The sequence below is a fragment of the Chloroflexota bacterium genome (assembly GCA_023475225.1).
In the GTDB taxonomy this organism is placed as follows: domain Bacteria; phylum Chloroflexota; class UBA6077; order FW602-bin22; family JAMCVK01; genus JAMCVK01.
This window is the reverse complement of sequence record JAMCVK010000004.1, coordinates 1-57,671: the sequence shown is the minus strand read 5'-3', so window position 1 is coordinate 57,671 and position 57,671 is coordinate 1. Positions and strand designations below refer to the sequence as shown.

Here is a 57,671-nt window from a genome sequence, read left to right as displayed (position 1 = left end):
GGAGGTCTCATTTTGAATTTCGCTGATATGTGGCATATATTGGTCGTCCAGCCCCTCACCGATGGGCTGATCTACCTCTACCAACTCCTCGGCAGCTGGGGCTTGGCCATCATCGCCTTCACCTTGATCGTCAAGGTGCTGGTCTATCCTCTCACTCTCAAACAGCTCCACTCGGCCAAGGCCATGCAGGAGCTCCAACCTAAGATGCAGGAGCTCCAGAAGAAACACGGCAAAGACCGCGAGAAGCTGATGCAGGAGCAGATGCAGCTCTATAAAGAACATAAGGTCAACCCAGCCTCGGGTTGTCTGCCCCTTCTCGTGCAGATGCCGATCTGGTTTGGTCTGTACCAGGCCCTGATCAACCTGTCCCACACACCAGAGTTCGCCTCTCGGTTCCTCTGGCTACCCAGCCTGGCCCACCCCGACCCCTGGTACATCCTGCCCGTGTTGACTGGCCTCTCCCAATGGGTCACCCAAAAGATGATGACCCCCCGCAGCACAAGCACTACCGACCCTACCCAAAAGTCGATGACCCAGGCAATGCAATTCATGCCCATAATGTTCGCCATATTCGCCCTCAGCGTTCCCTCCGGCCTGGCCCTTTACTGGGTAACCACCAACGTATTCTCCTTCGTTCAACAATACTTCGCCACCGGCTGGGGTTCCCTGTTCCCCGAGCCGCAAGAGTCCCCAAAAATCGTCTCCCGGCCCACCGCCAAGCCCGAGGAACCGCTCTCACTCCTGTCCAGGGAAGCCAACCCCGCTCCACAGGTGAAGTCCATCCCCAAGGGCCAACCGCCGAGCAGCGCTGGGGAGCGAACCCAACCAAGCCGCCGCAAACGGCGACGAAGATAGGGACGTGCTCAGTCACGGGCCAGGCAGCCCGCGACTTTTTATTTAAGGAGGACCCCGTGGAAAGTTTGGAAGTCAGCGCCAAAACCGTCAAAGAAGCCATCGCCCAGGCCCTGGCCCAGCTGGGCAAAACGAGGGATGAAGTTGAGATATCCATCCTCTCCGAAGGAAGCCGAGGCATCCTGGGCATCGGCGGTGAGGACGCCCGCATCTTGGTTTCGCCTCGCCCGCAGCTGGCCGCCACCAAGGGTACCACTGAAATAGCCGAGGCAGCTAAACAGGTGGTGGAGGATCTGCTCCGCTTCATGCACGTTGCGGCCGAAGTAACCATTCGGGAGGCAGCCCCAAACAACGCCGAGGAGACGCCCCCCGTGACCCTGGATGTGAACGGCGCCGATCTGGGCATCCTTATCGGGCGCCGCGGTGAGACATTGAGCGCCTTGCAGTTTATCACCAATCTTATCGTCGGTAAACGACAGCAGCGCTGGACCAGGATCATCGTTGATGTGGAGGATTACCGCGGCCGACGGGAACGATTGTTACAAGGACTGGCCATCCGTATGGCCGAGAAGGCCGTAGCCACCGGGCAAGCGGTGGCTCTGGAGGCGATGTCCGCCTACGAGAGGCGCATCGTCCACCTCGCCCTGCACGACTATCCTCACGTGACAACCCAAAGTAGCGGACAGGGGGAGGAACGCAAGGTCATCATCTTGCCTAAGAGCAAGCCCTCCGTGGCAGCGCGAGGGGGGATCAAAAGCGATAGGACTGTCCTTCCCCCTGAGGGGGTATAACCATCGACTGCCCCGACTTTTTGGTCATCGGGCACATAACTAAAGACCTGCTCAATGATGACTATACGCTGGGCGGGACAGTGACCTATGCCGGATTGACCGCTCAACGGCTCGGACAGCGAGTGGGGATCGTCACCAGCGCTGGGCCGGATGTGAACCTGCAGGCCGCCCTGCCAGGAATAGCGATTGTCAACCGACCGGCGCCCGTCACGACAGTCTTTCATAATACCTACGGCGGAGGCCGCAGGGAGCAACGCCTTTTGAGTCGCGCCCAACCGATCGGCAGCGAGGATATCCTACCCGCATGGCGCCAGGCGAGGGTGGTTCACCTGGGACCAGTGGCCCAAGAGCTCACCCCAGAGATCGTCGAGCTCTTCCCCAGCTCCCTCATCGGAGTGACCGCCCAGGGCTGGTTGCGCGGCTGGGACAAAGAGGGACGCGTCTTTCCCACCGCATGGAGGGAGGCGGAAAGGGTATTGCCTCACGTCCAGGTCCTCTTCATTAGCGAGGACGACATCGGCAGGGATAAGCGCCTCATTCAGGCTTACCTGCCTCTGGTCCAGATACTGGTCGTCACCGCCGGGCGTTCAGGCGCTATTGTTTATTATCGAGGGGAGCGCCGTCGCCTCCCCACCTTCGTGACGCGAGAGGTAGACCCCACGGGGGCTGGCGACGCTTTCGCTGCGGCCTATCTGATCGCCCTCACTCAGGGCAACGATCCTTTCCAGGCCGCCCGCTTCGCCAACTGCGTGGCCAGCTTTGTGGTAGAACAAAAGGGTCCGGCCGGTATACCAACCTTAGCTCAGGTCAGGGCCCGCCTGGAAGAGGCTAAACAGATGGAGGGGGCTCCGCCCAAATCTTCCCCTTCTCCCAAGGGAACAAGGGGAGATCAACGAGGTGGACGCAGCCCACTACCTTTTGAGTCCGCCGAAGGCGGACGCCCTAGCCTTTAATCCCCCCTTCTCCCGCCGGGGAATCAAGGAGGTAGGGGCACGGGAACCGTGCCCTCATTAAATGGACGAGGGCGAGGGGTACGGGCGAGGTGACCTCGCCCCTACGCCCTTACAGTTTTCGGTGATCACAACCCAGAAGGGGGTTCCCCCTCCTTGTCCGCCTAAGGCGGACGCCCCAACTATTTCTCCCCCCTTCTCCCAGCGGGAGAAGGGGGGTAGGGGGATGAGGGCCAACTTGACTAGAATCTACGCCGTTGCCAACCAAAAGGGCGGTGTCGGCAAGACGACCACGGCCATCAATCTCGGCGCCTATCTGGCCGCTGCTGGGCGCAGGGTCCTCCTGGTGGACCTGGACCCTCAAGCCAACGCCACCAGCGGGCTTGGCTTTGACAAGACCGCCGTCTCTCCCTCCATCTACGAGGCCCTCCTGGGCCAGGTCGGACTGGAGTCCGTGATCGCCTTGACCAACCGCCTTGGGCTTGACCTTGCCCCTGCCGCCATCCCCCTGGCCGGGGCTGAGGTGGAGATGGTGGGGCTCCTGGCCCGCGAACAACGCCTCCACCGTGCCCTCCTCCCCATCCTGCCCCGCTACAGTTACATTCTGGTCGATTGCCCTCCTTCCCTTGGGCTGTTGACGATCAACTCACTGACCGCTGCCGAGGGGGTCATCATTCCTATCCAATGCGAATATCTCGCCCTGGAAGGCGTCGGACAGCTGGTGCATACGATTAATCTCATTAGGGACAACCTCAACCCTCGCCTCCACATCGTCGGCCTGCTCATGACGATGTACGACGCCCGTACCAACCTCTCTCAGCAGGTGGTGGAGGAGGTCTGTCGCCACTTCCCCCACCTGATCTTTAGGACGATCGTCCCCCGTAGCGTACGCCTCTCTGAGGCACCTAGCTACGGGCAGAGCATCCTCGATTATGATCCGACGTCCAAAGGAGCCTTGGCCTACCGGGCCTTGACCGAAGAGATTCTCGCCAGAGAGAAGGAGGTTGTTCGACCACAGGAGTTCTAAGAGAAGCGGGAAAGACGCGCCTGGGTAGTGCCCTGATCTCGTCTTTCGGGGGAGCCCAGGAGCAATCGCTCTCCCGGGAACCCGCCTGCTGTAGGCGTACCCATCTGGGGCAGGCAGAAGCTCAGGGCTCCACCCAAACCTGCTCCTTCTCCCAAGAGAACAAGGGGGAGGACAAACAGGGGGGCGCAGCCCACCACCCTGGGAGGGTCCTAGGGCTCCGCCCTAGACTCTATTCCCCCCTTCTCCCGCTTTGCGGGAGAAGGGGGGTAGGGGGGATGAGGGCACCAACAAAAACTATAGGAGGTGATGAGCATGAGCACACCTAAAGGGGGACTGGGTAAGGGTCTGGGGGCCCTCATCCCTCTGGCCACCCCCACCGTGACCGAGGTGAACGTCCAACACATCGGGCCCAACCCACATCAGCCACGCCAGATAACGACCAAGCAGGATTTAGAGGAGCTAGCCGCCTCGCTCCGGCAGCATGGACTGTTGCAGCCACTGGTAGTCACTCAGACGAGTGGGGAGACGGGCGAGGTTCGCTACCAGCTGATTGCTGGCGAGCGCCGCTGGCTGGCCGCCCAGCTGGCCGGTCTAACCAAGGTGCCAGTGATCATCAAGGAGGCCACCCCCCAAGAGTCCCTGCAGATGGCCCTGGTCGAGAACATCCAGCGAGCCGATCTGAACCCCCTGGAGGAGGCAGCCGCCTACTACCAGCTCAGCGAAGAGTTCGGGCTCACCCAGGAGGAGATCGCCACCAAGGTGGGGAAAAAGCGGACGAGTGTCGCTAATACCCTTCGCCTCCTTCATCTGCCCATAGAAGCGAAGGAGGCCATCTTGGCCGAACGAATCAGCGAGGGGCACGCCCGCGCCCTCCTGGGGCTGACCGACCCGGAGCAACAACGGCTCGTTCTCAGGCTGATCGAGGAGAAAGGACTCTCCGTGCGCCAGACGGAGGAATTGGTCCGCCGCTTGACCAGGGGTGGAGGCCGCCGCACAACGGTCCGCCCCCCCGAGACGCTGGCCCTGGAGGACGAGCTGCGTCGTGCCCTGGGGACTAAAGTAAGCCTCTTCCGCAGTCGCAAGGGAGGCAAGCTGGTCATTCACTTCTACTCCGAGGAGGAGCTCCAGAGCATATACGAGCGCCTCGTCGACGACCCATCACGAAACCGCTAGGGGGATACCCTCACCAGGGAGGACGCTTATTTTCACGTGAAACATAGGGGGCTGGAGAAATCTCTCCCTGCGGAGGGCTTCTCCCCTATGGCGCGCTTGGCCAGGTGCGAGGCATTGCGGCTCACTTCGTTCGCCGCAATGCCCGTGTTATTAGGCGAACTTCTGGAAATCAGAGGCGGGCTGTTCTACCCGATACTGCCAGAGTAAAAGAGTTCTAAAAATATCTCGCCCCATCGAGGATCAAATTGCCTTCCTAAGTTATTCCTGATCTCTTTCGCGGCCTCCTCAGCACTCTTTGGCGGACGATAAGGCCTGGCCGACGTCATCGCATCGTAACTGTCTGCCAGCGCCAGTATTCTGGACCCCACCGGTATCCCCTCTCCCCCTAGACTGGCTGGATAGCCCTTTCCATCGTATCTTTCATGATGATGGGCGATCACCTTAGCCACAGGCTTAAGTTTCTCGATCGGCGCCAGTATCCGCTCTCCGATAAGGGGGTGAGCCTTTATATGCTCGAATTCCTCGTCGGCTAGTCTTGCTGGTTTGTTGAGTATCATCTCCCGAATACCCACCTTGCCTATATCGTGAAGTTTGCCCGCTAAGCCTACCTCGTTGGCTTCTGGCGAAACTCCCCATATGTGCTCAGCCATCTTTACGGCTATATCACTGACGCGCAAGGAGTGCCCCTGCGTGTAACGGTCTTTAGCCTCAAGGGCTTTCACCAGACTGGCCATCGAAGCTATAAACAGGTCTTGTAGCTTCCCCGATAGTTCAGCCACCTTCTCCTCCAGGTTTTGCAGGTGCAGCGCCCTTTCTTCTTCCAGTCGGCGTTTATCTGTGATGTCTCTGGAGACCACCACTGAACCAATATAATTGCTTGCCGCATCCCTAACCGGAGCATAGGTGTTTTCGTAATACCTGCCCTGCTCTTTATCTATAACCATCCTGGTGAAAGCCCTTGTTTCTTGCCTCCTTAAGAATTGTAAGGCCCGCCCGACCCTTTCATGGGATTTTTCCGGGTGGCACAATACCACATTGCGTCCAGTTATTTGAGTCGCTGAAATACGCCTGATCTCCTCAGCCGCCCTGTTTACAAAAATGATCTCGTCACTGTCATCAACGACGACCACGCCTTCAGGCAGCTGCTCTAATACTGCCTTAAATATCTCGAGATTATTTGTGGCCATATATGTTCACCTCCGGCCATTGGTTAGGCGCTGGCCCAGGGGTCGGACTCAGCCCAGGCGGCAGCACTGCCACCGCTGGGAGTGGCTCTGCTGGCAGGTTATCCGCCGGCTGCGGAGAGGGCTCATCAGCACCTCCTCCATCGAACCCCCACTCCCACCGCTGCCCACCGCGATCCGTATACCTGATAGGGGTGCTGATCGCCCCGAAAGAGCCCAAAAGGTTGATGTCCTCTTGTTGGCCCTCATCCCCCTGCCCCCTTCTCCCAGCGGGAGAAGGGGGGATAGGTAAGCTAGGACATCCGCCGAAGGCGGATATCCGCCTTCGGCGCACCAGAAGGGGGGTTGCCCCCCTTCTGGACTACCCCCTGCTCCGGCGGGAGAGGGGGAACAAAGGCTTGGGGATACCCCTAATCCGCGGGAGAAGGGTGGATTGGATATGGGCCGCATCTCCAGACCATCCCACTAGTGGGGCTGCGCCCCACCCTGAACCTTGCCACAGCACATCTCCACCCCCGCGGGACAAAGGCTGCGCTCAGCCAGCGTTTCTCTGCTGTTGCTCTTCCTCACCCTCCAGCAACGCGTAGACCCTCTGGAGCAACGCCAGGGGACTGAAGGGCTTAACCAGGCGACCATTCGTCCCATAGCCCGCCTCATCGCCATCCCGGCTGGAAAACAGAATAACCTTTATCCCCGGGATGTTCTTCTTCAAGAGACGACAAACCTCCCCTCCGCTTAAGACAGGTAGCTCCTCCTCCAACAGGGCCAGATGGGGCTTCTCACACAAGCCCACCCGCAGAGCCTCCTCCCCATCCCCAGCGTAGAAGAGCTGGAAGTCATCCTCGCCCAGCGTAAAGCCCAGTAGCTGGCGAATGGCCAAATTGGCATCACCAATCAAAACCCTCTTCTTAATGAACACCACCCCCCTACCTCGACCGCTACATATCTCAAACCCAACAATGGATCATCCCTTCTACATAATAGATGCCTAACCTCAGCAGCGAACACTCAGGAGAGCTCCCGCTTATAACCCTCCCTTTAGAGGGGGCTTCCCCCTAGACCTCCCCCAGCGGGAGAAGGGGATCTGGCTATAGGCTGCATCCCCGGACCATCCCAGTTGACCCTCACCCCTTGCTCCCTCTCCCATCCGCCGAAGGCGGACACTCCCCATCCTCCTTCGGCGGGCTTCCAGTCCAGCGGGAGAAGGGGAAGAAAGGTCGTGTCCCACAGTCCATCCCAGCTGTGGGGCTGTGCCCCCCTTGGAACCCCCATCGTTCGACGGTCTCCCTTCCCTCTGGAGGGAGCTTCCCTCCAGAGGGAAGGACTCGCCCCTTAACCAGCCAGGCGCAGGGCCCGATAGTCGATCCCCGACCACCTCGCCCGCCGCAGCGGCGGGGAGGACGTGGTGAGCCAATCGTGCAGCTGGGCGGCGAACTGCTCCAGGCTATTGGCCCTGATGGAGGCCACCACCCCGAACTCCTCCTCAGTCAGGTCGAACCCACCAATGACCCCCTCCGCATCCTCCAGTAGCGCATCGCGGAACTGTCGATCGACGATGGCCGTACCAACGACCGCCTGTAGGCCATAGTAAGACATGCTGCCTCCTCATCGTCAGATTAGAGCCCCCTTAAGGGGGCTCATCTTCAGTCGGTCTCACCGCAGGACAAACCAACCCCTTCGGCCAGGGATACCATCCCCGCCGTGTCCGAGTCGCCCTCCGGCGAGCTCTGTACGTGGATAGGCAGGACCTCTGACTGAATTATGGCCGCTCCTGGCCGTCGGTAATCAGGTGGCTCCCTGCTCACCCCGTCGGCGGCAGCGTCCTGAGGCTCGCTTCAACCAGGCCAGCGGCGAAGAGCCACCCTGCAAGAAGACGAAGAGCCCCACCCACAGGATGAGGTCGCCCGGGCTATAGGCCCTGGAGGAAAGGATCAGGATGTCCGACAGGAACCACAACCTGGTCTGCTCCCTCAGGAGCACAATGCCCTTCGAGCCGCCCACCAGCAGCCCTACTTCGCTGGGATAGACCCGCTCCAGATGTCCAATCTGGGTCACCACCTCTGGAGTGATGGGCATAAAACCACCGTTGGCCAGCATCACCGCCAGGTTCAAGCCCAGTCCCAGAGCGATAAGCCCCATCCCCCCAAGATGGCGATTGCGCCAGAGCACCAGCAGCAAGAGGACAGAAGAAGCGCTGAAGATGAGCGCCCGTAGCTTGGCTACGCCCCCTGCCCCCAGGACGATGGGAAAGGTCAAACCGGCGGCCGGCAGCCCGTAGACCCCATAGGCCTGGATGGCCAGGGCCAGCAGGACAAGCCACCCCAGCGCAATGCGCAGGGACAGCAGACACCGCAGCCCCCCATGCCAGAGGGAAACGAGGAGCCCTACGACCACAACGGCCAGGAGCATCTCTCCTTACCCATCCAACCCGATCGCCACTGCCCCTCTCAGCCGATTATGGCCCCGGCCAATCGTTCGGCGCACCGCTGGCCAAAACCAACGCCACCAGCACCAACAGCAAATACCCCACCTGCCAATAGACCTCGCGCACCTTCCGCATCGCCTTCCTCCATATCGTTTAGTAGGGCGAAATTCTCCACCCTCCGTTTTATATTGTAAAGGCTATCTCTGAACAAACTCTGAACAAATTCTGAACAAACTCTCGCCAAACCAGTTCCAGACGCGCCTTCGCCCCATTTTGCAGGGAAGATTCAGCCGAACGAGGCTGTGAGGCGGGTGGGGCGCATGCGCCCCACCCGCCTCACAGCTATCCCCATTGGTTAACCCCAGCAATTTATCACCCTAAGGATTGCTCTCATCCACCCTAGGGATAGGCACCGTGTAACTGCGCCCCCGATCCCCCTGCGTACCCCCATCCTCAATATTGACCACTACTGCCAGCCGAGCCCCATCATTGTTCCAGATGTACGCCGACCCATCAAAGCCATCCGGCAGATTCCCATTGTTCGGCAGATAGACCAGATGGGACTTAAGCGGCTCTACCACGAACCCCTGCGTCGCCCCAGATACAGCTGTCCCGTCTCCCCAATAATAGGCGATGTACACCGTGGTCGCATAACCCATCAGATTCTGCACCGTGATCGACGACGAGATGCTGTTCGCCCCAGCCCGCTTGAACACCGTCGGGGCATAGAGGATGTTCGCCCCTATCGAGGACCCCTCATAACTCATCGTCAGACTCGTCCCGTTGAACTCATTGACGATAGCGGCCAGCGGCTGGTGCGCTGCCCACTCCGTCGTGGCCACCCCAGCCCCATTGAAACCTCCCGGTAGGTTGCTGTTAGGATTGTACAGCTGCATATCCTTGATGGGAGGAAGGGAAGCCTCATTCGGTTCATCGTAGACAGCACCATCCCCCTCCCGCCGGTATTGAACGTCCACCCAACTCTCCCGACAGCCCATGTTCTGCACCACAAAGGTGGTGCTCCAACCATAGTAGTTGTTCATGATCACTGGCGCCCGCACCGCCCGTCGTCCATCTTCACTGTTGAAACCGTCATACAGCTCAGCGATGGTGGACGGATCTAGCCGCTCGCGAGCCACCACCACAACCTGACGATTGGCATCGCTCTCCCCACTGGCCGTATAGACCACGGCCGACCCATCATAGTTGTCTGGCAAGATGGACCTCTGGTCCCGATTGAGAAAGCCATTGGGCTGGATGAGGAAAGGACCCTCCGTGTACACCTCATTGGTGAGCCGCCGGTAGTACTTGACCCAGACATTGGCCGCCTCCCTCCCAATGTTCATCACACTGAAATCCGTGCTCCAGCCACCCCAGACATTCTTCAGAATCGAAGGGAGAAAGACCTTATCCGAGCCATTGGTTATCCCCGAATACACCGTCGACTCATAGCCAGCTGCACCAGGAACACCTCCATTTACCTCCGCGGTAACAGCGACCGGGTGGTCAGATTTCACAATGGCCACGCACAAATCGGCGCTCGTGTATGCCGCTGCATCCCTGGCCTGAACGCCTCCAGGGGCAACACTGAACGACCCACTTGATCCCAACAGGCTACCCCCACCATCGTAGAATTCGATGACCACACTGGCCGCATTGAAGGCGTCCATGTTCCTGACCCGAATATAAGTATGCCAGCCCCCACCAGCCTTAACGTAGGGAAGATAAGTATAAAGAGCCGAAGCGATGTTGTTATATTGCCGTGCCTCGTAATCGGAAGTGATCTTTCTCCATCCATCTTCCTTATTCAATATCACCCTGGGGGGATTCACAGCCGCCGTCGCCTCATAGAAGATCGGGTACCCCTCTACTGGATGATAGTAGTAAAAGAGAACGACGTGAGACAAAGAAGGATCGGAGACATTCTTCAGATAGATATCACCCCGTTGGGCAGAGAAACGGTCAATCGGGGAGGATACATCGGTTAGCGTATAGGTGCTATACTTTACTGGCAACTCCCAAGCCCGCGAGACGAAGCCGGAGCAATCCACCCCTCCAGTAGCATTGCCGCCGAGCTTGCTCTGAAAGGTACCGATGCTATCGAAGCCACCCCAGTTGTAGCGCACTCCAACCTGAAGTCCCACATCGTTGGCATACCACTCATAGGAGCGGTAATCCTCAGCCGTCCAGATGGCTCGCTCCCGAGGAAGGGCTTCCGGCGCAGAGGCCTCTACGCCTTGCTCTCCAAAGCTCACCGGAAAGGAGGTAGTTACCGACGAGATTACATAAGCCAAAATACAGACAGCAACACAAACAGGTGTCGTGACGTTCATAATGCTACCATTTATCCCCCTACCTCCTCTCCCACTTTTTTATAACTGTTCTGTCCTTCGCCGGGAGGAGCTGATAAATGTCACCCCGCTCATCGACCAGGACAGCTCTCGAGGGAACGGCATAATACCTGTCGTCTATATCCACGTTGTCCAGCAACTTCCCAGCGGGGCTGTACCTCAGCACCCGTTCATCGATATCCCCTCGACCATTCCTGTCTACCTGAACCACGACGTAGATATTCCCAGCAACATCCACATCGAAGCCAGGCGTTGCCGCCACGAAGCCATCCACGGTGAGGTCTAGTCGCAACATCTTCCCATCGGCCAGGACTCTCTCTACATAACCTCCTTTCCCCGTGGCACTCCGCACCAATCTCCCCGTGAAGGTACCCGCTCGATAGAGCAACCCGTCCCGTTTCGTCCTCACCTGCTCATTCGGGGAGAACTCCCGCTGAGCATTCCCAAGGGTGATAACCATATCTGCACCGATCCCTCGGCTCTCGGCCAGCAGGTTAGCGGCGACAAGCCCGATGTGGGATATCTGTATTCGCATAGGGTGCTTATACACCAAGGATGGGGTGCCATCTGGTTCGTATCGCCTTACTGTCCAAAAGTCTGACCCGTCCAGCACATAAAGGGCCCCATCCGAGGCGACAGCCAGGTCACAGCCAAAGATAGACGGCTGGTAAACGACGCTGGACAGGAACGTTCCCTGACCTGCGTACCTGTTGATGCGATGGTTTACTGTATCCAGGATGTACACCTCCCCATCCGGTCTAACAGCGAAACTTTTTGGCCCGGCTGGACCGCCAGGTACCTCCTGGATACCAACCTCGCCAGGAGCAGATCCCCTTGGGGTGACGACCACTTCTCGGGAAATGTAAACTGACGCCCCTACTGTTGGGCTGACAGCCAGCGGCAGAGTTAGTTCCATCCCAGCCGGGGTACTCGACGGTCTGCCCGCATTCACCTGCCCAAAGACCACTACGATGACCAGCACCAGAATGGCTAACCCGCCAACCTCAAGGATACCCCTCAACAGCCTTGAACCATTGATCTTCATCGTTCCACCCCTTTACGCTACAGATGTATCCCTCCACCTTGCCCTACGACCACAACGGCCAGGAGCATCTCTCCTTACCCAGCCAACCCGATCGCCACTGCCCCTCTCAGATTATCCCCCTGGCCAATCGTTCGGCGCACCGCTGGCCAGCACCAACGCTACCAGCACCAACAGCAAATACCCCACCTGCCAATAGACCTCGCGCACCTTCCGCATCGCCTTCCTCCATATCGTTTAATAGGGCGAAACTCTCCACCCTCCGTTTATATTGTAAAGGCTACCTCTGAACAAACTCTGAACAAACCCTCGCCAAACCAGTTCTAAGCGCACCTTCGCCCCATCTTGCAGGGAAAATCCAGCCGAACGAGGATCGGATAGCCCCACCAACCTTGACGCTGGGAAGATGGGTGTAAAGATATGCTATAATTCTTAACTAGATCGTCCCGGAACAGGGTCCGTTTGGCCCAAGATCGCCTGAGCTGGGGGCCGTGGGCGGGTACAGGAAACAAAAAGAGGGGAGCGCCGATGAGTGAGATACCCAGATTCATCACCAAGATCCTGGTGCCGCCACGGCATCCCAACATCCTCCGCCGCCCGCGCCTGATCGATTTTCTCCACCAGTACGGTGACCGTCGTCTGATCATCATCTCTGCGCCAGCCGGCTACGGCAAGACGACCATGCTCATCGATTTTGCCCACGAGGTCGAGCTGCCGGTCTGCTGGTATTCGCTGGAGAGCGCTGATCAAGACCCTAAGGTGTTCCTGGAATACCTCATTGCCTCCCTGGCCCAACGCTTCCCCTCTTTCGGGCAGCGTATGCGCTCCTTCCTGCGCGAGGTCAGTGACGTTTCCCGGGAGATGAATTCGGCCATCGGACTGCTCGTCAGCGAGATACAGACGGCCATCCCCGAATATTTCTTCCTCATTTTAGACGACTACCAGAACGTGGATGCCAGTGAGGAGGTCAACACCGCCCTCGACCTTTTGCTTTATTACCTGCCGGAAAACTGCCACATCATCCTGGCCACCAGGACCCTGCCCAAACTTACCCTCTCCCGTCTGGCGGCCTATCGGCAGGTGGCCGGGTTGGGCATATCCGACCTGCGCTTCACTGCCGAGGAGATCCGTGAGCTATTGAGCCAGAACTACAAGATCATCCTCCCCCCTAAGGCCGCCGAGGAGCTGGCCAGCCATTCGGAGGGGTGGATTACAGGCATCATCCTGACCACGCATAACATGTGGCAAGGGCTGTTCGAGAGCCTGATTCGGGCGAAGGGGGCTGGCGGTCCTATCTTTGATTATCTGGCTGCCGAGGTGTACGCTCGGCAGAGTGAGGAGGTGCGGCAGTTCCTCCTGGGCTCAGCCGTGCTGCCCCAGATGAAGGCGTCGCGTTGCGATGACCTCCTGGGCAGCGCCGATTCCCAGCGCATCCTGGAGTACCTGGAAGAGAATAACCTCTTTATTATCCGCCTGGAGGGCGACTGGTATAGATATCATCACCTTTTCCAGGAGTTCCTGGAGGAGAAGCTGCGCCGTGAGGATGAGGAGCGCTTTGTAAGCTTGCACCTTAAGGCGGCGGGCATGGCCCGGGAAGGGAAGGAGTGGGAACAGGCCGTCCAGCATTACCTGCGGGCGGACCGCCCTGCGGCGGCGGCTGAACTGCTCGCGGCGGTGTCCGAAGAGATGGTCAATGCCGGTAAGTGGGAGACGCTCTTACGTCTGTCTGCCCTCCTGCCCGAGGAGTCCCTCTCCCATTGCCCGCACCTTCTCCTGCAATGGGGCAGAGCCTGCATCTATCGGGACGAGCTGGACACGGCCAATGAGCTTTTCGAGCGGGCCTATGCCTGCTTCGCCGCAGTCGCTGATAAGGTGAATATGGCCAGGTCCCTGGCCCTGAAGAGCTCTGTCCTACTGTCTAAGAGGCAATATGCGGCGTCCATCGCTGAGTGTCAAAAAGCCTTGTCCATGGTGCCTGAGGGAGCGCCAGTGGTGCTGGCCCAGGCGTACAAGAATATGGGCATGAGCCACAGCGCCCTGGGGAGGTTCAGCGAGGGGATAGAGGACCTCAAGCGGTCTCTGGATCTGTACGCCGAGGATGGCGATCTGTTCAATCTGGCGGCGGTGCAGGAGGCCCTGGGCGTGGCCAATGCCCGGCAAGGAGACTTATCTGAGGCCATCGCCTACCATCGTCAGGCCCTGCACTCCTGGGAGAAGCTGGGCAATGCCGGGGCACGGGCATTAGCCCTCAACAATTTGGGCGTGCTTTATCATCATCAGGGGCATCACAGCCGGGCCCAGGCGCTACTGGAAAATGCCCTGACCATAGCCGAGGAGGCTGGCTATCTGCGAGTAGCCGGCCTGGCCCTGTCCAGCCTGGGGGATGTGCAGCGGGACCTGGGCCAGTACCAGGGGGCGCGGCAAACTTATGAGCGGGCCCTGGAGCTGGCCAGGCGGTTAGATGATCCCTTCCTGATCACCTACTGTCTGGATGCCCTGGGCAACACCCACCGCCTGCTTGGCGACTATGCTGAAGCGGAGCAGCTGTTCCAGCAGTCCTGGCAGATAGCTCAGGAACAGGGCTCAGACTACGAGCTGGGCTTGCTCACCATCTCCCTGGGAACGCTTCTTTACGAGCGTGGGGAGAGGCAGGTGGCTATCGAGCGTTTGACTGAGGCGACGGAGCTGCTGGCCCGCAGCGGGGCGAAGCGCGAGCTGGCCCGGGCGCGTTTCCACCTGGCCCAGTCTCTTTTCTTGGATCAGCAGTTGGATGCCTCCATAGAGCAATTGAGGGAGACGCTGGATATGGTTTCGCAGCTGGGTTACGATGCCTTTCTGGTCGCTGAGGGACGGAGGGCAGGGCCCATGTTGCGCTATGCGGCCGCCAGGGGGGTCGATGGGGGGCGTTTGACCTCCCTTTTGCGGAGGATCGAGGCGGGTCAGCCCCCAGCGGCCGAATCGCGGCCGCTAAAGCCACCGCTGGGGGTGGCGCTGAAGACTGTGCCCCGGATAGAGTCCTATGCCTTCGGTGAGGCGAGGGTGTTGTTGAATGGTGAGCTCGTCAATAACTTGCGCTGGAGGATTGAGAGGGCGAAGGAGCTGTTTTTCTTTCTGCTGGCCCATCCGCGCCCTTTGCGGCGGGAGCAGGTGATGGCCGCCCTTTGGCCCGACCTGCGGGAGTCTAAGGGTAGTATCAATTTCCATTCAACGCTGTACCGCCTGCGCCAGGCCCTCTATCCGGGCGTCGTGCTCCTCCAGGAGGGACGTTATCGCCTCGATCCAGAGGGAGACCTCTGGTCTGACGTGGCCGAGTTTGAGTCCTTAATCAACGAGGCGGGGTCGCTGCCCAAGGAGGATGACCGACGGGTGGCCCTTTATGAGCGCGCCTGCGCGCTCTATCGTGGCCCCTATCTGGAGGAGTTCTACTCGGAGTGGTGCTCCACGAGACGGGAGGAGTTGGAGGAGGAATATCTGCGTGCCCTGGCCGAGCTGGCGGCCCATTATGGGTGTAAGGGTGCTTATGAGCAGAGCATCGCCCTCTGTCGGCGGATCCTGGCCGTGGATGACTATCGGGAGGAGGCGCATGCCGACCTGATGCGCTACTATGCCCTGTCTGGGGATCGCCCGGCGGCCTTGCGGCACTATCAGCGCTATGTGCGCTTCTTAGCCAAGGAGCTGAAGACGAGGCCCAGCCCCCCACTCCAGGCCCTTTATGAGGAGCTCCAGCGCTGACCCAAAAAGCAGCATGATGTTTTAAAGGATCGTAAGGTGCCGAAGGAGGGGCTTTTCGTAGAGAGGTAAGGACATGTCCAGAAACAATAGGAAAAGATGCTTCCTCGCCCTCCTGTCCCTAATCGTCGCCTTCGCCCTGCCCGACCCAGCGGCCCAGGCTGAGTACACCACAGCCACACCTCTGGCCGACTACACCATCCCCGGCGGGCACTTCTACACCCAGGCTAGCGGCGCACCCGGCCGTACGGTAGGCTTCAGCCTCACTGATGAGGCCGGCATCCCCTTCTGGAGCGAGTTTCAGCGCCTGGGAGGGGTACCGATCCTCGGCTATCCCGCCTCGCGCCGCTTTCAATGGGATGGCTTCTGGTGCCAGGCTACCCAGAAGGTGATCATGCAATGGCGACCGGAGGCAGGACAGGTCTACTTCATCAACGTTCTCAATCAGCTGAGCCGCGCCGGGCGGGACGACTGGTTGCTCTCGGCCAGAATGACGCCGAAACCAATGGATATGAGCGAGGAGTCCAACCTGACCTGGGCCCAGATCGTGCAGCGCCGTTATGCCCTTCTCGAGCCCTATCCCGCCATTAAGGCCCACTTCTTCAGCACGCCTGATCCGCTGCATATGAACGGCTTGCCCACGGCCCCCGTGGCCGATATGGGCAACGCCTACGTCCTGCGGGCCCAACGCACCATCATTCAACAATGGAAGGTCGCTGTTCCCTGGTCCAAGGCCGGACAGACAACCACAGCCAACGGCGGCGACCTGGCCAAGGAGGCCGGACTTCTCCCCCCAACAGCCATCCTCCCGGAGGAGTCACCACTCCTGATCACCTCCTCTCCGCAACCACAGCCAGACGAGGCTACCACCTCGACCATCCAGAAACTGGTGGCGGACATTCAGCCAGCCGTGGTTAAGGTTATGGCTGAGGGCAGCGGCCGGGGCAGCGGCATCATCCTCGATAAGCGAGGGTGCATCCTGACCAATTACCATGTGATCCAGAATAACCCCAACCCCACCGTAACGCTGGTCGATGGTCGCCGCTTCGACGCCCGCATTATGTACGCCGATCCCTGGACAGACCTGGCCCTGCTCAAGATCGGCGCTGCCGACCTGACCACACTCCCTCTCGGCGACTCAGCAGCGCTCCAGGTGGGGCAGTGGGTAGTAGCCCTGGGCTACACGCCCTCTCTACCCCGCGCCCCCAGTGTATCACTGGGCCGGGTGAGTGCCCTGAACAAAACGGTCATCCTTCCTGAAGGAACTTTACCCTACACCTTTATCCAACACGATGCCCCCATCTACCCCGGTCATAGCGGGGGGCCGCTCCTCAACCTCCAGGGGCAAGTGGTGGGGATCAATACGGCTGTCGTCACGCGTAAGGGGATACCACTGTCGGGGCATAGCCTATCCATCGCCAGCAACGGGGTGCGGCCGATCATCGAACAGCTGTTGGGAAGACCATGATTCCCACCCCCATGGTCAATGAACGACTTATCTGCCACATTTGGCAAGAGCAGCGCCTGGCTAAAGACAATCTCACCACCAGCAGCGGTCGCCCCTTGCAAGTCGTCTACCGCGGGCGGCGTTGCGCCAACCCTGGGCCGGATTTCCGCGATGCCCTGCTCACGCTGGACGGTTGTCACTTGCTCCATGGGGATATCGAGGTTCACGTGCGCTCCTCGGATTGGTACCGACACGGACACCATCACGATGTCCGTTATAACAAGGTCATCCTCCACGTCGTGATGTGGCCCGATGAGATGGAACCAACGCTGCGGGCCGATGGGGAGCCCGTGGCCGTATTGGCCCTGGCCGACCTCATTCCAGTCGAGGACCCGCTCCCCACGATATGGGAGGAACCAAACCCCCATGCCGCCAGGGTTCGCTCCGCGGCTTCCCTCAATGGTGAGGCCGCTGGAGCGGCCGAGGGACAAAGGCTGGGGAGGCTCCTTGAGGAGATGGGCGAGGAGAGAATGCGCCAAAGGGCCGTCGTATGCGAGGCGGAGATGACCGTCTCTGCGGCCGGTCAAGTGCTTTACGAGCGGATCATGGATGCCCTGGGCGACAGTCAAAACACCTCTCCCTTCAGGGAGCTGTCCCGCCTTCTACCCCTTAGCACCGTGGAAACGCTGCTCCGCCAGACCCCTCCCGTGCGGCGGGGTTTGGTGGCCCAGGCCCTTTTCTTAGGAGCAGCGGGCTTCCTGCCCCTCTCCAGCGAGGCCTGCCCAGGTGAGGCCAGCCCCTTATTTGCCGAGATGGTTCAAGAGTGGCAGACGAGGCTTCAGAACTGGGTGGATCAACCGTTGAGCCGCCAGACCTGGCGGATGGCTGGGGTTCGCCCGGCGAACTTTCCCCAGCGCCGCCTTGTCGCCGCGGCCCATCTCTTCGCTCAACACGCAGAGCAGGGGCTGATGGAGACGCTCCTCTCCCTCCTGAAGCAGCCGAACCCCAGGCGAGCTCAAGAGGGGCTAGAAAGGGCGCTGTTGGTCCCAAATGCGGCCACCTCTGGAGACGCTCTTCCTGGCGGGCCCGAGGCGGCCCGCCTCGGGCCCGCCAGGGCCAGGGATATCCTGATCAACACCATCCTCCCTTGGGCCTTCGCCTACGGGCAATTCGCCGCCGATGACGCCCTGACCATCAAAGCCATCGCCCTCTACCGCATCCATCCTAAGTCGGCCCCGAACGCCATCACCCGCTATATGGCCGAGGAGATCCTGGGTTTGACCGGCTCACTGATCAACTCGGCCCGCAGACAACAGGGATTGCTGCATATCTACAAGCAGTGGTGCCGGGCTAAAGCCTGCCCCGCCTGCCCCGTAACCCGAGAAAGGGGGAGTTGCCTTCTCTAACAGCGCGGCCGTGGCGACCTATCCGGACGGCTTCGGCTACAGAGATCAGCTGGCCACCGCCGGCTGATATCCACCTACCCCTTCCTGGGGCAGAGCAAGGAGTCCCCGCAGCTCCTCACCCTCCAGCGTCTCCCGCTGAATGAGCAACTCAGATAAGTGAACAAGATTATCGCGGTGAGTGGTGAGGAGCTCTTCGGCCCGCTGGCGGGCCTCCTCGATCAGGCGGTGGATCTCTTGATCGATCTCGTAGGCCACCTGATCGCTATAATTGCGCTGCTGCGCAATCTCCCGACCAAGAAAGAGCATCTCCTCCCGATGGCCAAAGGCCACGCGGCCGAGCTTCTCACTCATACCATAGCGGCAGACCATGTCCCTGGCCAGATTCGTCGCCCGCTCGATGTCGTTAGCCGCGCCGGTGCTCACTTCACCGAAGATCATCTCCTCGGCGACGGAGCCGGCCAGGGTCCAGCAGAGGGTATCTGTGAATTGCGACTTTGTCCATAACTGGCGATCCTCGGCGGGAAGGAGCCGCGTATAACCCCCCATCAGCCCGCGGGCGACGATGGTCACCTTATGCACAGGATCAGCATGGGGCAGCAAACGGGCCACCAGGGCATGTCCGATCTCATGGTAGGCCGTGATCGCCTTCTCCTTCTCACTAATGAGGCGGCTCTTGCGGGCGGGGCCGGACAAGACCCGATCGATGGCCTCCTCCAGATCCCCCCGCTCGATCTGCCGCGCACCACGGCGAGCAGCCAGAATGGCCGCTTCGTTGATGACATTCTCCAGATCGGCCCCAGAGAAGCCGGATGTCTGCTTGGCCAGCTGCTCCAGGTCAACATCGGCTGCTAGCGGTTTGCCCCGCGCATGTACCTCCAGGATAGCCTTCCGTCCACGCAGGTCTGGGCGATCAAGGATGATCTGGCGATCAAAACGGCCTGGGCGCAGCAGCGCCGGATCAAGTACATCCGGACGATTAGTGGCCGCCATAACGATAACGTTGGTATTCTTATCAAAGCCGTCCATCTCCACCAGTATTTGGTTAAGGGTTTGCTCCCGCTCGTCATGTCCACCACCGAGACCAGCGCCGCGCTGGCGACCAACAGCATCGATCTCATCGACGAAGACTATACAGGGGGCATGCGCTTTAGCCTGCTGGAACAGATCGCGCACCCGTGAGGCGCCCACCCCCACGAACATCTCCACGAACTCTGAGCCGCTGATGTTGAAGAAGGGCACTCCGGCCTCACCAGCCACCGCCCTGGCCAGCAGGGTCTTGCCCGTGCCAGGGGGGCCAACCAGTAATAATCCCTTCGGCATCCGTGCCCCCACGGCCGTGAAGCGCTCCGGATGCTTCAGAAACTCCACTATCTCCCACAACTCCTCCTTGGCCTCCTGTACCCCGGCCACATCGGCAAAGGTGGTATTCTGCAACCCTCCCACAAAGCGGCGGGCACGGCTCTTCCCAAAGGAAAAGGCCTGGTCGGTACTGTCACCCACCTGTCGCCTCGCAAAAAGAAGGAGCAGGAGAACAAGTCCACCCATGAGCAGGACGGGCAACAACATCGCCCCTAATTGTCCGTAGGTGGCCGCGGGCAATAGCCAGCCTCGTCCACCGCTGACCTCGATAGCCGGCATCTGATCCAGAGGAACCCCCGCACGCGTCAGATATTCGAGCAGGGTAAGATGAGGCTCCTTGCGCGAGAGAGCCTTGTCTCCACTCTTATAGTGAACTGTAAGGAAGTTACTATCCTCAGAAGTGGTGATCTTGGCTACCTCACCAGCCTTCACCTTCTCCACGACCGTACTGATAGGAACCTGCCCCTCCGCTGGCGCTGCGACCAGGAGGGGGAAAACAAAGATGAAGAGCAGCAGACCGAGCCCGGCGACGACGAGGGCACTATTTTCCTTAAACCAATTCTTTCCTCTCATAGCCACATTGCCTCCCGGGGCAAAACCCATCTGCCCGGCCCAGCACGTTGCGCCAGTGGCGAATGGCCCTGTCCCTCAGAACGAACCCCAGCTTTCAATGTCTCTCACTATATTATACTATGCAAGATGTATACTAGTACACCATTAGCGAGGGTGTGTCGAACAACGTGGTTCAAGGGGGCGTCCGCCTGTGGCGGACGGGAGAGGGGTCCGGGGGTGAGGGTGGCTCCTGGGGGAAGAATATGCGCTGGAGGAGGTAGACCTTGGCCAAGAGCAAGATCTGGAGGAAACTGTTTCACCTTTGTGGCGGCTCGTTCTTCCCCATCTTCGCCTTCGTCCTTCCCAAAGAGGTGTTGCTTGTCCTGCTCACCCTGGTAACTATCTTATTCCTGGGACTCGACATTGTACGGTTCGCCTTCCTCGACCTAAACCACTGGCTCTTTCGACACCTCGCTCCCCTCTTTAGGGAACGGGAACACTCCCAACTGACCGGCAGCACCTATCTGCTTCTCTCCTCGCTAGCGACATTTCTTCTCTTCGAGAGGGATATCGCCATCGTCGCCCTCCTCTTCCTGGCCGTGGGAGACCCTCTGGCTGCTCTTGTCGGGGAGCAGATGGGGCGAGGAGGCGTATTGGACAAGAGCCTGGAGGGTAGTCTGGCTTATTTTCTTTCCTCTTTGGCTCTCGGCGTTGCCCTGGCCAGGCTGGGGCTGTTTCTGAGCGTGCCGATGGTCTTCGCCGGGGCAGCGGCGGCCGCCCTTATGGAAGTACTGCCCCTCCCTACCAATGATAACCTCACTATCCCCTTGGTCAGTGCCGCGACCATGGCTCTGGTCAGGGCCATAACCACCTAACGATATAGATTATGGGCGTAGATATATTCCTCCACCTCCGGCGGCACCTGATACTTTATCGGCCGTCCTGTGGCAACGCGCTGACGCAAATCAGAAGAGGATATGCTCATCCCTGGGATGGCCAGGATTTGAATGCGTCGACTGGCGCCCGGGAGCCAGGGCTCTAGCGAGGCGACATCAAAGGTCTCGTATCCTGGGCGTGTCAGCACTACCACCCGACACATCTCTATCAGCCGCTGTGGTTCGTGCCAGGTTGGCAGCTCAACCAGGGAGTCCAGCCCAACGAGAAAACAGATCTCCGTCTCTGTCCCCAATTCCTCCTGAAGCAGCCGAACGGTATCCACACTATAATGAGGACCAGGTCGTTCCCAATCCACATATGAGAGCTGAAAGTGAGGGTTAGAGGCGATGGCCAGCGATACCATGGCTAGTCGGTCGGCCGGCGGCGATAGGACCAGTCTCTGTTTATGCGGGGGTTGTGCGGCCGGCACAAACAGGACCTCCTTCAAGGAAAGACCATGCCTTGCCTCCTCAGCCGCGACCAGGTGACCGTAATGGATTGGATCAAAGGTACCGCCGAGCACGCCGATCCTTAGCCCCTTTAAACCCATGTCATCTCCGTTCGCCCAATTATCACCGTATCGCCCGGCTTCACCCCGGCCCGTTCGAGGGCGGCCATTATGCCCATCCTGGCCAACCTTCGTTGCAACAAGGCCACCGCTTCATCGTTTTCCATATCCGTCATGGCGACCAGGCGTTCGACATCCGGCCCCTTCACCCGGAAGCCATCCCCCTCACGTTCGACCCTCCACTCCTTCTCTTGGCGAAGGGGGTGGAAGATCTTAATCTCTTCCGATTCCATCCTGCCGGCACATTCGCCTAACAATTTGACCACCTCACGAAGGACCTCCTCCACGCCCTCACCTGTAAGGGCTGAGATGGCGAAGACGGGCAGGCCATGGGCATACAGCTGTGGCTTGAGGGATGCCCACCTCGCCCGGGACAGTGGAAGATCAACCTTGTTCAGTACCAGAATCTGCGGCTTAGCCAGCAGAGCTGGGTTGAAGAGCCTCAGTTCCTGGTTGACATTTTCCAGGTCGGCCAGGGGATCAGTAGAGGTGCCATCCAAGATATGAATCAGAACCCTGGTCCGCTCGATATGCCGCAGGAAGGTATGTCCCAAGCCAACCCCGCGATGGGCCCCTTCAATCAGACCTGGGATATCAGCCAGGACGAAGCAAGTTTCATCAACGACAGTAACCCCCAGGTTAGGGGATAGGGTAGTGAAGGGATAGTCGGCGATCCTGGGACGAGCGCGACTGACCGCGGACAGGAAGGTTGACTTTCCCACATTGGGATAGCCGATGATTCCCACATCGGCGATGAGCTTAAGCTCCAAAGATAACCATCTCTCCTCACCAGCTTCGCCCTTCTCCGCTAGACGAGGAGCCTGATTCGTACTCGTCGCAAAACGGGCATTCCCCCGTCCACCCCTCCCACCCCTGGCTACAAGGACCTGTTGGCCAGGTTCGACGAGATCAGCTATAATTTCCCCCTCAAGGCGTACCACGGTGCCTGGTGGGACGGGGATGATCAGGTCCTGACCATCAGCACCATGCTTGTTTTGTCCAGATCCATGCCCACCCCGCTGGGCCTTGAAGTGCCGTCGCCGCTGAAACTCCAGCAGGGTATTCAGATGGGCATCAGCCCTAAGATAGACGTGCCCACCCTGACCACCATCACCACCATCTGGTCCGCCGAAGGGCACATATTTCTCGCGGCGAAAGCTGATGGCCCCGTTACCACCATCACCGGCTTTAACATATATTTTGGCTTCGTCAAAAGGCATTATTACTCACCCGATCTATTCTAGCATATCGGTATCTTCTATATTTAGGCCGTAGTCGTAGTATTAGTAGTGCCTTGGAAAAGGTGGAAATGGTGGATTCAGCCTTAGTCAGACGGATAGTCCTGTGGATAAGGACGGGGATACGGTGTGGAAATGTTGTTACTTCATACTGTATAGCGAGTAGGAGCGCTGAGGAAATATGAGCGCGAATTCGAGGGGTTATCCACAAAGGACTGAGGTTATCCACAGGAATCGTGGGGTTATCCACAATCTTATGTTTAGCCTGCCAGCTCCTCATGGCGGCGCCGCCGGGGCGCTAGCTCGAGGGATGGGGCGCTATAGCGCCACTATAGCAGTTTATAAGGGGAGGGCAAGGCTCTGCCTCGAAGAGTCTTCGACCCGGCCTATAATCCCCCCTTCTCCCGCAGGGAGAAGGGGGAAGGGGATGAGGGCCAACGAATCGAAGTGCTAATCTCGCCCTTGGATCAACCTTCTAGCGCCTCTGTGAATGGGCGTAAAGGCGCTCACGAATGGAGAGGACGTCCTTGCGCAGCTGAGTATCAATTTCAATCTCGCGCCGCACCTTCTCATGGCTGTGCAGGACAGTGCTGTGATCACGGCCCCCCAGCTCGCGTCCGATTTCCAGGAGGGAACAAGAGGTCTCCTCGCGCATCAAGTACATGGCTACTTGGCGAGGCAACACGATCTCCTTGCTGCGTCCCTTGCCCCGCAGTGCCCGGGGCTCAATCTGGTAGTACTCAGCCACTGCCTTGATGATCTGCTCTGGCTGGATGATCCCGTGCTTGGGGCTGACCGTCAGGTCATGAAGTGCCTCGCTGGCCACCTTGATCGTGAGGGCACGCTTATGGAGGAGGGAATAAGCGATGATGCGGTTGAGCGTTCCCTCGAGCTCACGATAATTATGCTGGGGGCGATTGGCGATGAACTGTAATACCTCACTGGAGATGGATATCTGTTGTTTCTGGGCCTTGCTTTGCAGGAAGGCCATACGTGTCTCGAAATCAGGGGGCTGAATGTCGGTTATCAGTCCCCATTCGAAACGCGAACGGAGGCGCTCCTCGAGGGTGGCCAGCAATTTGGGTGGGCGATCGCTGGAGATGACGACCTGTTTGTTGGCCTCACGAAGGGCGTTGAAGGTATGGAAGAACTCCTCCTGGGTGCTTTCTTTGCCGGCGATGAACTGGATATCGTCGATGAGCAAGACGTCGGCCCGACGGTATTGACGGCGGAAGTCGTCGGTACTGCGCTCGCGAATAGCCGTGATGAGGTCGTTAGTGAACTGTTCAGAGGTGACGTAGACCACCCTTAACCCTTTAGGGAGGGTGACGTGGGCGATGGCGTGGAGAAGGTGGGTCTTCCCCAGTCCAACGCCCCCATAGATGAAGAGGGGGTTATAGGCCCGAGCCGGGTGATTGGCCACCTTAATGCAGGCGGCGTGGGCCAGGCTGTTGCACTTACCGATGATAAACTCACTGAAGGTATAATCGGGATTAGGTGTCCAACCTCCATCCTGAGGGGGCGGCTCGGGTAGTGGTAGGGAATCCCGCTTTGTTCTGGAGGAGTGACGCGGGGGCGGAACCTCATCCTGCTCCAGTACCAGGGTTGGAGCGACCTCCTCTTGGGGTAAGAGTGAGGACTGAAGGCTTCTTGTTCTCGGCTTGGGCTGGGCAACGACGATCTTGAGATCAACAGTTTGCCCAATGATGGAGGTTAGAGTGCGCTTTATCTTTGAAAGGAAGCGGCTTTCCAGCCACTCTTTGGCGAAGGAGTTGGGAGCGCCGATGATGAAGAGCCCATCCTCATGGGAGACCACGCTTGTGTTTTTCAACCACGTCTCGTAGTTCGCCTTACTTACCTGGAGTTGTAATTCGCCGAGGACAGCCTGCCAGATTTGTTTGGCATTCATGGGTGCTTCTCTTCTCATTATTCGGGCAGTACATAAGGAGCTGACAATGGCCGATGTGGCAGAACTATAGCATTTATCCCTTCGTCCGTCAAGTATTTTGGGGCTGGTTTTTTTGGGGAAGATTAATTTCGGATATTGCCGGGGAAGCGCTGAGGGGAAACCCCTCGGCCGGACTGTTGCTGGCAGAGGTTTTCGGGCTTCGCTGTAGCCCATAATCCCCCCTTCTCCCACAGGACTGGAAGTCCGCCGAAGACGGACACTCCCCATTACGAAAGTCCCTGGTGACGATGAACACTGGACAAGAAAGGGGCAATTCTGCCATAATCTGAGAGACATTCCCCTTTTAGGAGATTTGCCAGATGGAAGGGCCCAATCACCCCCAGAAAGATAAGCTGCTCACAACGGATTTTGTGTTTATCTGTCTGGCCTCGTTCGCCTTTTTCAGCAGCTTCAATCTCCTCCTGGCTACCCTCCCTATCTACGTCCTCCATATCGGTGGGGGTGTCTTCGATGTGGGGCTGGTGACAGGCTTCTTTGCCGCTACAGCTCTGGTGAGCCGGCCATTCGTCGGTCGGGGAGTGGATGAGCGAGGTGCTAAATCCTTCCTGATTTTGGGGGCGCTCACCTTCATCATCTCCTCTTTTCTCTATAACGTAGCCACAAATATGTCGTTGCTGTTCGGGTTGCGCCTGTTGCATGGTGTCGGGCTGGGCATATTCACAACGGCGGCCAATGCCTTTGTGGCTGAGACAGCGCCTCTCACCCGCAGGGGGGAGGCGGTGGGCATCTTCGGTACCTCTGCCAACCTCGGTCAGGCTATCGGCCCGGGTCTGGGGTTGACCATAATGAACCTGTGGGGGTTTGTGCCTCTCTTTCTGGCCGCAGCTGGCCTCTCCCTGGTTTGTCTTTTGGCCGTGATGGTGATTAAGGAGGAACAGCAGTGGCGAGTCACCGCAGGCGACCTCAGCTACGGAACAAGAGGGGCGATGTTCGTCTCTGAGGCCTTCTTTCCGGCCGCCATCCTCTTGGCCTTGACGGTGACTTACGGGTGTACGATCTCCTTCCTTCCCTTGTTCGCTAAGGGCCCGGGGCCATTCAATGCGGGACTGTTCTTCATCGCTTTCGCTTTCACCATCATCATTGTGCGTACGCTATCTGGGCAGCTCTCAGATAGATACGGCCGGGCTGTGGTGATCATCCCTGGAATGGGGATAGTGGCCCTTTCCATGTTCATACTGATGACACTTACGCTGGGTCCTTCATCGTCTGTCCCGCTCCTGGCCCTGGCCGGGGTTCTTTATGGACTCGGTTTTGGCGCGACCCACCCATGCCTGATGGCCGAGGCGATCGATCGGACGAACGCGGGGAGCCGGGGTGCGGCGATGGGAACCTTCTCGGGCGCCTACGATCTGGGTGTAGCCCTGGGCGGGATGGTCCTGGGAGTAGTGCTTCAGGTCTCTAACTTCCCCCTTACCTTTGCCGCTGCCGCCATGGTGGCTGTGCTGGGGATGCTCTACTACGCAGCTGGAGCGCGTCGCCGCAATCCTTCCCCGAGGCCGACACAAAATGGGGCCCAAATTTAGCCACTTTTAGCTACCGCTGGTCACGTTCTGCTGGCTATCCCATGAACGGTACTCTTGACAACCTTCATGAGCGTTTCAGTAGTTCACGGCTGGCAGCCACCAGACCAAAACAGCCAGCTAACATCATGTCTCCATAGGGGACGGCGAGGTAGTAGCCGAGATCCCTGGCCATCTGCCGATTGGGACCGCTGACTGCTGTCAGCCGGAACCCCTGTCCCACCGTGAACTGGGGATGAATGGAACACCCATGGCCATCGTCCTGGAATACCTCCTCATTAGAGAGGGTGCCCGCGCGCAAGCGAGCGATGTAATTGGCTAGCTTGGGGGGAGTCATGCGGGCCGTATGGTGTTCGAACAGACCCCACATGCGGCGCCCCTGAAGCAAGGCACCGAGGGTGTGTTGATTGCCGATGTTAGCGATGATGACCCCCTCTTGGCTGTGGGCAGCTACGAAGGGGTCGCAGAGGGCTCCCCAGATGGCCGCTGCCCCGGTATCCATCACGATGGCGCCGGGCACCTCGGTCTGTACGGCCCGCATGCGTGTCATTCGACGGGGGGCCTCCAGATAGGCTAGTTCGGCTATCTGACCGCCTCCTTCCACGAACTCTTGCCAATAGCGAAAGCGGAAGGCGCGGTTGCTGCCTACTGGACAGTGTCCATGGTCTTGAACAGCGATGGCCGTTCTCTGCGGCAGAGCGACATCGAACAGGGCAAGTCCCTGCCGAAGGGAATCGAGGTCAACGTCGCTTAAACGAATGACCATGGCCGCAGGCGGTGCGTTCCCAACGATCCCGACTCCCATTTGGCGCACGTGTTCCAAATTATCATGGAAGGTGAGAGCTGCCTGTGCTGTGGCATAGACCTTCAACCCGGCCTGGATATGTCTGCGTATGGCCCCTGCAGAGGGACCGCCCCCCATAATGTTGCCGGTCAAGAAGATGGGCCTCCCCTGCGCCGTGGCCGCCTGGATCCTATTGGCCACAATGTTCGTTTGGGAGGGGAGAATGAGCTTCACGCAATTCTCCATTGGCCTATCGCTCTGATAAAGCAGGATGTCCTGTGTGCCACCACCCACATCTATGGCTAGCAAGGACCTCAACTCAGGCATAGTTCCCCTCCCTCGGCCAGCTCCTTCCCGTAGGCGAACAGGGCCGGTACCCCGCCGGTATGCCAGAAAACGACGGTGTTATGCGGACCGAGCTGGCCCTGGCGAATGTAAGCGATCAGTCCGGCCATGGACTTGCCGCTATAGATAGGATCAAGGAAAACCCCTTCCGTTTGGGCCAGGAGTCGAATCGCCTCGCGGCAGGAGGCAGAGACCTTCCCGTAGCCCTCGCCGACATATTCATCATCAACGATGACGTCATGGAAAGATTGTGGCCAGCCCAGCATTTGGGCCGTTTCTGTGGCCAGCGTGGTGATGGTGGTGGCCAACTCTTCCCGCCTCGGTCCGACGCTGATACCCACAATATGGACATCGATTCCAAGCCATCTGGACCCCACCTCCAGGCCAGCCTGGGTGCCCCCGGATCTTGAGGCCAGGAAAATGTAATCGGCCGATAGTCCTCGCTCGTAGAGTTGGTTATAAAGCTCCAGGGCTGCGGCCACATAGCCGAGTGCTCCGATCGGGGTGGAACCACCCACTGGTATCAGGTAGGGGCAGTGTCCTTTGTCCCGCAGCTCTGCTGCCACCGCTGTTGCTGCCTCCGTCATCTCCTGGAAGCCTTCGGCTGTTACTGTTCTTACCTCTGCTCCCAGCAGGTGATCGAGGAGGAGGTTCCCTGCGGGGGCTCGTTCCAGGTTGGGTGGCGATCCAGCCAGGACGAGGATGACCCTTAAACCTAGGCGCCGTGCTGCTGCGGCCGTCAGGCGGGCATGGTTAGATTGCAGCGCGCCGGTGGTAACGATCACATCGGCCCCTTTCTGCTGGGCGTCGGCCAGCAGAAATTCCAGCTTGCGTATTTTATTGCCTCCCAGGGCGAAGCCGTTAAGGTCGTCCCGCTTAAGGAAAAGACGTGGTCCGCCGAGTGCTTCGGCGAGGCGAGGTGCTTCCTCCAGCGGGGTTGGTAGGTTACCCAGGTGTAAACGAGGTATCTTGGTGATAAGCATCGTTACTCTCCTTTCTGGCCCTCATCCCCCTGCCCCCTTCTCCCGAAGGGAGAAGGGGGCAGGATAGCTAGGGCAGAGCTCTATCCTTCCCAGGGGGAAGGACTACCAAGGAGGGGGTGCCCTCCTTGACTTCCCCTCACCTTTGCGGGAGAAGGGGGGCAGGATAGCTAGGGCAGAGCCCTATCCGCCTTCGGCGGACTCTGCACACCCCCCATCCTGTGGGAGGAAAGGCATCCAGCTATGGGTTACATCCCCTAGTCCATCGAAGGTAGGGGCAGACCTATGCGTCCGCCCAGTTTTGGCTGTGTCCCCCAGGCCATCCCAGTCCTTCGAAGAAGGACGCCCCTTGGAAGCCCCATTGTTCGATGGTCTCATTATAGCAGGTAGCGCCAATGTGGTGTTGGTGGTAGAATGGTTTTAGCCCTGGGAAGATCCACTCTTTGGAGAAAAACGAAAGCAGGTGGCGCTGTATGCGAAAGAGCAGGATTCCCCTCTTTATTTTGATCCTATTTCTGGCCTGGCAATTGGTTATTCGCCTGGCGCGTAAGATTCACCCCTTCCCATGTCCCTTCGAGGCGACCTGGCTGCTGGAGAACCCCTTCCGCAAACGTTTCTTTGGGCCCCAAAAGATCCTGGATCATCTCGGCCTCCGCTCCGATATGCGGGTGCTGGAACTTGGTCCAGGCCCTGGCTTCTTTACTCTGGAGGCAGCCAGGCGTTTGGGTCAGGGGGGACGGCTCTATGCCCTGGATATTCAACCGCGCATGATCCGCAGGCTAAGAGAGCGACTGTCAGGATCTGGAGTGAATAACGTGGCGCTCCTGCTTGGCGATGGGATGGCCTTGCCTTTTGCCGCTGAAAGCCTGGATTTGGCCTTTCTGGTCACCGTACTGGGCGAGATTCCAGACAAGGATATGGCCCTGCAAGAGCTATATCGAGTCTTGCGCCCGGGTGGGGTGCTTTCGGTGTCGGAGATGCTTCCCGATCCAGATTACTCCTTTAGGGGTACTACTATCAGGCGCGCTGAGCGAGCCGGTTTTGAGCTATGCGGCTGTTTCGGCAACTTCTTTGCCTATACACTGAACTTCCGGAAAGGAGGAGCACGGGAGGTGTGGCATGCGTGATGTTTTGATCCTTCTTATAGGAGTCATCATCGCGGTTATACTAGTGCAATTCTTGCTACCGCTCGGCTATGGAGGGGCCACTTCCGACTACTATCCCCCACCCATCAGTTTCCTGAGGCATATTTTTCTGCCGTGGATACCGTCCAGTGAGTCGCCAGGCTATCCCTACCCAGGCAGTTCCCAACCCGCCCCTGTGCCGGATGGACCTCCCTTGTCTACGCTGCAGATGCCCAATCCCTAGCTCTGCGCGGCGCCTGAAAAACTACCGTTCGGTGCGGATCCGATAGCCGGCTTCATCGATCACCACCTCGATGGTGCCGTTTAAGTCTGTGCGGTATACCGGTGTCCCCCGCAGCTTTTCCAGCGTCTCTGGTGCCGGATGTCCAAAACGATTGTCCTTGCCCACGAGTATAATGGCTGCTTCAGGGTGTACAGCGGCCAGGAAGTTGCTGTCCAGGGCGGTGTGCCCACCCTGATGGGGCACCTTCAGGATATTGCTGCTTAGCGCTTGTCCTTTCCTGAGCAGGTAGCGCTGTCCATCCTCCTCCAGATCGCCGGCCAGTAATATGGTCGCCGCTCCCATCCGCAACCTGACAACCACCGAGTTGTTATTGGCATCAGAGGGGGTCCCGCTCAGTAGCTCCTCCCCGGGGTGGATGATCTCCAGTCTTATCCCCTGTCCCAAGGTGATCTCCTGCCCGGCCTTGGCCACGGTGCGCTTGAGTCCCTTCTCTCTGATCGCCTCCAACCAGCGTCTATAGGTGGGAGTATTATGAGGATAGCCGGAATCGAGTACCTGTTTCACCCGGTAGCGTTGCATTACAGCCAGGAGGCCAGTTATATGATCCTCGTGCGGATGGGTGGCGATCACCAGATCTATCGTTCGGTCCCAAAACGGTAGACGGCGACCCAGGGCATTGCTGATGGCCAAAGGGCTCGGTCCGCCGTCGATGAGGATCTTTTGATTGGTTGGGCTCTGGAGCAAGATTGCATCTCCCTGTCCGACGTCGAAAAAAGTGAGATGTGTCTTCCCATCCGGTAGGGCGAAGATGGCCGCCCAGGCAGTAACGATGAGGAGCAAGAGAGTGCTGAGCGTCGTCTTAAGCGACAGGTGCTGATGCTGGATTGCTGTTTGGTCACCTTTCGCTCTGCCTAGAAATGGCCTTGACCATAGCGTCCCCTGGGATGGCCCGCTGATCCCATGCGCCCGCCGCTGTACCAACATCAGAGCGGCGAGCAGAACAGCGTAATAGAGCCACCCCAAAGCGCCCGGTAGAGGGGTGAGGGAAAAGGAGGAGAATGGCAGGCGTGCGCAAAGTTCTACAATAGAAATCATATACGTAAGGTGTAGCCAGGCTATCCAGGCGAAGGGGAGGGCGAGGGGTGCCCAAAGGAGTCCAAGCAACCCCGCCGCCCCTCCCCAAAGCATTATGCCGGGGAAGGCGGGCAGAGCCAGCAAGTTAGCCAGCGGCGTGACCAGCGAGGCCTGGTAGAAGTTCAGGACGATGATTGGCAGGGTGGCTAACTGGGCGGCGAGGGTGACCGAAAGACTCTCCCGAAACCAGAGTGGAAGACGGCGAAGCCAGTCCTGTAAGAGTGGTTGAAGCAGGAGAAGTCCAGCCGTGGCTAGAAATGACAATTGGAAGGCCACGTCCCAAAGGAGAAAGGGGTTAAGGCCGGTCATCATCACCCCCGCCACCGCCAGAGCGGTGAGGGCGTCGTTGGGACGGCCATAGTAGAGAGCGCCGATGGCCAGGATGCTCATAATGGCTGCCCGCATGACCGAGGCGCTTGCTCCAACGAGGAGGGTATAGAGGACGACGCCAACGATAACGAGGAGGACGGCACGACGCCTGTTCCAGCGACCGGCTAAAGTAGCCAGCATGCCGGCGATAAGGCTGATATTGAAACCAGAGATGGCGATGATGTGACTGGTATTCGTCTGATTGAAGGCGGCCAGGAGTTCGGCCGGGATGCCTGAGCGTCTTCCCAGTAGTATTCCCTGAGCCAGGGAGGACTGCGGCTCGGGCAGTAGACTGCCCAGCACTTCAGCCAAACGGTCCTTAAGTCTATAGATCCATGCTAAAGGGGTGTACCCGCCTGGTTCGAGTCGGGTGATGTGGGGATAGCGCAGCATAGCGTATATCCCCTGTCTGGCTAGGTAGTCCCGATAGGAGAAAGACCCAATCTGCGGGGGTGTCTCCAGGCGTCCCTTGAGCTCTAAACGGTCGCCGTAACTATATGCGGGTAACCAGGGGGTGCGCACGAGCACTTCACCGGAGACGGGCAACCATTGGCCACTAGTAGATAGCTCCTCAATGGTCACCCTTAGAGTGGCCCAGCGGTCGCGAATTTCCGGTTCACTGCTAACCCATCCCCGCAGGGAGAAGACTCCTCCCTCATTGTAGTAGGCTATATGCTGTTCACCAAAGTGGGGGAGGACTGCCTGGTAGCGCCAAAGGGCGGTGAGAAGGACCAGCGCGCCTAACAAGATTAGGCGGATGTGATCGACCGGCCACCAGAGCATTAGAAGAACAAGTATGAGGGTGCCGAGAGCGAACATTCCCTCCCAGGGCAACATCAGAAAGGAACCCAGGTAGAGGCCGCTCAGCCAGGCACAGCTGAGGAAGATGAGTGGGGTAGCCGTGACCCTTCGCCATTGGTCAAGGGATATGGCGCTCATCAGCGAACAGTAATAAGGTCCTTGATCTTAGTGAAGGTGGCCTCGTTAACCAGTTTGGCGCTTCTCAGGTCATCGATGCTCTTAAAGGGGCCATGCTGCTGACGATAGCCAACAATCCTTTGGCTGGTGACCGGCCCGATGCCCGGCAGGGTGTCTAACTCCGCAGCCGTAGCTGTATTGATATCGAGGAGAGCGGCAGCGCCGGCCCCAGCGGATGCTGATGGAGAGGTTTCCGCAACCTTGGGCACGTGGATGTGGAGCTCGTCACGCAGTTTGGCGGCCAGGTTGATTTTAGCGAGGTCAGCCTCCTCTGTGACGCCACCAGCGGCGATGAGCGCGTCTTCGATGCGTTCATTTTCCCGCAGCACGTAGACGCCGGGCTCCTTTACCGCGCCGGTGACGTAGACCTTGATCTCCTTGCTTAGGGGCCCCTTTGTTGGGGTAGCAATCTCGATGGCGACCGGGGTTGGGCGACGGATGAACCAGACCCCGGCGCTGATCAGGAGGATAGCCACGAGGGCCAGGGTTAAGGGTCCACGGTACCGCTCCAGCCATAGCTTCATATGGCGTCTCCTTCGGCGATCGAATAACGAGATCTCGGACGCTGTGCCAGCCAGAATGACCTTTTGGGCGTTATTCTAACATGCTCAGATAAAAATGTGGAGATGCGCCTGGCCTGTCAGGGTAATAGCTTACAGGATCCACCGCTCCGGCGATCGGTGCGCCCGCCTGGGCGAAGGGGTCGGCGTAGTTGACAAGCCCACAGTCAGCGACTATCATGCGGCTGGGGGATGGTATCGCACCGTGGGCAGGGCTACCTTGAACCACCTGTGGGGGAGATATTCGACGCTCTCACCTAAGGAGACATGTCGATGATTCGCTATCGCCTCGGCTGGCTGATCCTATTCTTACTGATCACTTTGGTGCTTGGGCTGAGCTCGATTGGCTGTGTCAAGATGACGGAGGTTGCGAACCAACCCACCCCAGAGGGATCGCTCATGCTGTCGAGGCCAGTGCCAAGGGATGAGTGGCACGATGTAAGCATCATCAGCCTCGATTTTGATCCAGCCTTGAAGAGTGGTAGCCTATCGCAGACTACCATTACAAGGTCCTCTTTATTGGCCGCCGTCGAGAATAAAGGCACCCAGACGGAAAGGAATTTGACCGTTGAGGTCAGGGTTAGCGGCGAGGCCAATGGTGATACCCTGTTGACGAGAAGTCAAACGATTGACCTTTTAGCTGCGGGTGAGGTTAAGGTAGTGAGGTTCGGTAGTTTTGAAGATATTCCGCCCAGGGCAGACTACTTTGTTCAGGTGCGTGTTCTACCGGTCAGCGCTGAGGTTGATCTAACCAATAATCAAAAGACGTTGCACATACGCGTTGGCTATTAAACTAGAGGGGACCTAACGATAAGGCGGGGATCAGGGGAATAAGCGGCCCACTGGGCTGATTCCATTGATCCCCCTTCGTTTGAGGGGAGTGGCTATAGCTGATGGGGATAATGATGAAATTGGGGAGGATCATCTTTGTGCTCTGCCTACCGCTCTTCCTGATCTCCAGCAATGTGCGTTGGCTAGCCCTGAACCAGAACTACTACGAGGCTACCCAGGCCAAATACGCTGTAAGCGAGCATAGCGGGCTCTCCCAGTGGCAGATAAGCGCCGCCAATAAGGCCCTGATCGCTTTCTTTCAAACCCCCTCAGATACCCTGCCCCAACAACTGCAGTCCAATGGCCTCAGTCCTTCTTTCTTTAAGCCCCGTGAGGTAGCTCATTTATTTGACGTTCGATCCCTAATCTATAAGATAGGCGATGTTCAGCTCGTCTCTGCTCTTTATCTCGTCCTTTTTCTCCTGGTTGGCTATTGGGTCCCTCGCTCCCAGCCCATCCGCCGGACGGCCAGCAACCTGCTCCTGGGTAGCGGGGTCACTGTTCTGACCCTCCTGGCCGTTTATGTCTTCTCCTTGATAGACTTTGGGGGATTGTTCCGACAATTCCATTTGCTCTCCTTTCGCAACGATTATTGGCTGCTCGATCCCAACACGGACAATTTGATCAAAATGTTTCCCGAGGAGTTCTGGATGGACGCTGTGCGAACATTGGCCCTGCTCTGCAGCGGTGAATCCCTAGCCCTCGGAGGGTTAGCTGGAGGAGTTCTCTTGTGGGTAAAACGACGTTAAGCAAAGGGACCATTATCCTCACCCTGTTTGGCTTGTTGCTGGGCTTGCTCCTGAGTGCCCAGTGGCAGGCGCGGCCGCCCAGCGTGGCCATATCTGCTCAGCCTCGACCAGAGGTGATGAGCACCATACAACGTCTTGAGACGGAGCAGGCTGAGCTAAAGAAGCAGATCACCCAGCTGCGGGCCCAAATCACTGCCCAGCAGCAACAAGCCGCAACCGAGAAGGAAACCCTCAGCGAAATTCGACAAGCCTTGGAGAGGGAGCGGATGGCGGCTGGAATGGTCGCTGTGAAGGGGCCAGGCTTGAGGATCACGCTGGACGATAGTGCTAGCAAGACTATACCGGCCAATGAGGATCCATCGCTCTACTTGGTACATGAATATGATCTGCGCGATGTCGTCAACCTCTTCTGGTCGGCAGGAGCCGAGGTGATTTCCCTGAATGGGGAGCGAATGGTGGCCATCACCTCTATCTATTGTGTGGGGAGCACCATTATGGTCAATAATACGAGACTTTCCCCACCCTATGATCTGCTGGCTATCGGTGATGCGGAGGCGATGGAGTCCGCCTTGAACGATTCAGCCAACCTGAAAACCCTGAAGACTAGGGCAAAGGTCTATGGGGTCCAATTCAAAGCATCTAGGGCGAGGGAGTTGAACATCCCAGCCTATAACGGCAGTATAGTGTTGAACTACGTCAGGTTGAGTAGCAGACGGTGAACCTGCGATGAGGTCCAGATCAAGTATCATCTCGCTAACTCTTGTCTGCTTCCTTCTCGGCCTCATGCTGGCGATGCAGTTTCACGCTCAGGGCAAGATCGCCCGATCTGCTGGCATAGTCACGGCCAGTGATCAGGCGATAATCATCAGCAACTTGTACGACAGCAACATGGCCCTGCGTCGGGAGGTGAGCGACCTCACCAGCCAGCTGGAGCGATATGAGCGCTCTATAGAGAGAAGTGATTTAACCATTATGGCTGAAGAGCTGAATCAGTTACGCCTGATCAATGGGTTAAGCGAGGTGAGTGGCTTAGTTACAGCGATTTTCATCTCCGGCGAGCTGCGAGCGGAGGAGCTACAGGATTTAATTAATGAGCTGCGCAATGCTGGGGCAGAGGCGATCGCCATCAATGAGCAGCGTATCGGGGTGCGCACGGCCGTAGTCAAGGATAAGATTGGTCTCCGCGTCAATGATGTCTCGATCACCCCTCCCTACGTCTTCAAGGCGATCGGTCGCCCCGAAACGTTGGAGCGAGCCCTCACCCGCAAAGGGGGCTTGGTGGGGCTCATCCAGGCAGCCAATCCGGAGATGAAAATCGCTGTAACTAAGCGAACTTATTTAGTATTACCCCTTTATCGCCCCGGTTATGAATGGAGATTTGCCAGACCGGCCGGTCGACAGTGAGCCAACCTGGCGAACCGGTTACTCCCCGCCGGGGCAAGGGAGGGGTCAAGAAGGCGCAGTAGGGGCACGTGGCCACGTGCCCCTATCCCTGGAGAATTCCAGGGCTGTGCCTCGAAGAGTCTTCGACCTAACTATCCCCCCGCAGCAGCAAAGGGGGTCAAGGAGGGAGGGCGCAGCCCCACAACCTGGAGTGAATCGAGATACAGCCTGGATCCGATCCCCCCTTCTCCCGCAGTAAGGGGTGGTCAAGGAGGGAGGGCGCAGCCCCACTACTTGGAGTGAGTCGGGATACAGCCTAGATCCGATCCCCCCTTCTCCCGCTGGGGGTAGTTCAGAAGGGGGCAAACCCCCTCCTTGGAGGGTTCTAGGGCTCCGCCCTAGGCTCTATTCCCCCTTCTCCCGCTGGGGGTAGTCCAGAAGGGGGCAAACCCCCTCCTTGGAGGGTTCTAGGGCTCCGCCCTAGGCTCTATTCCCCCTTCTCCCGCTGGGGGTAGTCCAGAAGGGGGCAAACCCCCTTCTGGGAGGGTTCTAGGGCTCCGCCCTAGGCTCTATTCCCCCTTCTCCCGCGGAGCGGGAGAAGGGGGGCAAGGGGGGATGAGGGAACCCTCAGAGATAGGGCGTTGCATCCTGGAAGGTCCAGCTGGCGATCTTCAGGGCTGGTACACGCGCCGAGGACAGCCCGCTAGGGTCCCGTTGTAACTTGGTGGTCTTTCCGATCATCTGGACGTTGCTCAAAGCCTCGAGGTAACTTTGGGTAAAGCGCAGGTTCCTGAGGGGACGGGTCACCTCGCCATTTTCGATGAGAAAGGTGCCATCCCTGGTCATACCCGTGATGATCACCTGTAAAGGGTGTACGGGACGGGTGTACCAGAAGCGCGTCACCCAGATCCCCTTTCGGGTGGATGCGATCATATTTTCCTTGCTTGCCTCACCAGCCTGCATAAACATATTCATGGGATAGGGTCCCCAAGTATTAGGAGCCGGCAGAGCGTGCCCGGTGGAGCGCTTGCCCTCCTTCGTTGCCGTATATGAGTCATAAACAACGGCTTGAGCGATGCCCCCCCGAATCATATCTACCCGCCCTTTGGGCACTCCTTCATAATCGAAGGGGAGAGGAAAGCCACTTCTATCCAACCCATCATCCCAGATGGAGATGTTCGCTCCCACGATCCTTTGTCCAAATTTGCCCTTCATAAAGCTCCGCTCTTCCTGCATGGCCGAGGCACTAAAGCCACAATAGGCTAACATATCCAGGATGTCCAACGTGGCGTACTCTTCGAGAATTACTTCATATTCCCCAGGGGGAATGGTGGTTGGATTCCGCCCACGCAGGGCTTTGGCGATGGCCTCCTTAGCTAAGGCTTCAGCATCGATGTCGGCCACGTCTAGCGAGGAGAGGTCAGCATAGCCGGAGGAGGTATCAGACATAATTACTGTATTAATGTCGGCTACCGTACCGCAATGGTAGGCCCGCACGCCGAGGGAGTTGGCCACGGCAATCTCATATCTGGCCGTGGCAAAAGACCCCGCGGCATTCAGCCCATTCTCGCTGGATAATCGGCAGATGGTGCCAACGATCCTGGCTCGTTGTTCCGGCTGATATTCGGCTGTGCGACGGACGAAAGCGTTGACCTTTGTTATAGGTGCTGGGGCAGGCAGCGATGCGAAATCAGGATTCTCCTCCTGAAGTTGAGTGATAATGGTAGCCGTCTCAACCACTTTGCGTATTCCCTCTTGGCTAAGGTCGTTAGTGGAGGCGACCCCCACCCTTTTCCCCAATACCAGACGGAGGCGCAGCCCCATGTTACTCTCGGCCACATTTTGATGGATATAGGAGTTGGCGAATCTGGTCAGCTGAGAATTATTGCCTAACAAGACGACCTCTACCTGGTCGCCTTTTGTCTGGGTCAGAACACGCTCCAGGAGACGTAAAGCCCTTTCCTCGCCTAACATCGCTATTTCCTCCTTTCTTGACCCCCAAACCCCGCCTGCGGCGGGCAGGCCAGCAGAATCCGCCTTCGGGCTTTTTGCCCTTCCTGTGGAAGGAGGGCACATCCGAAAGACCCCTGCCAAAGGGTCCTTGTCCCGCTGCACACCCACATCCTGCGGGAGAATTGACCCTTAGGTAGTTTTGTCGTAAAATAGAATTTAGAAACACCATATCACGAGGGATATTCCGTGCCTATTTACGAATTCTGCTGTGGCGATTGTCATTACAAATTCGAGCTGCTCCGCAGCCTGGAGCACAGTAGCGATGCAGCCACCTGCCCGCGCTGCGGCGGTGAAGTGAAACGGCTCCTTTCAACCTTCGCCTCTTTCAGCAAGGGCGAGGGTGGAGAGACGAAGTCGCTGGGCAACAGCAGTTGCGCCACTTGCTCTGCCACCAGCTGTGCCACCTGCCGTTGATGACCCCACTTGCTCCAGCCTGATTTGCCACCTCTAGAGCGCCAGTCCCTTGCCGGGCGTCCTGCGCGTTTTCGTTGGTCTGTACCCTCATCCCCCCTTGCCCCCCTTCTCCCGCTCCGCGGGAGAAGGGGGGAATAGAGTCTAGGGCGGAGCCCTAGAACCCTCCCAGAAGGGGGTTTGCCCCCTTCTGAACTACCCCCAGCGGGAGAAGGGGAGATCGGATCTAGGCTGTATCCCGACTCACTCCAAGTAGTGGGGCTGCGCCCTCCCTCCTTGACCACCCCTTGCTGCGGGAGAAGGGGGGATTGGATCTAGGCTGTATCTCGATTCACTCCAGGTTGTGGGGCTGCGCCCTCCCTCCTTGACCCCCTGAGTGCTAACCCTTCATTAAGCCCACGCGGACGCTGCGGAACCTGGCGGGAGCGGTACCGTGACCAACGTGGGCCGACTGCAGCGGCTGCCCCTTCCCACAATTGGGGGTGCCCCAAATCCGCCAGTAATCAGCGTTGCAGATGGCATCACAGCTGGCCCAAAATTGGGGGGTAATGCCGGTGTAAGTGGCATTCTTCAATATTGCCCCCAACTTGCCCTTTTTGATCTCCCAGGCAATCTCTGTTCCAAACTGAAAGTTCAGTCGCTTGTCATCAATGCTCCAGCTCTTATTTGTTTGCATGTAGATGCCTTCTTCCGTATCAGCCAGCAAGTCATCCCAGCCCCAGTCCTCAGGTTCAAGGTTAATATTAGTCATGCGGATGATAGGGATGCGGTTCCAGCCATCTGCCCGCGCCGCACCGTTGCTTGTCTGTCCAAGCAAGGTGGCCGTTTCACGAGAGGTCAGATAGCCCACAAAGAGACCCTCGCGGACAATTGGGGAGCGTTGCGCCGGTGTCCCCTCATCGTCGTAGCCAAAGGTACCTAAGCCGCCCGGGATAGTGGCATCAGCAGTGATGTTGACAATCTCTGAGCCGTAGCGAAAGGTCCCCAACTTGTCCACGGTCAAGAAGCTCGTGCCGGCGTAATCGGCCTCGGTCCCCAGGACACGGTCAAGCTCCACCGGATGGCCACACGACTCATGCAACTGGAGAGCCAATTGGGTAGGGTCAAGGATGATTGTCGTGATGACATCGCTGGGACACTGCTTGGCCGTAAGCAGTTGTACCGCTTCCTCGGCGATGCGTGGTGCATTCTGCAAGAGGTGCATCTCCTCGATGAACTCGTACCCGGCTGTGCCCTGGTGACGGGCGAAGGAATTAGGATAGCTGCGTTTTTGGACATCGCCATTGCCGACGGCAGTGGCCTCGATCCCGGCACCAGTCTCGATTATCTCCTGTTCGATATAGCTTCCTTCAGTGCTGGCAAAGGTCTTTATCTCCCGAACCAGGCCGATGCTTCCCCGCGTCACCTTAATCCCCTTTATGCGGCGCATCGCCGCATCGGCCGCCAGGAGGAGTTCAATCTTGCGTTCGATGGGAACGGAGAAAGGATCGATCTTTACCAGTGTACGATAGTTATCTATCATCTTACGAGGGGGGCCCAGGTTAACCTCTTGACGTTTCAGTTGACTGCTGGCCTTAGCGATGCGAATGGCGAGAGATGTGCGACGATCTATCTCCAAAGGTGTAACCTTGGAGCTGCTGGCGAAGCCCCAGGCCTCAGCGACGATTACCCGTATGCCGAAGCCGTAGTCCTCGTCCATAGCTAAGGCTTCAACCTTACCATTCTTGACCACGATGGTCTGGTATTGCCGGTGGACTATCCTGACATCGGCGTAGCTGGCTCCTTGGACCTGGGCTAGATTTAAAGCACGCTCGCAAAGAGCCCTCACTTAAGACCTCCTCATAGTTGGTTTGTGCCCTCAACCCCCCTTTCCCCCCTTCTCCCGCAAAGCGGGAGAAGGGGGGAATAGAGCCTAGGGCGGAGCCCTAGAACCCTCCCAGAAGGGGGTTTGCCCCCTTCTGAACTACCCCCAGCGGGAGAAGGGGGGATTGGATCTAGGCTGTATCTCGATTCACTCCAGGTTGTGGGGCTGCGCCCTCCCTCCTTGACCACCCCTTACTCCGGCGGGAGAAGGGGGGTGAGAAGTTTTGGGGATACCCCAAACCCCAGCAGAGGGGCGAAGCCCCTCTCTGCACCCCCCATCCGGTGGGAGAAGGGGGTTCCCCTTTACCCCTTGTTAAGGGGAATGGGGTCTGCCCTTACTACCCCCTTGGTAAGGGAGAAAGGGTAGCTAGGGCGGAACCCTGGAGCCCCTTGACCTCCACTCAGGACGCTGGGAATCCCCGCCGGGCGGCTTCCTCCAGGATGGCCGCTGTGCTGCTGGTCCCGATGCGTGTGGCACCGGCGGCAACCATTTGTTGCAGGTCATCCAGGGTGCGAATGCCGCCTGCGGCCTTGATACCTAGCGCTGGCCCAGCGATGGAGCGCAGCAAGCGGACATCTTCGACCGTGGCTCCGGCCGTCCCGAAGCCGGTGGATGTCTTGACGAAGGCGGCGCCCTCATCCCGGATCAGCAAGCAGAGCCTCCGCTTCTCCTCTTCAGTAAGATAACATATCTCCAGGATGACCTTCACTGGAACATTACGCTCTCTCGCCGCGACTACGACTGCTCGAATATCTTGTCGCACAGCCTCCCAGTCGCCAGATTTCACTGCCCCAATATTGCAGACCATATCGATCTCGGCTGCCCCTTGCTCCATGGCCAGGATGGCCTCGTAGCTCTTTACCTGGCTCAGCTGCCCACCGTGCAGGAAGCCTATGACGGTGCTGACCTGCACCGTTGAGTTTTTTAGTAACTCGTAGGCCTGAGGTACGTAGTAGGGCTTAACGCAAACGGTGGCTACCTGAAAACGCCGGGCCAGGGCGCAGCCCTCCTCCACCTCCCGTCCGGTCGCCGTTGGCTGTAGGATAGCGTGATCGATCATCTTGGCCATAGCCGCAAGGGAAAGGTCCATCGGTGTTCATCCCCTCCTTAGTTCATTCTGGAGAAGTTCCCTTTCAACAGGCTAGCAGTCCAGGCGAGATTCCCCGCTGGTGCTCTGTCGGTCTTTCGCAGTCACCGCTATTATACGTTACCTAAGGGTAAAGTTGAAGCTGTGCGTTGGGTTGCGGACCGTTGCTACGAGGAGAGTTTGACAAGATATCTGTCTAGACTATAATAACCAGTAGGTACTGTTCTTGGCCGACTAGAAACGAGGAGAGCTACGTTTCCAATGCAACCAATCGCTGAGCCTGTAGCCAGGCTCATCGAAGAGCTCAACAAATTGCCCAGTATCGGACCGAAGACGGCTCAACGGCTAACCTTCTTCCTCCTGCGTATGCCGGCAGAGCAAGCCAGAAGCTTGGCCGAGGCGATCCTGGATGTCAAAGAGAGGATCATCTTCTGTTCGGTATGCTTCAATATCACTGAGGAGAACCCCTGCTCAATCTGTCAGGGTCGTGGCCGCGATCGAACCAAGATCTGCGTAGTGGAAGAGCCCTTGGACGTCTTAGCCATCGAGCGGACACGAGAATATATGGGGCTATACCATGTATTACATGGGGCCATCTCTCCTATGGAGGGGATAGGGCCCGAAGAATTAAAGATAAAGGAACTTCTCCAGCGTCTGCGCTCCAGCCAGGTAGAGGAAGTCATCCTGGCCACCAACCCGAACCTTGAGGGTGAGGCAACGGCTACCTACATAGCCCGCCTGATCCAACCCTTGGGGATTCGAGTGACCCGCTTAGCCCGTGGCTTGCCCATAGGAGGAGACCTCGAATACGCCGATGAGGTTACCCTCACCCGTGCCCTGGAAGGGCGTCGCGAGATCTAGGGCACTTCCTGAGGATGAGGAAAAGGAACTCCCGCTGTATCGTATAGCATCCGTGCCGTTGCATTCCGAGCGCACTCATACGGGCTAGAATCGTCTTCTCCTTCTCCAGATGAGCATAGCGAGCCAGTATATCCGTGACCCTTAGAGACAACTGCATGGGAATTCTCTTGGCTGAGAGGGGTTCAAAGCCTGCCGTCTGTCCACAGAGAGCCAGGGTGGGCAGATCCTCCAGGTATACCGGGGCGTGTCCCTCCATGGCGCTGCAAATAAGCTCATTCCGCAACCATCCCATCCAGCCATCGTTGGGTGAGTAGTCGGCCAGGAAGAACAATGCCCCATCTTCGAGCACCCGATGCGCTTCCCGAAAGAAGGCGTCCTTTTCGGCATAGTCACTGATGACAAAGAGGCACATGGCTGCGGCGAAGGCCTTATCGGCGAAGGGTAAGGCAAAGAGGTCGGCGAGGACGACGTGGTTCAGGCGCCGGCGAGCCTTCTGTATCATACTCACGGTGAAATCTACTCCGATGACCTTGCGCTTCAGCATAGCCCCAGGCAGTCCCGGTCCGCAGCCGAGGTCGAGAATTATGCCAGCCGTATCCCCCAACGTGGCCTCGATACGTCTGACGATCTCCTCAAGTCCAGGCAGACGCCAGGAATAGTAGTTGTCGATGGCCTCGGCCCGTCCCTCCCAATATGATCTTAGCTCTGGAGACTGCTTGCTCATCCTTGATTCTTTATCTGTAGGTGCCGCAAGTACACTTAATGATCGCCTCTATTCTACAACCTTTTGGGGGATCATTACTAAAATTTTAAGGATTGGGCTCTATGGAGGTGTAACATCATCTCTTTAGCGGCAGTACGAGCAAGTGCTAGTCGCACTCGGTATTTGGGCCGAGTGGGGATTGAAACTCAACCAATGTGCTATACTACGAAAGAAGGAAATGTCGCACTCGGTCTTTGGGCCGAGTGGGGATTGAAACAAGATATGCTAGGGCTTCTTCTTAACAACCGCTACCGCATCCTGGAAAAGATCGGTGAGGGAGGCATGGCCCGGGTCTATCGAGGCGAGGATACCCTCCTGGAACGCCCCGTGGCCATCAAGGTACTGCGGGAAGAGTATGCTCGCGATGCGGACTTCCTCGCTCGCTTCCAACGTGAGGCCCGGGCTGCGGCTGGCTTAACTCATCCTAATATCGTCGCTGTTTACGACGTCGGAACGGCCGGCCCATACAACTATATCGTCATGGAGTACGTTGAGGGGCACAGCCTCAAGGAGCTAATCCTTAGAGAGGCGCCATTGACCAGTGCCCGCGCCATTGACATCGCCCTGCAGATCCTGGCCGCGCTTGGCTTCGCTCACCACAAGGGGCTCATCCACCGCGATATCAAGCCCCAGAACGTCCTCCTGACGACCGATGGCCAGGTCAAGGTGACCGATTTCGGTCTCGCCCGAGCGGCCGCCGCCTCTCAGTTGACGGAGACCGGCGTCATCCTCGGCACCGTGCACTACTGTGCCCCTGAGCAGGCGCTGGGCAAGGAGACGACCCCAGCCAGCGACCTTTACGCCTTCGGCGTAGTCCTCTATGAGATGCTCACAGGCAAACTGCCCTTCGATAGCGATAACGCCCTGGGCATAGCCTTAAAACACGTCCAGGAGGAGCCACTCCCACCACGCCGCTTGAACCCCTACCTTCCCCTCCCGCTAGAGGCGATCATCTTGAAGTCATTGCGTAAGGATCCCAGCCGCCGCTATGGGATGGCCGAGGAGATGGCCCAGGACCTGCAAAGCTATAAGCAGTTGGGCGAGCAATTCACCGTACCGCTGGCGCCTCTGCCTGGACACGGTCCGGCCACCGCTGCCAGACGATCTAGACTTAGCCCCATGGCCATCGCCCTGGCCATCCTGGTCCTGGGACTGTTCCTCGCCCTGATCCCCTCAGGGCTCTTGCTTTATCGCTCCTATCTGTACCCCCGCTTACAAACGGGATTAGCCAACCTCATCGCCAGACCAATGCCCACCCCCACCCCAACCCCCACTGCCGTACCCATGGCGACCGTTCCCAAACTGGTTGGCCTTACCTACGATCAAGCCAAACAGGAGCTGGCCAGGCGCGGTCTTGATCTTGCTGTCAAAGACGAGCAGTACAGCAGTGAGTACCCGCTAGCCACCATCATCTGGCAGTCCATCGCTCCTGAAACAACCGTGCCGCCGCGCAGCACCATCGAGATCATCCTCAGCAAGGGACCAGCCACGGTGAGCGTACCCAGTGTGATCGACTATCTTGCCTCAGGTGCTAAGGAGAGGCTGGAGAGGCTTGGGCTACGGACGGAGATAAAGGAGGAATGGAACAGCCAGGTAGCGGCCGGTGTAGTCTTTGGGCAGGATCCTCCAGCAAACACGATGGTGAAGGTCGGCTCGCTCGTCGTCCTCCGTGTCAGCAAAGGCAAGGAACTGGTCCGCGTGCCCCTGGTGGTTGGGCTTCCGGAGGCCGAAGCTCGTCAAATCATCGAAAAGGCACGCCTCAGAAATACCTGGCCCAATTACCAGGGACCGGGTGATGTACCGGAGAGCGACCTCAAGAAAGTGCCGGTTGGTCACGTCCTTAGCCAAACGCCAGCGGCTGGCACACTGGTCGAACCGGGCACAACGGTTTACCTGGCCATCCGCAAACCCTAAATCTGCGCCCTCGCCCCTTGTATCCTCCCATCCTCCCTAGATTGATCCCGCAAACCCCGCCAGTAGCAGGCATCACAAATGGCCGCATAGTACAGGCGAGTAAATTTCCGCGGCAGCACAGCCTCCAGCGCTGGCCGAAGCGCATCAGCAGCATGAATCAAGCCCCGGGTAGACGGGAGAGAATGGATCAACACCCCACCAACGATACCAGTCCAGCGTCGCTGAAATGGCTGAACAGATGTACCACAAACCAGGCGATAGCATACAGACCGAAGGTTTCCGGGCCCAGGAGGCGCGCCAGGATCACGCCGGAGGCAAGCGTGAGGAAGCGAACCAACCCCTCGCGCAGGGCGAACGCACCCACGCCGAGGCTGGCCCGTCGCCGGATAAGCTGAAGATCGTACGGCGAATCCTGTGCGGACGTCTCCACCTCGCTCAACCAGGTGTGGCTCGGGTGGTGATCTCACGGGGTACCCGAGCCAATATCTCAGAGACTACCTCGTAATTGATCGTCCCCAGCCTCCTGGCCACCTCCTCAACAGTGATGCTCTCATGCCCTTGTTCACCGATAAGAACCACTTCATCGCCCTGGCGCACATTAGGGATGTCGGTTACATCGATCATGCACATATCCATGCACACGGTGCCCACGATGGGTGCCCTTTGACCACGCACCAGCACCTCGCCCCAATGGTTCGGAGCCCTGCGGAAGCCATCGCCGTAGCCCACTGGCAGCACGGCGATGACCGATGGCCGAGTGGTAACATAAGTACAGCCGTAACTGATACAGCTGCCGGCTGGCAAATGTTTCACCTGAGCCACCTGGGTTTTGAAGGAAAGAGCCCGCTTGAAATCGGGCGGACACCTCACCTCGCTGGAGGGATCAAGCCCATACATGGCGATCCCCAGGCGCACCAGGTTAAAATGGGACTGCGGCCGCGTCAGGATGGCCGCACTGTTGGCCGCATGCACATAGCGAACGACAATGCCTCTGTCCGCCAGTTGGCGCAGCACTTTCTCGAACTGGGCCAGCTGGTACAGGGTGTACGGGTCATCCCTGACATCAGCCTTAGCGAAGTGGGTGAAGATTCCCTCAATCTGGATGTTGGGCAACTCGCGCACCTGTTCGGCGAAGCTCAGCACCTCGGTGGGAGCAAGTCCCAGCCTGGCCATGCCAGTATCCACCTTTATATGCACAAGGGCCGGGCGTTTCTGGGACACAGCGGCCCGCGAGAGATGTCTGGCCACGTCCAGGGAAAAGACGGCGGCCCGCAGGTCATAGCGAACAACCTCCCTGGCCTGCCAGGGAGGGGTATAGCCGAGGATGAGGATTGGAGCGGTGATCCCTCGCTCGCGCAAGCCCACGGCCTCACTCAGACAGGCCGTTCCCAGCAGAGAGGCCCCATTCAGGAGAGCCGTGCGGGCCACGCGAAGGATGCCATGGCCATAAGCATCGGCCTTCAGAACGGCCATAACCTCCACGCTGGAACCAACCAGCGCTTTGATCCGTTGCAGGTTGTAGGCGATCGCCCCCAAATCGATCTCAACCCAAGTTGGTCTCTCCTGACAGAGAGACACCTTTTGCCTCCAACCAGGATCCTGACGCACCAGGACGAACGGCGCCTCGTTTTTATCAGCCAGTAGCCCTTCCACCACCTTCTCCATGCGCGCCTCTTCTGAGCCCTTCACTAAGACCACATCACCACTCTGTAGTCGCGGGACAAGGCTTTTGAGGACATCATCAGGCGTATAGGTTATGGCGACCTGATGCGGCGCCATCCCAGCCCTCCTCGCCCCCTGAGCGATCAGCTCGGCCCGGTCACCCTTGGTGACCAGATAATCAGCCATCTCGACCGCCCGGCGTCCCACCAGCTGATGCCCCTCCTCCATAAAGGAACCCAACCCCAGCATATCACCACAAACGAAGATCCTACGCCCCGGGAAAGTGGAAAGCGTCCTGAGAGCAGCCAGGGCCGAGGGAGGGCTGGCACTGAAGGTATCATCGAGGAGGATGGTGCCCTGCAGCCCCTTAAGAGGATTCAAGCGGCCAGGCAAGGGGGTCAGCTGAGCTAAGCTGGGGATGATCTCCTCCAGAACGTAGCCACAGGATAGACCGACAGCGATGGCCGCCAGCGCCGTATACACGCTGTGCTCGCCAAGAAGGGGAAGCCGCACTCGCTGGACTTGCTCGCCCCAGTGAAATTCGAACTGGATTCCCTCTGTTCCAGCCACCACATCTCTGGCCCAGAGGTCAGATTCTGGACTTCGACCATAGGAGATCACTCTGGCCTCCGTCTTTCCCCGCAACGCACTGACCCGGACGTCATCGCCATTGAGGATGGCCACGCCATCATCCGGGAGGGCAGCCACGAGCTGACCATACTCCTCAGCCAGGTTGTCCAGAGAGCCGAGATACTGCAAATGGGACTCAGCCACGTTAGTGACCACCCCGATACGCGGTGCGGTAAGGCCGCAAAGCTCAGCGATCTCGCCGAAGCTGTCGCTGGCCATCTCCAATACAGCCTTCTCGTGTGTGGCCGAGAGTCTGCCCAGGGCGATGGGCAGTCCATAGAGATCGTTATAGTTATCATTTTCAAAGACGGCCGGTGTTCCTCCATATCCCTGGCTGAGCACGGCTACGATCGCCTTTTGAGTGCTCGTCTTGCCCACGCTACCGGTAACAGCAATCACCTCTGGCTTATATTTTTGGAGGATGAAACTCGCCCAACGTTTCAAGGCCTGACGCGTGTCCTCCACGACGACGCAAGTGGCACCAAAGGCGCTCAGGTCGATCTCCCGCTCAGAGAGCACAGCGGCTGCCCCAGCTCGACAAGCCTCCAGGATGTAATCGTGTCCGTCCGCTTTCCCGGTCCTGACGGCCAGGAACAGTTCCCCCGGCCTCAACTTGCGCGAATCATAACTGAAGCCATCGAACTCCCTATGAAAGACCTCACCGAAGGTACGCCCGGCGGTGGCTTTGAGGATGTCCTCCAGATAGACCATACGCGCTGCCCCCTTCCTTGAGCCAAGTACCTCTGGAATTTTACAACAGATTTGGCCCGTTGACCAGGTGGGGCACCAATGCTATGATGAGAAAAGACTCGACCTTAGGAAAGGCTAGTGATCAACGAGCAGTTAAGCGCGGCGCTACGGCAGATCGTGGGCAGGGCTAACGTCCTCGACCGAGCCGAGGAGCTACTCTGTTATTCTTATGACGCCACACCCTTAACTGCCCTACCGGACGCTGTAGTTTTACCGTCCACAGCTCAAGAGATAGCGGCCATCTTACAGCTGGCCAACAAAGAGCGAATCCCGGTCGTTCCTCGTGGGGCAGGAACATGTCTTAGTGGCGGTCCAGTGCCCACTTCGGGAGGAATCGTCCTCCTTACAGCGCGCCTAAACCGTATTCTTGAGATCGATACAGCCAATCTAACGGCTACCGTCCAGCCTGGGGTGGTAACCGCCGACTTCCACAGTGCTGTCGAGCGCCTCGGTCTCTTTTACCCCCCAGATCCAGCCAGTTTGAGCGTCTCCACGATGGGGGGCAACGTCGCCGAGGGGGCCGGCGGACCGCGCTGCTTCAAGTACGGCACGACCAAGGATTGGGTCACCGGACTAGAGGTCGTCTTGCCTACCGGCGAAATCATCCGCACGGGGGGCAAGACGGTGAAGAATGTGAGCGGCTATGACCTCACCCACCTCTTCATCGGCTCGGAAGGGACGTTGGGGGTCATCACCGAGATCATCGTCCGCCTCATTCCCTTGCCCGAGGCCAAGCAGACCCTCCTGGCCATTTTCACCGCCCTGGACGACGCCGCCAAAACTGTCTCGGCCATCGTGGCCGCCAAGATCGTCCCCACCACGCTCGAGTTGATGGATAAGGTCACCATCGAGAGAATCGAGTCCTATAAGCCAACAGGGCTACCCCTCGATGCCGATGGGCTGCTACTGATCGAAGTAGACGGTAGCGGCAACGAGGTGACCAGGCAGGCTGAGCTGATCGAAGAAATCGTCCGCCACTGTGGGGCGCGGGAGATCAAGGTGGCCCAGACACCAGAAGAGAGTGAGCGTCTCTGGGAGGCCCGCCGTTCAGCCTTTGCCGCTACCGCCCGTAGCTGCCCAACGGTAATCATCGAAGATGCCACCGTGCCCCGCGATAAGGTACCGGAGATGGTACGGCACATACGCGCGCTGGCGGCCAAGCATCACCTGGCCGTGGCCATACTTGCTCACGCCGGCGACGGCAATCTGCATCCCAATATAATGACCGATCAACGAAACAAAGAGGAGCTGGAGCGGGTAGAGAGGTTCACCGCCGAAATGTTCCAGGCGGCCCTTGAGCTGGGGGGCACCCTCAGCGGCGAGCACGGCATCGGCCTCTTGAAATCCCCCTTCCTGGAGTGGGAATTTGGGCCGGCCGGAACGGCAGTTATGCGCCGCATCAAAAGCGTCCTCGATCCCAATAACATCCTGAACCCAGGCAAGATGTTTTCGGAAAACTGAAGTGGGGAGACTGAGCAAGGAACAGCAGTACGCTGAGTCCTTAAGGTGCATCCGTTGTGGGCTTTGTCAGGCCCAATGCCCCGTCTTTGATGTCCTGCGCCTCGAGCCAGGCGTAGCCAGAGGGAAGGTGCAACTGGCACGCGCCCTTTGGGAGGGAAAATTAGGGCCGTCTACACCGTTGCGGGAGATGGTCCATCAGTGTTTGAGCTGCGAGGCCTGCACGGACAATTGCCCCAGCGGGGTGAAGGTGGGCACGCTCCTGCTGGAGGCGCGGGCCGCTCTGGTTGAGGAACTGGGCTTACCGGCGGTCGAGAGCCTCATCCTTCGCCAGACCTTGCCTTATCCCAGCCGCCTGCGGCTGAGCGGCATGGCCTTGGCCCTTTACCAACGAACCGGCCTGCGCTGGCTGGCTCATAAAGCAGGATTGCTCCAGATCCTGCCCGGTGAGCTGGACGAGAAAGAGGAACGGTTGCCGGAGACAAGCTTTCTGTCCGCCCGGCAAGTCTTGCCCACGTTGAGTGGCCCGAACCCCGGCCGGCGCGTGGCCTACTTTCTGGGCTGTGCTACCGATCTCTTTTACCCCCGTCTGGGCCGGGCGATGGTGGAGGTTCTGAGACAGCATGGCTGTCAGGTCTTCATCCCGCCACAGACGGTCTGCTGTGGGATGCCCCACCGCGCTAGCGGCGACGTAGCCACTGCGGCGCGGCTGGAGAAGCAGAACACAACCATTCTGAACGAGGCAGAGGTCGAGGCCATCGTAGTCGACTGTGCCACCTGTGGCAGCACGCTCAAGGGATACGACGGACTCAGGGCCCCGGTTTATGATATAACCGAGTATCTGGTGAGCGTCATCGGACTGGATAGTCCCGCAAGTTCCCTTCCCTCGCTGACTGTGACCTACCACGACCCCTGTCATCTGAAGCGTGGTCAAGGGGTGAGCGAGGCACCACGCCAGGTCTTACGCTCCATCCCCGGCGTCAATCTGGTGGAGATGGACGAGGCCGATCGCTGCTGTGGTGGCGCCGGTACCTTCAGCCTGGCCTATCACGATCTGTCAGTGCGCATCCTGGAGCGTAAGATGGACAATGTGGCAGCGACCGAGGCAGACATCCTGGCTACCGGATGTCCCTCGTGTCGGATGCAACTGAGCTACGGACTTAAGCGGGAGGCGAGGAGAAAGGCTCCTCGGAAACTTCCCCGCCGCGTCATTCATCCTATCGAGTTATTGGCTGAGGTCTACGCCTCAGGAAACTGACCATTTGCCCCCCAGCAGCAGGGCCATGCTCACATCGGTTTCTTAGAAGGGAGATAATGAAGCAGCTCATCATCGATGGCTATAATGTCCTTCGCTGTAATCCGCAGCTGACCGCGCTGGAGAAGCACGGACTGGAAAGCGCCCGCTATCGGCTCGTCAACCTTCTGGCCCAGAAGTCCCAACAATATGATATCACCGTGGTCTTTGATGGCTATCAGAGTGGGTTCCTGGCAGAGAGGACGGAGCGGATACAGGGCATCCGTGTCACCTACTCAGGACAGGGAGAGAAGGCCGACGAGGTCATCAAACGACTGATCGATGGACTGGCGCAGCCAGCCAACGCGATCGTCGTCTCTAACGATAACGAGATACGCCAGCACGCCCACGGACGTGGATGTCAGGTGGGCAGTGCCGATGCTCTGACACCGCCTCCACGGCGGCGGATAACGCCAGCCACGCTCGCTGAGGATGAAGAGAGCCAGCGGGGCAAACCGAAGAAGGGTCCCAGCTGGCGGCGAAAGCGCCGACAGGCGGCTGAGCGCTGGCGGTTCTAGGTCTATTTCCGCTCAGAGCCAACGGCCCTCACCAGCAGGATGGGCACGCTGGTGCCCTGAAGAATCCTGGCCGCCACGCTGCCAAAGGCCCATTGCATCACCCCACCCCGCCCATGCGTGGCCATGGCAATCAGGTCGAAGCCATTTTGTTCGGCGTATTCGATGATCTTCTCCTCAGGACGCCCGATCTCCACCACCCAGCGCACGAGCTGCCCCTGAGCCTTCAGCCGCTCCGCCACCCCAGACAAATAGCGCTGCGCTTCCTCAGTCTCTTGTTTGAGTAGCTGTTCAGCCCCCACCGGCACCCCTTCGCCGGCCAGAAGACCAGTAAGGGGCGTTACTATGCGAATAAGGGTGATCTCAGAACCCATTTTGGCCGCCAGATCCTCAACCAAGCCGAGGGGGATCTCGGCCAACGACGAGCCATCAAGGGGAACAAGCACCTTCTTGAACATTAGCAGTCTATCCTTAATAAATCTTTACTCAAGCTGCGCCGCCCGAAAGATGTTCAGGAGCCTCTCTAACCGCTCCAGATAGCGCTCGGAGGATTTCATGCGGTGTTCCACACAATGGAGGCGACGCTTCACCTCTCTTAATTCCTCCTCATCGCCGCCGAACTCCTGGATGATCTCGGCCGCCAGCTTCAACCTGGCGTGTTCAACCATATAATTATCGAGGCGACTAACCTCCAGTTTGATCAATGACTCGTACTCGGCGATGATCTCTCTGATTAGGGCTGCTCTGTCAAACATCGTCTCCCCTCCACCCCATCGCTGAGGGATCACTACTGTGGAGAACTATGCGCTTCCGTCCGCCAGTGTCAGTGGATCGAAGCGGCCATCTTCCCCACCGACGGTATCTCTCTGCCGGGATCTCCCCGATCACGGCCAACCCTACGAAACGCCGAATATCGTCGCTATCCCGAATGGTGTTGTCCAGATAATCTAAGAGAAAGGCTAAGCCCACCCCAGCGAATAATCCCAAGAGGACGCGCAGGGCGATGTCCAGAAAGTCGCGCCGCACCGCCAGCGGTATGACCGTGGGCGGATCCACGATGGTCACAGTCACGTTCTGGTCACTGATCTCTCGCAGGTACCTGGCTCTGGGCTCGGTGAGCATCTGGCCGATGGTGTTGGCGAGCAGCTGGGCATTCTCAGCGCTATCGGAGGTAACTGTCACCTTGAGAACGCGATGAGACTTCTTGGTCGTTATCGTTCCCTGGGGAGGGCCAGCGGGCCGACCCTTCAGGCGCTCCCGTACATCAGCCATAAAGGATGGGCTCTCCATTACAGCCGATAGGTCATCAACGAGATACTCGGAGGCAAGATAGCCCCAATATTCCGGGTAGTAGTAACGATCATCCGGCGATTGTACCTCAGGCTTAATGGACAGGCGCAGGGTAGACTGGTATTGAGGGGTGTAAGTTGGCCGGAAAAGCAGAGCCGCCACCAGGGAGAGCAGGGTCAGGGCCACAACCATCCATAGTCGCCGGTAAACGATGTTCCAATACTGTCGCAGTTCCACCTTCTCCTCCTGTTCTAGGATACCTTCTCGTAACAAACCAGCAACCCTCCCGCCCATTCAGGAGGAAGGAGACGATCGCCCACCTCTAGGAAGAGGCTCACTCCTAGATTACCGACTATCCCCAGGGGCTTCAGGCGCAGCAAGAAACGACTAACTGTTACCAGAGCGGCCATGGCGGCTGACTTCTCCTTGTATTCATTGTCGAAGCACTGGACGATGCGTTGGAGGTACATCGGCCCACGATAGACAGGCATCTCACACAATGGACGAAAACCGGTCTGGCGAAACCTGGCCACCACCTCAGAGGGCGCTTCCAGCCCGACGTGTCCTTCCGGGGATATGATATAGCTTTGATACAGATCTGGAAAGCGTTTGGCGAAACGCATCAGTGGGTCTTCCCCATCCGTCTCGATGTAATGGAGCGTTCGACCACCTCGCTTCAGAACACGATAGATCTCGCCTAAAACGCCACCCTTATTCTCCGGCAAGATATGGCCCAGGACATCACTGCTCACTACGAAATCAAAGGATGAGGTGGCGAAGGGCAAGTCGGCCAGGTCAGCCTGGACCACCTGGTCGTAGATGTGACTGGCTTGGCGCAAGGAGGCGAAGGAGAGATCGATGCCGATCACCGGCCCCACCGTGGTGTAGAGCCTCCAGCCTCCCCCACAGCCAAGGTCGAGCACCATTCCCCTCCTACCCCGCAGCTGCTGCACAAAGAAGCGCTCCTTCTTCACCACCAGATTGCGCAGCGAACCGGCACTGGCATCAGTTTCAGCCCAACGGCCCTCGTAGAAGGCATCTCTCTGGCTGAATACAGGAACTCCCTCAGCCATACCCATCTCCCCTACGGAAAGATCTCCGCCAGACGTCGATGCTCCGCGTGCTTCTCATTTATAAAGCGGGATAGGTTCTCCTTGAAAGCCTGGAGTCCAAAGCGCTCAGCGTGTCGGCGAATGCGGGCGGGATCATAGCGACTGGCATCAAAATGCTGCACGGCCTGCATCAGCTCCTCAGGGGTTTGCTTCCAGAAGAAGGTTCCGGTTTCACCCTCAACGATGGTCTCTAAGGCTCCACCGGCTCCATAAGCGATAACCGGGCGGCCGGCTGCCTGGGCTTCAAGCGGCGTCAGTCCGAAGTCCTCCTCGCCGGGGAAGATGAGCGCCTGACAACGCGCATATAACCCCCTCACCTCCTCATCGGGTACCTTCCCTAGGAACTCTATATTCGCTTTAGCTATGCCTCGCAGAGAGCGATAATCGCGCCCATCACCGCTGATCTTTAGGGGCAACCCCAGACGATTAAAAGCCTCGATGGCCAGGTCGACCCGTTTATAGGGGATAAGGCGGGATACGATCAGGAAATAGTCCTCTATCGTCGTCGCCGGACGATAAGCCTCTGTGTTTACCGGTGGATGAATAATCGTCGCCTCACGACGGTAGTATTTGGCGATACGGCCGGCTACCGTTCTTGAGATGGCCACGAAATGATCCACCCGATTGGCCGCTAGAGCATCCCAGGTGCGCAGGTAGCTAAGGAAGAGCGGTAGGAGCAATGTCCCCAAAGCACCAATGTTCTCGCCCCGCTTATACTCTGCAAAATGCCAGAGGAAGCGGGCTGGGGTCAGGCAATAACAGACATGACAGGTGTGAGGGCGGGTGATCACGCCGTGGCAGAAGGCGCTGCTGTTGCTGATCACCACATCGTAGTCGCTGAGGTCGAACTGCTCAAAGGCTAAGGGGTATAAGGGCAGGAATGGTTGATGGTGCGTCTTTACAAACGGCAGCCGCTGCATAAAGCTGGTACGAATGTCCCATTGGCGATAGGCGCCCGGCATCCGTTCGGGGGCATAAATCGAGGTATAGATAGGGGCGACGGGATACATCTCGTGCAAGATCTCCAAGACCCGCTCGGCCCCACCATACTGATTTAGCCAGGAACAGACTATGGCTACCTTCAAGCCGCAAAAATCCTTCCTCAATAGGCCCCTTTACCAGAGAGGACAGCCGGAATAGTGCGTAACAGGACGCGGAAATCTAGTCCCAGGGACCAGTTCTCAATGTACCATATATCCAGAAGGACCATCTCATCGAAGGTAAGATCGCTTCGCCCACTTACCTGCCAAAGCCCGGTCAGCCCTGGTGAGACCTCCAGGCGTTTCCGTTGCCAATCCTCGTATCTTTCCACTTCGCTGGAGAGGGGTGGTCTGGGTCCCACCAGGCTCATGTCACCGCGCAGGACGTTATAGAATTGGGGCAGCTCATCCAAGCTGAAACGGCGCAGGAAGCGACCAACCCTGGTCAACCGGGGGTCACACCTAATCTTGAATAGCGGCCCACTGGCCTCGTTGAGCGGCCGTAAATCCCCAATCTCTTCGTCTGCACCCACCTTCATCGAGCGAAACTTGTAAAGGACAAAAGGTTTGCCCCCCCTGCTCACCCGAACCTGCTTGAACAGGACGGGGCCAGTCGAATCAAGTCTAATGGCCAGAGCGATGAGGGCCAGCAACCACGAGCCCATCACCAGCACCAACGCCGAGAGCACCACATCGGTCAACCGCTTGAGGAGCAAATTCATCCCCCGGATGGAGACCTCCTTTACCCCAATAAGCGGAATGCCGTTAACAACATCAATATCAACCTGGCTCAGGCTGAGCTCATAAAAGTCAGGGACGATCCGAAAGCCCACGCCGGCCCTCTCGCAATGGGTGAGTATCTCGATAATCCGACGGTGGGAAGCTGAAGGGAGGGCGATAACTACTTGATCTATATCGTGTTCGTGGAGAGCGCGGGTGATCTCACTGAGCCGCCCCAAGCAAGGGAATCGCCCGATGTCCTTTTGTCGTTCGTCATCAACGAAACCGATCACCTGATAGCCCAACTCCGGCTGAGCGACAAAGCTTTGCATAATCATGCGCCCCAACCTCCCCGCCCCTACGATCAGGACATGCTCCAGACCGATCCCTTTTCGCCGTAGATAGGCACGGATCGTCCTCTCGACCAGGCGGGAGAGACCAAGAAGGACGATGATCAAGAGCCAGGCATAAATGAACATCAGGCGCGAAAGCGCATAGGGGCGATAATAGAACACGGCCACGATCATTATGGCCACACCAATGGTAGTGCCGGCGAATATCCCGGCCACCTCATCCACCCAGGATCCCTCAAGATGTGGACGGTAAAGCCCCTGTAGCTTATAAACCAGCAGTACAATGAGCGTTAAGCTCAACTGGATGGAGAGATAAGCGCCCAGGGAGACGTAGTTCTGCTCGGCAAATGCCGGACCGAGCTCCAACTCATAGCGCATCCACCAGGAGAGGATGAAGGCCAAATTTAGCAGGGCTGTATCTGCCAGGGCCATAGCTGGTGCTGGAAGGAGGCGACCGCGCTTCCACATCCCCCGGCGTCTTTCTACCTGTGCTTGCACTTCAACGGCTGGCTGCAACTCCACTCCCCAAGCTACGGTATGCTTCCAACGTTCGTCGAGCCGTCCCCTCCCAGGAGAAGAGGCGCGCCCGGGCCAATCCTTTCTGGCGTAGCTCCCAGCGCAAGGCTGGTTCACTCAATACCTTGACCATCGCCCCGGCCCACTCCTCCACAGCGAGCGGATCGACAAGGACACCGACCTCACCGACCACCTCGGGCAAGGAGGATGCCTGGGAACAGACCAGCGGCGTACCACAGGCCATCGCCTCCAGGGGAGGGAAACCAAACCCCTCGTATAGCGAAGGATAAACGAACAGGTCGGCGCAATTATACCACAAAGGGAGCTGGTCTAAAGCTATATAACCAGGAAAGAGAACATCATCTTGTAAGCCGAGCTCCCGCGCCTGGGTGAAAATGCGTTCGTACAGCCAGCCCTTGGCTCCGGCTATGACCAGCTTATGTGGCAGGTGAGACTCTCTTCGCAATTGAGCGTAAGCTTTGAGCAGGGTGGATATGTTCTTACGAGGCTCCAACGTGCCCACAAAAAGAATGAATGCGGCTGGAAGTCCCTGTCGCTCACGGAAGGCGGCTACCTCCGACTCTGCAAGTGGACGAAAGGACTCCTCCACACCGTGTCCGATCACAACGATCTTATCCGCCGGAACATTGAGCAACCTTATCAGATCCCGCTTGGTATTCTCGGAGACGGCGATGACCTTGTCGGCCCTCCGTGTCGATAGATAGGTGAAGACGCTCAGATAGAGCCGATTGAGCCGATTGAAGATGCGGGGATAGAGCAGAAAACTGAGGTCATGGACGGTCACAACTGAACGACTGGCACAGAGGATAGGCTGCACGTAGCCAAGGGAGTGGAGTACGTCGATGTGCTCCTGGAGCAAGGCCAACGGCTGAAGGAGTTGCTCCCAGAGTATCCTTAGCAGCGGCCGGACCGTCGGGAGAGATGATAGACGCAGCCCGAAACAGTCGTCGGGCATAAGGGTTGAGGCCACTTTGGGATCACCGAGAAAGAGGACGTATCTTTCAGACTGGCTCACCCGCCCTAAGTGGTTGATCAAGTTCCAGATATAGCGGCTGATGCCGGCGCCACGGTAGGAGGACGTTAACGAAAGCAGATGCGCATTTAAGCCTACACGCATAGGGCCATGATAACCCATTTCCGATGCTGAGTCTAGATGTGCGGTGTCCAGGACATCCTATACACTCCTCCGGCTACGTTGAATACGTGCGGCTGGTGCTAGAATGATCTGGTCAGCGGCATCTCACTACTGAGGAGGTGAAGCAGTGTGCAACCTGGACTCCGCACAATTAGTGTCCCACAATTCGCAGTTAGCGAGGCTCTCATAAAGAGAATAGGCTTATTGTAACACACTGCCTTGCGGCTGATCCCTCCCGCCGCCTTTGCCTTCCTCAATAGAGATAGGGCAGGGGATGAGACCGAGCCTCTTTTGCTTCTATTCTATCATCCCTCTTACGCTG

At 58.2% G+C, this 57,671-nt stretch carries 50 protein-coding genes; 22 read left to right on the top strand and 28 right to left on the bottom strand.

All coding sequences use genetic code 11. The features are described 5' to 3' along the window. Positions 1–12: 12 nt before the first annotated feature. The 5 genes from M1136_00835 (at position 13) to M1136_00815 (ending at position 4,793) form a co-directional block, all read left to right on the top strand. Positions 13–855 (top strand): YidC/Oxa1 family membrane protein insertase, encoded by an 843-nt coding sequence (locus tag M1136_00835; GenBank protein MCL5074187.1) that lies wholly within the window; start codon positions 13–15, stop codon positions 853–855. Between the two features lie 56 nt (positions 856–911). Beyond that, positions 912–1,643 carry a protein jag gene (locus tag M1136_00830; GenBank protein MCL5074186.1) on the top strand — a complete coding sequence of 244 codons (732 nt, stop codon included), beginning with the start codon at positions 912–914 and terminating at the stop codon, positions 1,641–1,643. A 20-nt stretch (positions 1,644–1,663) separates the two neighbouring features. Further along, the gene (locus tag M1136_00825) at positions 1,664–2,596 is read left to right on the top strand and encodes a PfkB family carbohydrate kinase (protein ID MCL5074185.1); all 933 of its coding nucleotides are present in this window, start codon (positions 1,664–1,666) and stop codon (positions 2,594–2,596) included. Positions 2,597–2,831: 235 nt separating this feature from the next. Beyond that, positions 2,832–3,620 carry an AAA family ATPase gene (locus tag M1136_00820; protein MCL5074184.1) on the top strand — a complete coding sequence of 263 codons (789 nt, stop codon included), beginning with the start codon at positions 2,832–2,834 and terminating at the stop codon, positions 3,618–3,620. 312 nt (positions 3,621–3,932) lie between these two features. Beyond that, complete coding sequence (locus M1136_00815) at positions 3,933–4,793, top strand: ParB/RepB/Spo0J family partition protein (GenBank protein ID MCL5074183.1); 861 nt, start codon at positions 3,933–3,935, stop codon at positions 4,791–4,793. Positions 4,794–4,978: 185 nt separating this feature from the next. Here M1136_00815 and M1136_00810 read toward each other — a convergent pair whose 3' ends face one another. From M1136_00810 to M1136_00780, 7 genes are all read right to left on the bottom strand, one after another. Continuing rightward, entirely contained in the window at positions 4,979–5,980 is a 1,002-nt protein-coding gene (locus M1136_00810; protein MCL5074182.1) for an HD domain-containing protein, read from the bottom strand. Positions 5,981–6,512: 532 nt separating this feature from the next. After that, entirely contained in the window at positions 6,513–6,896 is a 384-nt protein-coding gene (locus M1136_00805; protein MCL5074181.1) for a response regulator, read from the bottom strand. Positions 6,897–7,309: 413 nt separating this feature from the next. Next, positions 7,310–7,573: an Os1348 family NHLP clan protein gene (locus M1136_00800; GenBank protein MCL5074180.1), complete on the bottom strand. Its 264-nt coding sequence runs from the start codon at positions 7,571–7,573 to the stop codon at positions 7,310–7,312. Between the two features lie 47 nt (positions 7,574–7,620). After that, entirely contained in the window at positions 7,621–7,782 is a 162-nt protein-coding gene (locus tag M1136_00795; GenBank protein ID MCL5074179.1) for a hypothetical protein, read from the bottom strand. Further along, a complete protein-coding gene (locus tag M1136_00790) occupies positions 7,763–8,386 on the bottom strand; it encodes a DUF5317 domain-containing protein (GenBank protein MCL5074178.1) in 624 nt (207 codons plus the stop codon). Before M1136_00790 ends, M1136_00795 begins: the two co-directional genes overlap by 20 nt. Positions 8,387–8,779: 393 nt before the next feature. Further along, the gene (locus M1136_00785) at positions 8,780–10,735 is read right to left on the bottom strand and encodes a hypothetical protein (protein ID MCL5074177.1); all 1,956 of its coding nucleotides are present in this window, start codon (positions 10,733–10,735) and stop codon (positions 8,780–8,782) included. A 19-nt stretch (positions 10,736–10,754) separates the two neighbouring features. Further along, positions 10,755–11,798 (bottom strand): hypothetical protein, encoded by a 1,044-nt coding sequence (locus tag M1136_00780; protein MCL5074176.1) that lies wholly within the window; start codon positions 11,796–11,798, stop codon positions 10,755–10,757. Between the two features lie 525 nt (positions 11,799–12,323). Here M1136_00780 and M1136_00775 point away from each other — a divergent pair. The 3 genes from M1136_00775 (at position 12,324) to M1136_00765 (ending at position 18,377) form a co-directional block, all read left to right on the top strand. Next, on the top strand, positions 12,324–15,527 hold the full coding sequence (locus M1136_00775; protein MCL5074175.1) for a tetratricopeptide repeat protein: 3,204 nt from the start codon (positions 12,324–12,326) through the stop codon (positions 15,525–15,527). Positions 15,528–15,600: 73 nt separating this feature from the next. Continuing rightward, positions 15,601–16,992: a trypsin-like peptidase domain-containing protein gene (locus M1136_00770; GenBank protein MCL5074174.1), complete on the top strand. Its 1,392-nt coding sequence runs from the start codon at positions 15,601–15,603 to the stop codon at positions 16,990–16,992. Between the two features lie 11 nt (positions 16,993–17,003). Then, positions 17,004–18,377 (top strand): DUF2851 family protein, encoded by a 1,374-nt coding sequence (locus M1136_00765; protein MCL5074173.1) that lies wholly within the window; start codon positions 17,004–17,006, stop codon positions 18,375–18,377. Positions 18,378–18,422: 45 nt separating this feature from the next. Here M1136_00765 and ftsH read toward each other — a convergent pair whose 3' ends face one another. Further along, a complete protein-coding gene (gene ftsH, locus M1136_00760; protein ID MCL5074172.1) occupies positions 18,423–20,309 on the bottom strand; it encodes an ATP-dependent zinc metalloprotease FtsH in 1,887 nt (628 codons plus the stop codon). Positions 20,310–20,572: 263 nt separating this feature from the next. Here ftsH and M1136_00755 point away from each other — a divergent pair, with 263 nt between their 5' ends. Beyond that, positions 20,573–21,163, top strand: coding sequence for a hypothetical protein (locus tag M1136_00755; protein ID MCL5074171.1), 591 nt, complete (start codon positions 20,573–20,575; stop codon positions 21,161–21,163). Here M1136_00755 and nadD read toward each other — a convergent pair. The 3 genes from nadD to dnaA form a co-directional block, all read right to left on the bottom strand. Continuing rightward, complete coding sequence (gene nadD / locus M1136_00750) at positions 21,160–21,774, bottom strand: nicotinate-nucleotide adenylyltransferase (GenBank protein MCL5074170.1); 615 nt, start codon at positions 21,772–21,774, stop codon at positions 21,160–21,162. The two genes, M1136_00755 and nadD, sit on opposite strands and share 4 nt — an antisense overlap. Further along, positions 21,765–23,012, bottom strand: coding sequence for a GTPase ObgE (obgE, locus tag M1136_00745; GenBank protein ID MCL5074169.1), 1,248 nt, complete (start codon positions 23,010–23,012; stop codon positions 21,765–21,767). Before obgE ends, nadD begins: the two co-directional genes overlap by 10 nt. A 493-nt stretch (positions 23,013–23,505) precedes the next feature. Continuing rightward, positions 23,506–24,939, bottom strand: coding sequence for a chromosomal replication initiator protein DnaA (dnaA, locus tag M1136_00740; GenBank protein ID MCL5074168.1), 1,434 nt, complete (start codon positions 24,937–24,939; stop codon positions 23,506–23,508). A 359-nt stretch (positions 24,940–25,298) separates the two neighbouring features. On the opposite strand from dnaA, the gene M1136_00735 reads away from it, so the two are divergent. Next, a complete protein-coding gene (locus tag M1136_00735; protein ID MCL5074167.1) occupies positions 25,299–26,522 on the top strand; it encodes an MFS transporter in 1,224 nt (407 codons plus the stop codon). Positions 26,523–26,586: 64 nt separating this feature from the next. Here M1136_00735 and M1136_00730 read toward each other — a convergent pair whose 3' ends face one another. Then, complete coding sequence (locus M1136_00730) at positions 26,587–27,630, bottom strand: DUF1786 domain-containing protein (protein ID MCL5074166.1); 1,044 nt, start codon at positions 27,628–27,630, stop codon at positions 26,587–26,589. Then, positions 27,618–28,631: a D-cysteine desulfhydrase family protein gene (locus M1136_00725; GenBank protein MCL5074165.1), complete on the bottom strand. Its 1,014-nt coding sequence runs from the start codon at positions 28,629–28,631 to the stop codon at positions 27,618–27,620. Before M1136_00725 ends, M1136_00730 begins: the two co-directional genes overlap by 13 nt. Positions 28,632–29,101: 470 nt before the next feature. Here M1136_00725 and M1136_00720 point away from each other — a divergent pair, with 470 nt between their 5' ends. Next, on the top strand, positions 29,102–29,755 hold the full coding sequence (locus M1136_00720) for a methyltransferase domain-containing protein (protein ID MCL5074164.1): 654 nt from the start codon (positions 29,102–29,104) through the stop codon (positions 29,753–29,755). Further along, entirely contained in the window at positions 29,748–29,996 is a 249-nt protein-coding gene (locus M1136_00715) for a hypothetical protein (GenBank protein MCL5074163.1), read from the top strand. The genes M1136_00720 and M1136_00715 overlap by 8 nt, the downstream gene beginning before the upstream one ends. A gap of 21 nt (positions 29,997–30,017) precedes the next feature. On the opposite strand, the gene M1136_00710 is transcribed toward M1136_00715, so the two are convergent. Both M1136_00710 and M1136_00705 read right to left on the bottom strand, forming a co-directional pair. Continuing rightward, positions 30,018–32,438, bottom strand: a complete 2,421-nt coding sequence (locus M1136_00710; protein ID MCL5074162.1) for a DNA internalization-related competence protein ComEC/Rec2 — start codon at positions 32,436–32,438, stop codon at positions 30,018–30,020. Continuing rightward, a complete protein-coding gene (locus M1136_00705; protein MCL5074161.1) occupies positions 32,438–33,001 on the bottom strand; it encodes a ComEA family DNA-binding protein in 564 nt (187 codons plus the stop codon). The genes M1136_00710 and M1136_00705 overlap by 1 nt, the downstream gene beginning before the upstream one ends. A gap of 309 nt (positions 33,002–33,310) precedes the next feature. On the opposite strand from M1136_00705, the gene M1136_00700 reads away from it, so the two are divergent. The 4 genes from M1136_00700 to M1136_00685 all read left to right on the top strand — a co-directional run bounded on the left by M1136_00700 (position 33,311) and on the right by M1136_00685 (position 36,021). Then, positions 33,311–33,829 (top strand): hypothetical protein, encoded by a 519-nt coding sequence (locus M1136_00700; protein ID MCL5074160.1) that lies wholly within the window; start codon positions 33,311–33,313, stop codon positions 33,827–33,829. A 101-nt stretch (positions 33,830–33,930) separates the two neighbouring features. Then, on the top strand, positions 33,931–34,617 hold the full coding sequence (locus M1136_00695) for a TIGR01906 family membrane protein (GenBank protein MCL5074159.1): 687 nt from the start codon (positions 33,931–33,933) through the stop codon (positions 34,615–34,617). Then, positions 34,599–35,336, top strand: coding sequence for a DUF881 domain-containing protein (locus M1136_00690; GenBank protein ID MCL5074158.1), 738 nt, complete (start codon positions 34,599–34,601; stop codon positions 35,334–35,336). The genes M1136_00695 and M1136_00690 overlap by 19 nt, the downstream gene beginning before the upstream one ends. Before the next feature lie 7 nt (positions 35,337–35,343). Further along, complete coding sequence (locus M1136_00685) at positions 35,344–36,021, top strand: DUF881 domain-containing protein (protein MCL5074157.1); 678 nt, start codon at positions 35,344–35,346, stop codon at positions 36,019–36,021. A gap of 606 nt (positions 36,022–36,627) precedes the next feature. Here the strand turns inward: M1136_00685 and M1136_00680 are convergent. Beyond that, positions 36,628–37,974, bottom strand: a complete 1,347-nt coding sequence (locus M1136_00680) for a TldD/PmbA family protein (protein ID MCL5074156.1) — start codon at positions 37,972–37,974, stop codon at positions 36,628–36,630. Between the two features lie 225 nt (positions 37,975–38,199). Here M1136_00680 and M1136_00675 point away from each other — a divergent pair, with 225 nt between their 5' ends. Next, entirely contained in the window at positions 38,200–38,427 is a 228-nt protein-coding gene (locus tag M1136_00675) for a zinc ribbon domain-containing protein (GenBank protein MCL5074155.1), read from the top strand. A gap of 376 nt (positions 38,428–38,803) precedes the next feature. Here the strand turns inward: M1136_00675 and M1136_00670 are convergent, their stop codons facing one another. After that, positions 38,804–40,252 carry a TldD/PmbA family protein gene (locus M1136_00670; protein ID MCL5074154.1) on the bottom strand — a complete coding sequence of 483 codons (1,449 nt, stop codon included), beginning with the start codon at positions 40,250–40,252 and terminating at the stop codon, positions 38,804–38,806. A 436-nt stretch (positions 40,253–40,688) separates the two neighbouring features. Beyond that, positions 40,689–41,378, bottom strand: coding sequence for a deoxyribose-phosphate aldolase (gene deoC, locus M1136_00665; protein ID MCL5074153.1), 690 nt, complete (start codon positions 41,376–41,378; stop codon positions 40,689–40,691). 258 nt (positions 41,379–41,636) lie between these two features. Here deoC and recR point away from each other — a divergent pair, with 258 nt between their 5' ends. Then, a complete protein-coding gene (gene recR / locus M1136_00660) occupies positions 41,637–42,236 on the top strand; it encodes a recombination mediator RecR (GenBank protein ID MCL5074152.1) in 600 nt (199 codons plus the stop codon). On the opposite strand, the gene M1136_00655 is transcribed toward recR, so the two are convergent. Further along, entirely contained in the window at positions 42,202–42,960 is a 759-nt protein-coding gene (locus M1136_00655; GenBank protein MCL5074151.1) for a class I SAM-dependent methyltransferase, read from the bottom strand. The two genes, recR and M1136_00655, sit on opposite strands and share 35 nt — an antisense overlap. A gap of 261 nt (positions 42,961–43,221) precedes the next feature. On the opposite strand from M1136_00655, the gene M1136_00650 reads away from it, so the two are divergent. Continuing rightward, positions 43,222–44,913: a protein kinase gene (locus tag M1136_00650; GenBank protein MCL5074150.1), complete on the top strand. Its 1,692-nt coding sequence runs from the start codon at positions 43,222–43,224 to the stop codon at positions 44,911–44,913. Between the two features lie 187 nt (positions 44,914–45,100). On the opposite strand, the gene M1136_00645 is transcribed toward M1136_00650, so the two are convergent. Both M1136_00645 and alr read right to left on the bottom strand, forming a co-directional pair. After that, positions 45,101–45,343, bottom strand: a complete 243-nt coding sequence (locus M1136_00645) for an oligosaccharide flippase family protein (GenBank protein MCL5074149.1) — start codon at positions 45,341–45,343, stop codon at positions 45,101–45,103. Positions 45,344–45,348: 5 nt separating this feature from the next. Continuing rightward, the gene (gene alr / locus M1136_00640; GenBank protein MCL5074148.1) at positions 45,349–47,916 is read right to left on the bottom strand and encodes an alanine racemase; all 2,568 of its coding nucleotides are present in this window, start codon (positions 47,914–47,916) and stop codon (positions 45,349–45,351) included. 117 nt (positions 47,917–48,033) lie between these two features. Between alr and M1136_00635 the strand changes: the two genes are divergently transcribed. From M1136_00635 to M1136_00625, 3 genes are read left to right on the top strand one after another with little or no spacing between them, the layout of a single operon-like run. Then, positions 48,034–49,416: an FAD-binding protein gene (locus M1136_00635; GenBank protein ID MCL5074147.1), complete on the top strand. Its 1,383-nt coding sequence runs from the start codon at positions 48,034–48,036 to the stop codon at positions 49,414–49,416. 1 nt (position 49,417) lies between these two features. After that, positions 49,418–50,671 (top strand): (Fe-S)-binding protein, encoded by a 1,254-nt coding sequence (locus tag M1136_00630; protein MCL5074146.1) that lies wholly within the window; start codon positions 49,418–49,420, stop codon positions 50,669–50,671. 56 nt (positions 50,672–50,727) lie between these two features. Next, positions 50,728–51,225, top strand: a complete 498-nt coding sequence (locus M1136_00625) for an NYN domain-containing protein (protein MCL5074145.1) — start codon at positions 50,728–50,730, stop codon at positions 51,223–51,225. A 2-nt stretch (positions 51,226–51,227) separates the two neighbouring features. On the opposite strand, the gene M1136_00620 is transcribed toward M1136_00625, so the two are convergent. Genes M1136_00620 through M1136_00590 form a run of 7 tightly spaced genes read right to left on the bottom strand, consistent with a single transcriptional unit; the run spans position 51,228 to position 57,331 of the window. Beyond that, entirely contained in the window at positions 51,228–51,680 is a 453-nt protein-coding gene (locus M1136_00620) for a universal stress protein (GenBank protein ID MCL5074144.1), read from the bottom strand. A gap of 24 nt (positions 51,681–51,704) precedes the next feature. Continuing rightward, entirely contained in the window at positions 51,705–51,977 is a 273-nt protein-coding gene (locus tag M1136_00615; GenBank protein MCL5074143.1) for a hypothetical protein, read from the bottom strand. Beyond that, on the bottom strand, positions 51,970–52,785 hold the full coding sequence (locus M1136_00610) for a Wzz/FepE/Etk N-terminal domain-containing protein (protein MCL5074142.1): 816 nt from the start codon (positions 52,783–52,785) through the stop codon (positions 51,970–51,972). Before M1136_00610 ends, M1136_00615 begins: the two co-directional genes overlap by 8 nt. Continuing rightward, positions 52,764–53,585 (bottom strand): methyltransferase domain-containing protein, encoded by an 822-nt coding sequence (locus tag M1136_00605; GenBank protein MCL5074141.1) that lies wholly within the window; start codon positions 53,583–53,585, stop codon positions 52,764–52,766. The genes M1136_00610 and M1136_00605 overlap by 22 nt, the downstream gene beginning before the upstream one ends. 11 nt (positions 53,586–53,596) lie before the next feature. Then, entirely contained in the window at positions 53,597–54,709 is a 1,113-nt protein-coding gene (locus M1136_00600; GenBank protein MCL5074140.1) for a glycosyltransferase, read from the bottom strand. 17 nt (positions 54,710–54,726) lie between these two features. Then, positions 54,727–56,193 carry a sugar transferase gene (locus tag M1136_00595; protein MCL5074139.1) on the bottom strand — a complete coding sequence of 489 codons (1,467 nt, stop codon included), beginning with the start codon at positions 56,191–56,193 and terminating at the stop codon, positions 54,727–54,729. Then, the gene (locus M1136_00590) at positions 56,177–57,331 is read right to left on the bottom strand and encodes a glycosyltransferase family 4 protein (protein ID MCL5074138.1); all 1,155 of its coding nucleotides are present in this window, start codon (positions 57,329–57,331) and stop codon (positions 56,177–56,179) included. The genes M1136_00595 and M1136_00590 overlap by 17 nt, the downstream gene beginning before the upstream one ends. Between the last annotated feature and the right edge of the window lie 340 nt (positions 57,332–57,671).

Bases quoted from the DNA above. Each gene is read 5' to 3' on its own strand.
- M1136_00815 (MCL5074183.1), top strand. From the start codon at position 3,933: ATGAGCACACCTAAAGGGGGACTGGGTAAGGGTCTGGGGGCCCTCATC.
- M1136_00810 (MCL5074182.1), bottom strand. From the start codon at position 5,980: ATGGCCACAAATAATCTCGAGATATTTAAGGCAGTATTAGAGCAGCTG.
- M1136_00800 (MCL5074180.1), bottom strand. From the start codon at position 7,573: ATGTCTTACTATGGCCTACAGGCGGTCGTTGGTACGGCCATCGTCGAT.
- M1136_00790 (MCL5074178.1), bottom strand. From the start codon at position 8,386: ATGCTCCTGGCCGTTGTGGTCGTAGGGCTCCTCGTTTCCCTCTGGCAT.
- M1136_00785 (MCL5074177.1), bottom strand. From the start codon at position 10,735: ATGAACGTCACGACACCTGTTTGTGTTGCTGTCTGTATTTTGGCTTAT.
- M1136_00780 (MCL5074176.1), bottom strand. From the start codon at position 11,798: ATGAAGATCAATGGTTCAAGGCTGTTGAGGGGTATCCTTGAGGTTGGC.
- M1136_00775 (MCL5074175.1), top strand. From the start codon at position 12,324: ATGAGTGAGATACCCAGATTCATCACCAAGATCCTGGTGCCGCCACGG.
- M1136_00770 (MCL5074174.1), top strand. From the start codon at position 15,601: ATGTCCAGAAACAATAGGAAAAGATGCTTCCTCGCCCTCCTGTCCCTA.
- M1136_00765 (MCL5074173.1), top strand. From the start codon at position 17,004: ATGGTCAATGAACGACTTATCTGCCACATTTGGCAAGAGCAGCGCCTG.
- ftsH (MCL5074172.1), bottom strand. From the start codon at position 20,309: ATGAGAGGAAAGAATTGGTTTAAGGAAAATAGTGCCCTCGTCGTCGCC.
- nadD (MCL5074170.1), bottom strand. From the start codon at position 21,774: ATGGGTTTAAAGGGGCTAAGGATCGGCGTGCTCGGCGGTACCTTTGAT.
- obgE (MCL5074169.1), bottom strand. From the start codon at position 23,012: ATGCCTTTTGACGAAGCCAAAATATATGTTAAAGCCGGTGATGGTGGT.
- dnaA (MCL5074168.1), bottom strand. From the start codon at position 24,939: ATGAATGCCAAACAAATCTGGCAGGCTGTCCTCGGCGAATTACAACTC.
- M1136_00735 (MCL5074167.1), top strand. From the start codon at position 25,299: ATGGAAGGGCCCAATCACCCCCAGAAAGATAAGCTGCTCACAACGGAT.
- M1136_00730 (MCL5074166.1), bottom strand. From the start codon at position 27,630: ATGCCTGAGTTGAGGTCCTTGCTAGCCATAGATGTGGGTGGTGGCACA.
- M1136_00725 (MCL5074165.1), bottom strand. From the start codon at position 28,631: ATGCTTATCACCAAGATACCTCGTTTACACCTGGGTAACCTACCAACC.
- M1136_00720 (MCL5074164.1), top strand. From the start codon at position 29,102: ATGCGAAAGAGCAGGATTCCCCTCTTTATTTTGATCCTATTTCTGGCC.
- M1136_00715 (MCL5074163.1), top strand. From the start codon at position 29,748: ATGCGTGATGTTTTGATCCTTCTTATAGGAGTCATCATCGCGGTTATA.
- M1136_00710 (MCL5074162.1), bottom strand. From the start codon at position 32,438: ATGAGCGCCATATCCCTTGACCAATGGCGAAGGGTCACGGCTACCCCA.
- M1136_00705 (MCL5074161.1), bottom strand. From the start codon at position 33,001: ATGAAGCTATGGCTGGAGCGGTACCGTGGACCCTTAACCCTGGCCCTC.
- M1136_00700 (MCL5074160.1), top strand. From the start codon at position 33,311: ATGATTCGCTATCGCCTCGGCTGGCTGATCCTATTCTTACTGATCACT.
- M1136_00695 (MCL5074159.1), top strand. From the start codon at position 33,931: ATGGGGATAATGATGAAATTGGGGAGGATCATCTTTGTGCTCTGCCTA.
- M1136_00685 (MCL5074157.1), top strand. From the start codon at position 35,344: ATGAGGTCCAGATCAAGTATCATCTCGCTAACTCTTGTCTGCTTCCTT.
- M1136_00680 (MCL5074156.1), bottom strand. From the start codon at position 37,974: ATGTTAGGCGAGGAAAGGGCTTTACGTCTCCTGGAGCGTGTTCTGACC.
- deoC (MCL5074153.1), bottom strand. From the start codon at position 41,378: ATGGACCTTTCCCTTGCGGCTATGGCCAAGATGATCGATCACGCTATC.
- recR (MCL5074152.1), top strand. From the start codon at position 41,637: ATGCAACCAATCGCTGAGCCTGTAGCCAGGCTCATCGAAGAGCTCAAC.
- M1136_00655 (MCL5074151.1), bottom strand. From the start codon at position 42,960: ATGAGCAAGCAGTCTCCAGAGCTAAGATCATATTGGGAGGGACGGGCC.
- M1136_00650 (MCL5074150.1), top strand. From the start codon at position 43,222: ATGCTAGGGCTTCTTCTTAACAACCGCTACCGCATCCTGGAAAAGATC.
- alr (MCL5074148.1), bottom strand. From the start codon at position 47,916: ATGGTCTATCTGGAGGACATCCTCAAAGCCACCGCCGGGCGTACCTTC.
- M1136_00625 (MCL5074145.1), top strand. From the start codon at position 50,728: ATGAAGCAGCTCATCATCGATGGCTATAATGTCCTTCGCTGTAATCCG.
- M1136_00620 (MCL5074144.1), bottom strand. From the start codon at position 51,680: ATGTTCAAGAAGGTGCTTGTTCCCCTTGATGGCTCGTCGTTGGCCGAG.
- M1136_00615 (MCL5074143.1), bottom strand. From the start codon at position 51,977: ATGTTTGACAGAGCAGCCCTAATCAGAGAGATCATCGCCGAGTACGAG.
- M1136_00605 (MCL5074141.1), bottom strand. From the start codon at position 53,585: ATGGCTGAGGGAGTTCCTGTATTCAGCCAGAGAGATGCCTTCTACGAG.
- M1136_00590 (MCL5074138.1), bottom strand. From the start codon at position 57,331: ATGCGTGTAGGCTTAAATGCGCATCTGCTTTCGTTAACGTCCTCCTAC.